Source organism: Kitasatospora sp. NPDC004723 (assembly GCF_040609255.1).
Taxonomy (GTDB): Bacteria; Actinomycetota; Actinomycetes; order Streptomycetales; family Streptomycetaceae; genus Kitasatospora.
Map to the genome: position 1 here is coordinate 230444 of NZ_JBEXJT010000003.1, position 56855 is coordinate 287298.

Annotated in this window: 52 protein-coding genes, 1 tRNA gene, 1 other RNA gene and 2 pseudogenes (2 of these 56 running past the window's edge); 26 read left to right on the forward strand and 30 right to left on the reverse strand. The window is 72.8% G+C overall.

What is annotated here, in order from left to right:
• The 8 genes from ABZW10_RS05745 to ffs form a co-directional block, all read right to left on the reverse strand.
• On the reverse strand, positions 1 to 391 hold the 5' portion of the coding sequence (locus ABZW10_RS05745) for a SigE family RNA polymerase sigma factor (protein ID WP_355360468.1). Its footprint begins 164 nt before the window's first position; the window shows 391 of its 555 coding nt (coding positions 1-391); it begins with the start codon at positions 389 to 391; its stop codon lies beyond the left edge, outside the window.
• Between the two features lie 308 nt (positions 392 to 699).
• The gene (locus ABZW10_RS05750; protein WP_355360471.1) at positions 700 to 1794 is read right to left on the reverse strand and encodes an aspartate-semialdehyde dehydrogenase; all 1095 of its coding nucleotides are present in this window, start codon (positions 1792 to 1794) and stop codon (positions 700 to 702) included.
• Positions 1791 to 3071, reverse strand: a complete 1281-nt coding sequence (locus ABZW10_RS05755; RefSeq protein WP_355360474.1) for an aspartate kinase — start codon at positions 3069 to 3071, stop codon at positions 1791 to 1793. Before ABZW10_RS05755 ends, ABZW10_RS05750 begins: the two co-directional genes overlap by 4 nt.
• Before the next feature lie 358 nt (positions 3072 to 3429).
• Positions 3430 to 4170: a DUF5063 domain-containing protein gene (locus ABZW10_RS05760; protein WP_355360477.1), complete on the reverse strand. Its 741-nt coding sequence runs from the start codon at positions 4168 to 4170 to the stop codon at positions 3430 to 3432.
• The gene (recR, locus tag ABZW10_RS05765; RefSeq protein ID WP_344345751.1) at positions 4163 to 4762 is read right to left on the reverse strand and encodes a recombination mediator RecR; all 600 of its coding nucleotides are present in this window, start codon (positions 4760 to 4762) and stop codon (positions 4163 to 4165) included. Before recR ends, ABZW10_RS05760 begins: the two co-directional genes overlap by 8 nt.
• Before the next feature lie 177 nt (positions 4763 to 4939).
• On the reverse strand, positions 4940 to 5278 hold the full coding sequence (locus ABZW10_RS05770) for a YbaB/EbfC family nucleoid-associated protein (RefSeq protein ID WP_350541541.1): 339 nt from the start codon (positions 5276 to 5278) through the stop codon (positions 4940 to 4942).
• 70 nt (positions 5279 to 5348) lie between these two features.
• Positions 5349 to 7499: a DNA polymerase III subunit gamma and tau gene (locus ABZW10_RS05775; protein WP_355360482.1), complete on the reverse strand. Its 2151-nt coding sequence runs from the start codon at positions 7497 to 7499 to the stop codon at positions 5349 to 5351.
• A 59-nt stretch (positions 7500 to 7558) separates the two neighbouring features.
• Positions 7559 to 7655: signal recognition particle sRNA small type (gene ffs, locus ABZW10_RS05780), an RNA gene on the reverse strand.
• A 131-nt stretch (positions 7656 to 7786) separates the two neighbouring features.
• Here ffs and ABZW10_RS05785 point away from each other — a divergent pair.
• Positions 7787 to 7871: transfer RNA gene (locus ABZW10_RS05785), tRNA-Ser, on the forward strand.
• 52 nt (positions 7872 to 7923) lie between these two features.
• Here ABZW10_RS05785 and ABZW10_RS05790 read toward each other — a convergent pair.
• Entirely contained in the window at positions 7924 to 8124 is a 201-nt protein-coding gene (locus ABZW10_RS05790; protein ID WP_355360485.1) for a hypothetical protein, read from the reverse strand.
• A gap of 222 nt (positions 8125 to 8346) precedes the next feature.
• Between ABZW10_RS05790 and ABZW10_RS05795 the strand changes: the two genes are divergently transcribed.
• The 13 genes and pseudogenes from ABZW10_RS05795 to ABZW10_RS05855 all read left to right on the forward strand — a co-directional run.
• Positions 8347 to 9651: a helix-turn-helix domain-containing protein gene (locus ABZW10_RS05795; RefSeq protein WP_355360488.1), complete on the forward strand. Its 1305-nt coding sequence runs from the start codon at positions 8347 to 8349 to the stop codon at positions 9649 to 9651.
• 102 nt (positions 9652 to 9753) lie between these two features.
• The gene (locus tag ABZW10_RS05800) at positions 9754 to 9960 is read left to right on the forward strand and encodes a hypothetical protein (protein WP_355360491.1); all 207 of its coding nucleotides are present in this window, start codon (positions 9754 to 9756) and stop codon (positions 9958 to 9960) included.
• Between the two features lie 67 nt (positions 9961 to 10027).
• On the forward strand, positions 10028 to 10768 hold the full coding sequence (locus ABZW10_RS05805; protein WP_355360494.1) for a hypothetical protein: 741 nt from the start codon (positions 10028 to 10030) through the stop codon (positions 10766 to 10768).
• 2 nt (positions 10769 to 10770) lie between these two features.
• On the forward strand, positions 10771 to 12075 hold the full coding sequence (locus ABZW10_RS05810) for a UDP-N-acetylglucosamine 1-carboxyvinyltransferase (RefSeq protein ID WP_355360497.1): 1305 nt from the start codon (positions 10771 to 10773) through the stop codon (positions 12073 to 12075).
• Between the two features lie 2 nt (positions 12076 to 12077).
• Positions 12078 to 13121 carry a serine hydrolase domain-containing protein gene (locus tag ABZW10_RS05815; protein WP_355360500.1) on the forward strand — a complete coding sequence of 348 codons (1044 nt, stop codon included), beginning with the start codon at positions 12078 to 12080 and terminating at the stop codon, positions 13119 to 13121.
• 11 nt (positions 13122 to 13132) lie between these two features.
• Positions 13133 to 14167: a UDP-N-acetylmuramate dehydrogenase gene (locus tag ABZW10_RS05820; RefSeq protein ID WP_355360503.1), complete on the forward strand. Its 1035-nt coding sequence runs from the start codon at positions 13133 to 13135 to the stop codon at positions 14165 to 14167.
• A 41-nt stretch (positions 14168 to 14208) separates the two neighbouring features.
• Positions 14209 to 14364 carry a hypothetical protein gene (locus ABZW10_RS05825; RefSeq protein ID WP_355360506.1) on the forward strand — a complete coding sequence of 52 codons (156 nt, stop codon included), beginning with the start codon at positions 14209 to 14211 and terminating at the stop codon, positions 14362 to 14364.
• 5 nt (positions 14365 to 14369) lie between these two features.
• On the forward strand, positions 14370 to 14924 hold the full coding sequence (locus ABZW10_RS05830) for a peptide deformylase (RefSeq protein ID WP_355360921.1): 555 nt from the start codon (positions 14370 to 14372) through the stop codon (positions 14922 to 14924).
• A 482-nt stretch (positions 14925 to 15406) separates the two neighbouring features.
• Complete coding sequence (locus ABZW10_RS05835; RefSeq protein WP_355360509.1) at positions 15407 to 15802, forward strand: hypothetical protein; 396 nt, start codon at positions 15407 to 15409, stop codon at positions 15800 to 15802.
• Positions 15803 to 15954: 152 nt separating this feature from the next.
• Entirely contained in the window at positions 15955 to 16266 is a 312-nt protein-coding gene (locus ABZW10_RS05840) for a hypothetical protein (protein WP_355360512.1), read from the forward strand.
• A 167-nt stretch (positions 16267 to 16433) separates the two neighbouring features.
• Positions 16434 to 17267: a glutamate ABC transporter substrate-binding protein gene (locus ABZW10_RS05845; RefSeq protein WP_355360514.1), complete on the forward strand. Its 834-nt coding sequence runs from the start codon at positions 16434 to 16436 to the stop codon at positions 17265 to 17267.
• Positions 17268 to 17324: 57 nt separating this feature from the next.
• A pseudogene (locus ABZW10_RS05850) lies at positions 17325 to 18256 on the forward strand (IS5 family transposase).
• Between the two features lie 100 nt (positions 18257 to 18356).
• Positions 18357 to 19163 (forward strand): annotated as a pseudogene (locus ABZW10_RS05855) (IS630 family transposase); the annotation flags it as partial.
• A 32-nt stretch (positions 19164 to 19195) separates the two neighbouring features.
• Here the strand turns inward: ABZW10_RS05855 and ABZW10_RS05860 are convergent.
• The 3 genes from ABZW10_RS05860 to ABZW10_RS05870 all read right to left on the reverse strand — a co-directional run bounded on the left by ABZW10_RS05860 (position 19196) and on the right by ABZW10_RS05870 (position 22518).
• Complete coding sequence (locus tag ABZW10_RS05860) at positions 19196 to 20374, reverse strand: serine hydrolase domain-containing protein (RefSeq protein ID WP_355360517.1); 1179 nt, start codon at positions 20372 to 20374, stop codon at positions 19196 to 19198.
• A gap of 349 nt (positions 20375 to 20723) precedes the next feature.
• Positions 20724 to 21830: a HAMP domain-containing sensor histidine kinase gene (locus ABZW10_RS05865; protein ID WP_355360520.1), complete on the reverse strand. Its 1107-nt coding sequence runs from the start codon at positions 21828 to 21830 to the stop codon at positions 20724 to 20726.
• Entirely contained in the window at positions 21823 to 22518 is a 696-nt protein-coding gene (locus tag ABZW10_RS05870; RefSeq protein ID WP_355360523.1) for a response regulator transcription factor, read from the reverse strand. The genes ABZW10_RS05865 and ABZW10_RS05870 overlap by 8 nt, the downstream gene beginning before the upstream one ends.
• Positions 22519 to 22892: 374 nt before the next feature.
• Here ABZW10_RS05870 and ABZW10_RS05875 point away from each other — a divergent pair, with 374 nt between their 5' ends.
• The 5 genes from ABZW10_RS05875 to ABZW10_RS05895 all read left to right on the forward strand — a co-directional run bounded on the left by ABZW10_RS05875 (position 22893) and on the right by ABZW10_RS05895 (position 29869).
• On the forward strand, positions 22893 to 24155 hold the full coding sequence (locus ABZW10_RS05875; protein WP_355360526.1) for a serine hydrolase domain-containing protein: 1263 nt from the start codon (positions 22893 to 22895) through the stop codon (positions 24153 to 24155).
• Positions 24156 to 24524: 369 nt separating this feature from the next.
• Positions 24525 to 26954: a helicase-associated domain-containing protein gene (locus ABZW10_RS05880; RefSeq protein WP_355360529.1), complete on the forward strand. Its 2430-nt coding sequence runs from the start codon at positions 24525 to 24527 to the stop codon at positions 26952 to 26954.
• Between the two features lie 259 nt (positions 26955 to 27213).
• Positions 27214 to 27999, forward strand: a complete 786-nt coding sequence (locus ABZW10_RS05885) for a hypothetical protein (protein ID WP_355360532.1) — start codon at positions 27214 to 27216, stop codon at positions 27997 to 27999.
• 17 nt (positions 28000 to 28016) lie between these two features.
• Complete coding sequence (locus tag ABZW10_RS05890) at positions 28017 to 29183, forward strand: sensor histidine kinase (protein WP_355360535.1); 1167 nt, start codon at positions 28017 to 28019, stop codon at positions 29181 to 29183.
• On the forward strand, positions 29180 to 29869 hold the full coding sequence (locus tag ABZW10_RS05895; RefSeq protein ID WP_355360538.1) for a response regulator transcription factor: 690 nt from the start codon (positions 29180 to 29182) through the stop codon (positions 29867 to 29869). Before ABZW10_RS05890 ends, ABZW10_RS05895 begins: the two co-directional genes overlap by 4 nt.
• Positions 29870 to 30328: 459 nt before the next feature.
• On the opposite strand, the gene ABZW10_RS05900 is transcribed toward ABZW10_RS05895, so the two are convergent.
• Positions 30329 to 32521: an MMPL family transporter gene (locus ABZW10_RS05900; protein ID WP_355360541.1), complete on the reverse strand. Its 2193-nt coding sequence runs from the start codon at positions 32519 to 32521 to the stop codon at positions 30329 to 30331.
• A gap of 262 nt (positions 32522 to 32783) precedes the next feature.
• On the opposite strand from ABZW10_RS05900, the gene ABZW10_RS05905 reads away from it, so the two are divergent.
• On the forward strand, positions 32784 to 34070 hold the full coding sequence (locus ABZW10_RS05905) for a sensor histidine kinase (RefSeq protein WP_355360544.1): 1287 nt from the start codon (positions 32784 to 32786) through the stop codon (positions 34068 to 34070).
• Positions 34067 to 34777, forward strand: a complete 711-nt coding sequence (locus ABZW10_RS05910) for a response regulator transcription factor (RefSeq protein ID WP_355360547.1) — start codon at positions 34067 to 34069, stop codon at positions 34775 to 34777. Before ABZW10_RS05905 ends, ABZW10_RS05910 begins: the two co-directional genes overlap by 4 nt.
• Here the strand turns inward: ABZW10_RS05910 and ABZW10_RS05915 are convergent.
• From ABZW10_RS05915 to ABZW10_RS05935, 5 genes are all read right to left on the reverse strand, one after another.
• Positions 34767 to 35183 carry an RNHCP domain-containing protein gene (locus ABZW10_RS05915; protein WP_355360550.1) on the reverse strand — a complete coding sequence of 139 codons (417 nt, stop codon included), beginning with the start codon at positions 35181 to 35183 and terminating at the stop codon, positions 34767 to 34769. The genes ABZW10_RS05910 and ABZW10_RS05915 overlap by 11 nt on opposite strands.
• A gap of 28 nt (positions 35184 to 35211) precedes the next feature.
• Positions 35212 to 35592, reverse strand: a complete 381-nt coding sequence (locus ABZW10_RS05920; protein WP_355360553.1) for an RNHCP domain-containing protein — start codon at positions 35590 to 35592, stop codon at positions 35212 to 35214.
• 243 nt (positions 35593 to 35835) lie between these two features.
• Positions 35836 to 36831, reverse strand: a complete 996-nt coding sequence (locus ABZW10_RS05925) for a hypothetical protein (RefSeq protein WP_355360556.1) — start codon at positions 36829 to 36831, stop codon at positions 35836 to 35838.
• The gene (locus ABZW10_RS05930; protein WP_355360559.1) at positions 36828 to 37739 is read right to left on the reverse strand and encodes an ABC transporter ATP-binding protein; all 912 of its coding nucleotides are present in this window, start codon (positions 37737 to 37739) and stop codon (positions 36828 to 36830) included. Before ABZW10_RS05930 ends, ABZW10_RS05925 begins: the two co-directional genes overlap by 4 nt.
• A gap of 13 nt (positions 37740 to 37752) precedes the next feature.
• On the reverse strand, positions 37753 to 37938 hold the full coding sequence (locus ABZW10_RS05935) for a hypothetical protein (RefSeq protein ID WP_355360562.1): 186 nt from the start codon (positions 37936 to 37938) through the stop codon (positions 37753 to 37755).
• A gap of 119 nt (positions 37939 to 38057) precedes the next feature.
• Here ABZW10_RS05935 and ABZW10_RS05940 point away from each other — a divergent pair, with 119 nt between their 5' ends.
• Both ABZW10_RS05940 and ABZW10_RS05945 read left to right on the forward strand, forming a co-directional pair.
• Positions 38058 to 39191 (forward strand): histidine kinase, encoded by a 1134-nt coding sequence (locus ABZW10_RS05940; RefSeq protein ID WP_355360565.1) that lies wholly within the window; start codon positions 38058 to 38060, stop codon positions 39189 to 39191.
• Positions 39188 to 39856 carry a response regulator transcription factor gene (locus ABZW10_RS05945; protein ID WP_355360568.1) on the forward strand — a complete coding sequence of 223 codons (669 nt, stop codon included), beginning with the start codon at positions 39188 to 39190 and terminating at the stop codon, positions 39854 to 39856. Before ABZW10_RS05940 ends, ABZW10_RS05945 begins: the two co-directional genes overlap by 4 nt.
• Before the next feature lie 45 nt (positions 39857 to 39901).
• Here the strand turns inward: ABZW10_RS05945 and ABZW10_RS05950 are convergent, their stop codons facing one another.
• Positions 39902 to 41452: a histidine decarboxylase gene (locus tag ABZW10_RS05950; RefSeq protein WP_355360571.1), complete on the reverse strand. Its 1551-nt coding sequence runs from the start codon at positions 41450 to 41452 to the stop codon at positions 39902 to 39904.
• A gap of 161 nt (positions 41453 to 41613) precedes the next feature.
• Here ABZW10_RS05950 and ABZW10_RS05955 point away from each other — a divergent pair, with 161 nt between their 5' ends.
• On the forward strand, positions 41614 to 42102 hold the full coding sequence (locus tag ABZW10_RS05955; RefSeq protein ID WP_355360574.1) for an Lrp/AsnC family transcriptional regulator: 489 nt from the start codon (positions 41614 to 41616) through the stop codon (positions 42100 to 42102).
• A 45-nt stretch (positions 42103 to 42147) separates the two neighbouring features.
• On the opposite strand, the gene ABZW10_RS05960 is transcribed toward ABZW10_RS05955, so the two are convergent.
• Complete coding sequence (locus ABZW10_RS05960; RefSeq protein WP_355360577.1) at positions 42148 to 42990, reverse strand: isocitrate lyase/phosphoenolpyruvate mutase family protein; 843 nt, start codon at positions 42988 to 42990, stop codon at positions 42148 to 42150.
• Entirely contained in the window at positions 42987 to 44432 is a 1446-nt protein-coding gene (locus ABZW10_RS05965) for a hypothetical protein (protein WP_355360580.1), read from the reverse strand. Before ABZW10_RS05965 ends, ABZW10_RS05960 begins: the two co-directional genes overlap by 4 nt.
• A gap of 65 nt (positions 44433 to 44497) precedes the next feature.
• Between ABZW10_RS05965 and ABZW10_RS05970 the strand changes: the two genes are divergently transcribed.
• Entirely contained in the window at positions 44498 to 45202 is a 705-nt protein-coding gene (locus tag ABZW10_RS05970; protein WP_355360583.1) for a winged helix-turn-helix domain-containing protein, read from the forward strand.
• Positions 45203 to 45246: 44 nt separating this feature from the next.
• Here ABZW10_RS05970 and ABZW10_RS05975 read toward each other — a convergent pair whose 3' ends face one another.
• The 9 genes from ABZW10_RS05975 to ABZW10_RS06015 form a co-directional block, all read right to left on the reverse strand.
• Positions 45247 to 45765 carry a DinB family protein gene (locus ABZW10_RS05975; RefSeq protein ID WP_355360586.1) on the reverse strand — a complete coding sequence of 173 codons (519 nt, stop codon included), beginning with the start codon at positions 45763 to 45765 and terminating at the stop codon, positions 45247 to 45249.
• Positions 45762 to 46565: a VOC family protein gene (locus ABZW10_RS05980; RefSeq protein WP_355360589.1), complete on the reverse strand. Its 804-nt coding sequence runs from the start codon at positions 46563 to 46565 to the stop codon at positions 45762 to 45764. The genes ABZW10_RS05975 and ABZW10_RS05980 overlap by 4 nt, the downstream gene beginning before the upstream one ends.
• Before the next feature lie 173 nt (positions 46566 to 46738).
• Positions 46739 to 49279 (reverse strand): terpene synthase family protein, encoded by a 2541-nt coding sequence (locus ABZW10_RS05985; RefSeq protein WP_355360592.1) that lies wholly within the window; start codon positions 49277 to 49279, stop codon positions 46739 to 46741.
• Positions 49280 to 49419: 140 nt separating this feature from the next.
• Positions 49420 to 50769, reverse strand: a complete 1350-nt coding sequence (locus ABZW10_RS05990) for a hypothetical protein (protein WP_355360595.1) — start codon at positions 50767 to 50769, stop codon at positions 49420 to 49422.
• Positions 50770 to 50774: 5 nt separating this feature from the next.
• Positions 50775 to 52736, reverse strand: coding sequence for a hypothetical protein (locus tag ABZW10_RS05995; RefSeq protein WP_355360598.1), 1962 nt, complete (start codon positions 52734 to 52736; stop codon positions 50775 to 50777).
• On the reverse strand, positions 52733 to 53533 hold the full coding sequence (locus ABZW10_RS06000) for a TIR domain-containing protein (RefSeq protein WP_355360601.1): 801 nt from the start codon (positions 53531 to 53533) through the stop codon (positions 52733 to 52735). Before ABZW10_RS06000 ends, ABZW10_RS05995 begins: the two co-directional genes overlap by 4 nt.
• Before the next feature lie 100 nt (positions 53534 to 53633).
• Positions 53634 to 55001, reverse strand: a complete 1368-nt coding sequence (locus ABZW10_RS06005) for a helix-turn-helix transcriptional regulator (RefSeq protein WP_355360604.1) — start codon at positions 54999 to 55001, stop codon at positions 53634 to 53636.
• 163 nt (positions 55002 to 55164) lie between these two features.
• The gene (locus ABZW10_RS06010) at positions 55165 to 55398 is read right to left on the reverse strand and encodes a hypothetical protein (protein WP_355360607.1); all 234 of its coding nucleotides are present in this window, start codon (positions 55396 to 55398) and stop codon (positions 55165 to 55167) included.
• Positions 55399 to 55540: 142 nt separating this feature from the next.
• A complete protein-coding gene (locus tag ABZW10_RS06015) occupies positions 55541 to 55876 on the reverse strand; it encodes a hypothetical protein (protein WP_355360610.1) in 336 nt (111 codons plus the stop codon).
• A gap of 169 nt (positions 55877 to 56045) precedes the next feature.
• On the opposite strand from ABZW10_RS06015, the gene ABZW10_RS06020 reads away from it, so the two are divergent.
• Positions 56046 to 56855: the 5' portion of a helix-turn-helix transcriptional regulator gene (locus tag ABZW10_RS06020; protein ID WP_355360613.1), read on the forward strand. Its footprint extends 138 nt past the window's final position; the window shows 810 of its 948 coding nt (coding positions 1-810); its start codon is at positions 56046 to 56048; the stop codon falls past the right edge of the window.

A 56855-nucleotide genomic window follows, 5' to 3' on the forward strand; every position in this document is an offset into this window, starting at 1 on the left:
CCCGCAGCGCGACCTTCAACTGGTCACGCTCCAGCGCATCGTAGGCGCCTTCCTCTGCACTGGCCATGTCAGGCATCGGCTTCTGCAGCAACCGCAGTCCGAGGATCCTGCGCCGCAGCGTCGAGCGGGACAGGTTGACCACGGTCTGCCGCAGGTAGGCCAGCGTCTTCTCGGGTTCGCGCACCCGCCGCCGGGCCGCGTGCACCCGGATGAACGCCTCCTGGACGACGTCCTCGCAGCTCGACAGGTCGTCGAGGAGCAGCGCGGCCAGTCTCAGCAGAGAGCGGTAGTGCGCCTGATAGGTCTCGGTGAGCAGATCCTCGCTGGTCCCGGCGGCGGTGCCGGTGCTACCGGCGCCGGAGTCCGCGGCGCCGGGTGCGACTGCCGTCATCTGGCTATCTTCCGGCCTGTCCGCAGGCCACTGGACACGCGACGGGAACGACACTGCGGCTCTCGCCGAGATGCCCGTCCCTGCCCCCACCATCACGTTCGCCACGCCCGTTGGACACTCGATCCCCTGTCATGGTTGCCCAGCCCGGCGGACATTCTTCCGCATGGACGGAAGAGGCCTCCAGGGGATTCGGCGAGGATTCCTGGCGCAGTCGGCGAACATCCCGCGCAGAGCCCCGGCACCGTCCGCACCGGGCCTGGTCGCACCGGGCCTGGTCGCACCGGGTCGGTGTCCCGGGCCGAGCCCGGTCAGACCGGGTCGGTGTCCCAGGCCGGGTCGGCGTCCGGAGCCGCGTCGCCGCTCTCGGCGGCCACCAGCTCCGCGATCTGGAGCGCGTTCAGCGCCGCGCCCCGGCGCAGGTTGTCCCCGCAGAGGAAGAGGTCCAGCGCGTTCGGGTCGTCCAGCGCCCGCCGCAGCCGACCCACCCACACCGGGTCCGTGCCGACGGCGTCGTTCGGCGTGGGGAACTCGCCCGCCGCCGGGTCGTCGTAGAGCACCACCCCGGGCGCCTCCGCCAGGAGTTCCCGGGCGTGCTCCTGGGTGACCTCGCGCTCGAACACCGCGTGCACGGCGAGCGCGTGGGTGCGCACCACCGGGATCCGCACGCAGGTGGCGGAGACCTTCAGCCGGGGCAGCGCGAGGATCTTGCGGGACTCGTCGCGGACCGTGCGCTCCTCGGACGACCAGCCGCCGTCCGTCAGCACCCCGGTCCAGGGCACCGCGTTGAGCGCCAGCGGGGCGGCGAACGGCCCGTGGTCGGCGATCACCGCGCGCAGGTCGCCGGTCTGCTCGCCGACGTCGGTGCCGGCCACTTGGGCGAGCTGGGTGCGCAGCGCGTCCGCGCCGGCCCGGCCGAGCCCGGAGGCGGCCTGGTAGGAGGCGACGACCAGCGACTCGAGGCCGTACTCGGCGTGCAGCGCGCCGATCGCCGCGATCATGGTCAGGGTGGTGGAGTCGGGGCTCGCCACGATGCCGCGCGAGCGCATCCGGGCAGCCGCCGCGTTGACCTCGGGCACCACCAGCGGAACGGCGTCGTCCAGCCGGAACGCGCCGGAGTTGTCGACCACCACGACGCCCTTGGCGGCCGCGATCGGCGCCCAGCGGGCGGCGATCTCCTCGGGGACGTCGAACAGCGCGACGTCGATCCCGTCGAAGGCCTCCTCGCGCAGCGGGAGCACCTCCACGGGCTCCCCGCGCACGACCGCCTTGCGGCCGGCCGAGCGCGGGGAGGCGACGAGACGGATCTCGCCCCAGATGTCCTGGCGGAGGGAGAGCAGGCCGAGGAGCACCTCGCCGACCGCGCCGGTGGCGCCGACGACGGCGAGGTTCGGCCGCCGGGTCATCGCCCGGTGCCCCCGTAGACGACGGCCTCGTCCGTCTCGCTGTCCAGCCCGAAGGCGCTGTGGACGGCTTGGACGGCCGCGTTGACGTCCTCGGCGCGGGTGACCACCGAGATGCGGATCTCCGAGGTGGAGATCAGCTCGATGTTGACGCCGGCCGCGGAGAGCGCCTCGAAGAAGGTCGCGGTGACCCCCGGGTTGGAGCGCATGCCCGCGCCGACCAGCGAGATCTTGCCGATCGCGTCGTCGTAACGGAGCGACTCGTAACCGATGCCCTCCCTGACCCGGTCGAGCGCGTCGATGGCCTTCTGGCCCTCGGTCTTCGGCAGGGTGAAGGAGATGTCGGTCAGGCCGGTCGACGCCGCCGAGACGTTCTGCACCACCATGTCGATGTTGATCTCGGCGTCGGCGATGGCGCGGAAGATGCGGGCCGCCTCGCCCGGCTTGTCGGGAACGCCGACGACCGTGACCTTCGCCTCGGACGTGTCATGGGCGACTCCGGAGATGATGGCCTGCTCCATCTCGCCCCCTTCGGGCTGGTTCGGGTTGTCGTTGCTGACGATCGTCCCGGGGAGGCCCGAGAAGGACGAGCGTACGTGAATCGGGATGTTGTAGCGGCGCGCGTACTCCACGCAGCGGTCGAGCAGCACCTTGGATCCGGACGAGGCCAGCTCCAGCATGTCCTCGTACGCGATCCAGTCGATCTTGCGGGCCTTCTTCACCACGCGCGGGTCGGCGGTGAACACGCCGTCCACGTCGGTGTAGATCTCGCAGACCTCCGCCTTGAGGGCGGCGGCGAGGGCGACGGCGGTGGTGTCCGAGCCGCCGCGACCGAGCGTGGTGATGTCCTTGCTGGTCTGCGACACGCCCTGGAAACCGGCCACGATCGCGATGTTGCCCTGGTCGAGGGCGGTGCGGATGCGGCCCGGCGTCACGTCGATGATGCGCGCCTTGTTGTGGACGGAGTCGGTGATGACGCCGGCCTGGCTTCCTGTGAACGACTGCGCCTCGTGGCCCAGGGATTTGATCGCCATGGCCAGCAGCGCCATGGAGATGCGCTCTCCAGCGGTCAGCAGCATGTCGAACTCGCGGCCGGCGGGGAGAGGTGACACCTGCTCCGCGAGTTCGATGAGCTCGTCCGTCGTGTCGCCCATCGCGGACACCACGACGACGACCTCATGGCCGGCCTTCTTGGCGTCAACGATTCGACGGGCCACGCGCTTGATGCCCTCGGCATCCGCAACGGATGAGCCGCCGTACTTCTGCACGACAAGGCCCACGTGCGCTCCTCGACTTGTGTCGTCTTTCGGGGGCGATCGGCCCCCGCACCCCCGGGTGGCGGGGGCGGTGCGGTCGGCGCCAGTCTACCGAGCGAGGGTGCTCCGCCCCCCGCTTTCCATATGATGAGACACATGTTTCAGCAGGTGAGCGGGGGTGCGGCTACCCGGACCGGCAGGTCTGCGGGCGGGCCGCCGCCGTTCCGGAGAATCGGCGGACGAACGGACGGACACCCCGGGGTTTTCCGCCCCGGGGGGCGGAGTGAGGCTTCCGTCACAGTCCGCGGCCCGGCCCGGCGCCGAGGCACCGCCCGGGCCCCGGTGCCGGGGGTACCGGCACCGCCCGGGCCGCCGGCGCGCCCTACCGCCCCAGACCCAGCTCCGCCGCCATGAGATCGCCGGCCTGCTGCTCCAGCTGCTCGTCGGTGAGCCCGTCGTTGTCGGTGTCCGCGCCGTCCGGCGCCGCCCCGATCGGGCTGTCCAGCCGGACGTGCGCGATCAGCGACTGCAGCGCCCGCAGCACGGCCGTGCAGGTGGTGCCCCAGTTGGACAGGTACGAGAACTGCCACCACCAGAGCGCCTCGCTGACCCGGCCCTCGCGGTAGTGGGTGAGCCCGTGCTGCAGCTCCCCCACCACCCCGGCCAGGTCGTCCGAGATCCGGAAGGCGTTCGGCTTCTCCGGCGGCCCGTACGGGTCGAACACCTCGTGGTAGACGTCGATCGGCGCGAGCAGCTCGGCCAGCCGCTCGCGCAGCTGCTCGCCGTCCGGCTCCGGCCCGGCGTCGGGCTCGAAGCGGTCCTCGGGGACGACGTCCTCGATGGCACCCAGCCGACCGCCGGCCAGCAGCAACTGCGAGACCTCCAGGAGGAGCAGCGAGACGGCGCTGCCGGGCTCGTCACCCTTGGCGACCTCGGTCACCGAGAGCACGAAGCTCTCCACCGAGTCCGCGATCTGCACCGCGAAGTCGTCCGGCTCCGAACCGTGCCCGTGCGTGTGCGGGGCGTGCGGCTCGTGCTGCGCGTCCTGCGGGCTGCGCCGGTCCTCTTCCGGTCCGGCCTGGTGGGGCGTGTGGGGCTGCTGGTTGATCGTCCGGTCAGACATCGAGCAGTCGTCTCCCTTCGAAGGCGCGACCGAGCGTGACCTCGTCCGCGTACTCCAGATCCCCGCCGACGGGCAGGCCGCTCGCCAGACGGGTCACCTTCAGGCCCATCGGCTTGCAGAGCCGGGCCAGGTAGGTGGCGGTCGCCTCCCCCTCCAGATTGGGGTCGGTGGCCAGGATCAGCTCGGTGACCGTGCCGTCGGCGAGCCGCGCCAGCAGCTCCCGGATCCGCAGGTCGTCCGGACCGACGCCCTCGATCGGGCTGATCGCGCCGCCCAGCACGTGGTAGCGGCCGCGGAACTCCCGGGTGCGCTCGATGGCGACGACGTCCTTGGGCTCCTCGACCACGCAGATGACACCGAGGTCACGGCGCGGGTCGAGGCAGACCCGGCACTGCTCGGCCTCCGCGACGTTGCCGCAGACGGCGCAGAACCGCACCTTGTCCTTGACCTCCAGCAGCGCGTGCGCCAGCCGGCGGACGTCGACCGGGTCGGCCTGCAGGACGTGGAAGGCGATCCGCTGCGCGCTCTTGGGCCCGACGCCGGGCAGCCTGCCCAGTTCGTCGATCAGGTCCTGAACCACGCCCTCGTACAACGTCGCGCCTTCCCTCGGGTTCGACCGGTGGTACCCGCACGGGGTGCTCCGGTGCCATCATCCAACGAATCGGACGCCGGGCACACCGCCCGACGCCCGACTCCCGCATAAATCACACAGGTCCATCGGCTGAACTCCGGACCGTCACGGCCCGCCTCGGGCCGCCCCTGACCACGCTCAGAACGGCAGACCGGGGATCCCGCCGCCGAGGCCCTGGGTCAGCGGGCCCATCCGCTCGGCCTGCATCTTCTGCGCGGCCTGGTTGGCGTCCCGGACGGCCGCCAGCACCAGGTCCGCCAGGGTCTCGGTGTCCTCCGGGTCCACGGCCGCCGGGGCGATGGTGAGCGCCACCAGCTCCCCGGAACCGGTCACCGTCGCCTCGACCAGGCCGCCGCCGGCCGAACCGGTCACCTTGGCCTCGGCCAGCTCCTGCTGCGCCTGGGCGAGGTCCTGCTGCATCTTCTGCGCCTGCTTGAGCAGCGCCTGCATGTTGGGCTGGCCACCACCGGGAAACACGGCTCACTCCTTGTGTTCGGTCTGCGCTTGCTGCGTCCTCTGGTACGTCCTCGACGAGCCTACGTGCTGGTCAGTTCCCACCGTGCCGGATCTCCTCCAGCACCGTGGCGCCCAGCTCGCGGATGATCAGTTCCTGGCCGGAGAACGCCTCCTCGTTGAGATCGGGGTCGTCCGCCTCCGGGATGTCGTCCTCCGGGGCCACCGCCTGCACCGGCCGCGCCGGGGCCGCCGGAGCCACCGGCGGCGGCGCCTGGACGGGCGGGGGCACCGGTGCGACCGGCGCCGCCTGCGGCTGCGGAACGGGCGCGGGCGCGGGTGCGGGCACCGGAGCGGCGGGCTGCACCGGGGGCGCGGACGCCACCGGACGCGCCGGCGCGGCACCCCAGCCGCCCCCACCGCCGCCCCCACCAACGCTGCCTGTGCCACCCGCGCCGCCCGCGCCGCCCGACGGGTCGACGATGCACTCGATCCGCCAGTCCACGCCCAGCGCGTCGGACAGCGCGGACCGCAGCACGTCGTCGCTGTTGCTGCTGACGAAGCTGTCGCGGGCGCCCGCGTTGATGAACGAGACCTGGAGCACGCTGCCGTCGAACCCGGCCACCTGACCGTTCTGGCTCAGCAGGATCCAGGTGAACCGGCGCCGGTTCTTCACCGCCTCCAGGATCTGCGGCCACAGCTGCCGCACCTGCGCGGCGCCCTGCTGCGCCGCCGCCGACGGCTGCCCACCGGCCGCCGCGACCGGCACGGGGGCCGGGGCGGGCGCGGGGGCGGGGGTGGGGGCCGGGGCCACCGGAGCGGGTGCCGGAGCCGTCGGCGCGGCCGCGGGGGCGGGCGCCTCCCCGGCTGCCGGCGGGAAGCTCCGCTTGATCGGCCATGCCCCGGGCGCCGGCCCGGCCGGCTGCGCGGGCGGCGCGGGTGCCGGAGCAGGAGCGGGAGCGGGCGCGGCCTGCACCGGAGCCACCGGCTGCTGCACGGGCTGCGGCACCGACTGCTGCACCTCCGGCATCACCACCGGAGCGACCGCCGCCATCCCCGCGACCGCGCCACCGACCATCCCCCCGGCCGCGGCCCTGCGCTCCAGCTTGTCCAACCGCGCCTGCAACGACAGCTCGTCGCTGTACGCGCCCGGAAGCATCACCCGGGCGCAGATCAGCTCCAGCTGCAACCGGGGCGCCGCGTTGCCGCGCATCTCCGTCAGCCCGGTGTTGACGATGTCCGCCGCCCGGCTCAGCTCGGCCGCCCCGAACGCGTCCGCCTGCGCCTGCATCACCGCGACCCGGTCCGCCGGGGCGTCGATCAGCCCCTTCTCCCCCGCGTCCGGCACTGTGGCGAGGATCACCAGGTCGCGCAGCCGCTCCAGCAGGTCCGTGACGAACCGCCGCGGGTCGTGCCCGCCCTCGACCACCCGGTCGACCACCTGGAACACGGTCGCCCCATCGTGCGCGGCGAACGCGTCCACCACCTCGTCCAGCAGCGCCGAGTCCGTGTACCCGAGCAGCGCGGTGGCCATCTGGTACGTGACGCCGCCCTCGCTCGCGCCGGCCAGCAGCTGGTCCATCACCGACATCGAGTCACGCACCGACCCGGCCCCCGCCCGCACCACCAGCGGGAACACCGAGTCCTCGACCTGGATCCCCTCCCGGCCGCACACCTCCGCCAGGTAGTCGCGCAGCGTGCCGGGCGGCACCAGCCGGAACGGGTAGTGGTGCGTCCGGGACCGGATCGTCCCGATCACCTTCTCCGGCTCGGTGGTCGCGAAGATGAACTTGAGGTGCTCCGGAGGCTCCTCCACCACCTTCAGCAGCGCGTTGAAGCCGGCCGAGGTCACCATGTGCGCCTCGTCCAGGATGAAGATCTTGTACCGGCTGTGCACCGGCGCGAAGAACGCCCGCTCACGCAGCTCGCGCGCGTCGTCCACACCACCGTGCGAGGCCGCGTCGATCTCGATCACATCGATCGACCCGGGCCCGCCCGTGGCGAGGTCCCGGCAGGACTGGCACTCGCCGCACGGCGTCGGCGTCGGCCCCTGCTCGCAGTTCAGACAGCGGGCCAGGATGCGCGCACTCGTCGTCTTGCCGCAGCCGCGCGGGCCGCTGAACAGGTAGGCGTGGTTGACCCTGTTGTTGCGCAGGGCCTGCTGGAGCGGAGCAGTCACGTGCTCCTGCCCGATGACCTCCGCGAAGGTCTCGGGGCGGTAGCGGCGGTACAGGGCTAGGGACACACCACCGACGATATCGGGACGGACCGACAAACGCGGCCTCCCCCGACCCCGCCCGGGAACGCAAAGACCCCTCGCGCACCCGCCAGAGCTCTCCTACCCTTGCTGCCTTCCGGCCCTGGGGGGGTTCAAAAAGATGGCGCCACACGAGGGGCTGCCCCCAACACTACCGGATCCCGACCCCACCCCTCCACCACCACCCCCACCCCCGCATCCGCAGGCCACCCCCACCCCTCACCCACGACATACGTGGTCGCGACCACCCCAAAACATGTACTAAGCTCTCCCTCGGAGGATTCGCCTAGAGGCCTAGGGCGCACGCTTGGAAAGCGTGTTGGGGGCAACCCCTCACGAGTTCGAATCTCGTATCCTCCGCCGGCAGAAGGCCCGGACCGCTCAGCGGTCCGGGCCTTCGTCGTTCACAGTCTCAACGCCCCGGCTCGGGCGCCTTCAGGCTGCCGTCCTCCGCTCCCTTGGCCACCTGCCAGACGAGTCCGCCCACGCGCTTGGCGACGTCCTTGAGGATGCCGCCCGTCCCGTGCTGGTAGCGCGCGGCCATCGCCGAGACGTCCAAGGCCTTGGCATCGGCGCGCAACCGCTTCCGCGTGTCGTAGTCGGTGCTCAGCACAACGGCCACCCGAACGGAGTGGAGCTGCCCTTGCCCAGGGGTTGCGAGGGCACTGCGGACGATCCTCAGGCCAAGATCCTCAGCGACCGGCAACGCGGCCCGGCCCAAGCCCGCCGGACAGTGCGGTGAACGCCGGCACGGTACTGAAAGCCCCACACCGTGGCCCCCGACCACCGGTACGGTAGCAATCCGTAGCGGCTTCAACACAGCATGGGGGCCAGCGTGAGGGGCAGTGGCATCACGTTCGGCAAATTCATCGCGCTCCGTCGCGCCGAGATGGAGTGGACCCAGCTTCGTCTCGCTGCTGAGCTCGACCGCAGCGAGGTCTGGATGTCGCTGGTCGAACGGGACTTGCAGCGGGTGAAAGACCTGACCCTGCTCCAGCGCCTCGCGGAGGTTCTGCGCTGCGAGCTCAACGAGCTGATGGCCTTACCGCAACCGGCCTCCGACCGGCCAAGGTCCCGTCCCCGCAAGTCCGCCTCCATTACGCTGACGAGCAGTTCCGCTGCCGAGGAGGACGATGTGCGACGCCGCCCGTTCCTGACCCTGGCGGCCGCCGCCCTGTTCGCCCCGGTCGCGGGCCAGCAGGCCGCGCACGCCGAGACGGCCGCACCGCTGGCCGGCCTGGAGGACTTGCTGGTCTACGGAGCGGGGCGGATCCCGGCGCCCCGCAGCAAGCCGACCCACGAGTCCGTCGCTGCTTGGCTCCTGACGTCTCGTCGAGAGTTCAAGGCAGCGCAGTACGACGCGCTCGCTGAGGCCCTGCCAAGCCGGATCGCCGCCGCCCAGATGGTCGGTAGCACCGAGGAGCGGGCTCGGAACGTCGCCCAGCTCTACAACCTCGCGGTCCGGCTGTGCATCAAGATCGGTGACAACAACATGGTGGCCATCACCGCCGACCGCGCGCTCACCGCCGCCAGAGACGGTGGCGACCCGCTGGTGGTCGCCGAGGCACAGCGGATGGTGTCCAGCGCCTGGCGCCGGCAGGGCAGCCTGGCCCGAGCAACCGACATCGTGGTCGTCGCCGCCGAAGACCTCCTCGTCGACACCACGGTGCCCGAGTCGGCCCGACTGGCCGCCCGTGGTGATCTGTACGCCACCGCGGCCTACACCGCCGCAAAGACCGGAGACCGGGCCTACGCGCACTCGCTAATCCGGGAGGCCGCCGACAGCGCCGCAGCCTCCGGCCTGATGGACGGCGTCCAGGGCGTCGCCCTGCACGAGTTGTCGGTGCACTACGAGCTCGGCGACGCCGGCCGGGCGATCGAGCTGGCCTCCACGGTCGACCCCACCGCGCTGCCGACCGCCGAACGTCAAGCACGCTTCTTCACCGATGTGGCCCGCGCGTTCGACCAGTGGGGCAAGCCCGAACAGTGCTACCGGGCTCTGTTGGCCGCCGAGGAGGCGGCCCCGCAGGAAGTCCGCCGGGGTGCCGTCCGTGACCTCGCCACCGCCCTGCTGCGGCACGACCGCAAGCTGCCCGGAGTCCGGGACTTCGCCGCCCGAGCGGGCGTTCAGATCATCTGACCTGTAGCCGGACTACGGCCCGTAGTCCGGCTACGTATCCGGCCTTTCGCCCGGCAGTTCACTGGGGAACGCCCCCCTCCCTCCGCTGCCGAAGGCTTTCCCATGCCAACGCCCAACGCCTCCCTGTCGTCCTCCAGCCGGCGGCACGCCGCCCCGGCGGACCGCGACCGGCTCGGCACCTTCCTCACCGCCTCCTGGGCCGCTCTGCACCTGCCCGTGCTCGCCCTGCTCGGTCTTGCTGTCCACAACCACCTGACCGAGGCCAGCCCCCGGATGGCGGCGACCGTGCCGGACCAGCCTGCCGTCTGAGGCTCCGGGGCCGCCGTGACGGCCCTCCCCCCTTCTTCCACTCGCTCGCCCGAGAGGAGACCCAGCCATGCACCGGCTGACCGACGCGCCCGCGCTGCACACCGAGTTGGAGCGCATCGACTACCGCACCACCCCCGCGTACTACTTCGACATCGAGCACGTCACCGACCCGGTCGTGCTGGAGCTGCTGAACTGCTGCCCGACCGTGTTCGGCCTCAAGAAGGTCATCACCGACCTGCTGGCCGGCCACCTGGACATCCCGCTGCCGGAGGCGACCGGGATCATCGAGCCCGGCGCCACCGTCCGGGGCCACGTGATCGTGGCGCCCGGGGCCGTCATCGCCGAAGGTGCGTACGTCACCGGCCCGGTGCTGGTCTGCCCCGGCGCGGTGATCGAGGCCGGCGCCCGGGTGCGCGACAACACCGTCGTCGGCCCTGGCTGCCGCATCGGCTTCGGAGCCGAGGTCACCCGCTCCTTGCTGACCGGTGGCGTCTTCATGAAGCACACCAGCTTCGTCGGGGACTCCGTGCTCGGCCTCGGCGTCAACATCGGCGCGTTCGTATCCACCACCGGCCTGCGGGTCACCTCCGGGCCGGTCACCGAGCCGGCCACCGAAGAGGTCTGCGCTCACCTCGACGGCCGGCGAATCGCCACCGGCCAGACGAAGTTCGGCGCGGTGATCGGCGACGGCGTGATCGTTCCCGCCGGCACCGTGCTCCAGCCCGCCACCCTGATCGGCGCGCACACCCTGCTCTACCCGAAGACCCAGGTCGGGGGCTTCTTCCCGGCCGGAAGCCAGGGAAGGTGACCATGCCCACCGCCGACACCACCACGACGACCGACCAGCGGGCCGTACGGATCACCGGAGGCCGCCGCCTGGCCGGCACCGCCACTGTCCAGGGCAGCAAGAACATCGCCCTGCACCTGTACGCCGCCGCGATCCTCGCCGACGACCCGCTCACCCTGGCCGGTGCGCCCGAGATCCTGGACACCCTGGTCGTCGCCGACATCCTGCACAGCACCGGCACCCGCGCCACCGTGACCGGAGACGAGTTCGCCACCCGACCGGCCGACTCCTACTTCCCCGTCATCCCGGACGACCTCGGACGGCGCATCCGCACCACCGCAGTGATGGGCGGAGCTCTGCTGGCCCGCGCCGGCAAGGTCACCTTCCCCACACCCGGCGGGGACGCCTTCTGCGCCCGCTACATCGACCGGCACCTGGCCGCGATGGAAGCCGCCGGGGCCGAGGTCGAGGTGAACCGGGGCCGGGTGCGGGCCCGCTTCACCGGCAAGCGGCTGCCGTTCATCACCGACGCCGAGACCCGCTCGTGGGGGCCGAGCCTGGGTGCGACGGTCACCGCGATGCTGCTGGCCGCCCGCACCCCGGGCACCTCCTCGATCCTCAATCCCAGCGTGGAGCCCGAGGTCACCCACACCGCCGCCCTGCTCTCGCAGGCCGGCGTCGGCATCGAGTGGCGGGGCAGGACGGCCCTGAACGTCACTGGCGCCGACCGCATCCGGGGCGGGGTGTTCACCGTGCCGCCGGACCGACTGGAGGCCGCCACCCTCGCGCTGGCCGCCGCCATCACCGGCGGCACCGTCCACCTGGACGGCTTCCCGCCGGCCGCGTTCCCGGACGGCCTGGTGTCGGTGTTCGCCGACGCCGGAATCCAGCTCGACCCGCTGGACGGCGGAACGGCCGTCAGCACCCCGGCCGGGCCTCGGCCGGTGCAGATGGCCACCGGCCCGCACCCCGGCTTCCCGACCGACGTACAGCCGCAGCTGACCGCCTTCCTCACCCAGGCCGAGGGCACCTCTCGCATCGACGAGCGGATCTACACCCAGCGCGACACCCACCTGCCGGCCTTGGCCTCGTTCGGCGCGGCCGTCAACGCGACCGGCTCGGTCATCACCGGCCGGGGCCGGTCCGCCCTCACCGGCGCCGGCGTGGCCGGGGAGGACATCCGGGCAGTGACCGCTCTCGTGATCGCCGCCCTCGCCGCCGAGGGCACCTCTACGATCCGAGGGATGTATCACCTGCGGCGCGGATACGGCAGCCTGCTGCCGAAGTTGGCCGCGCTCGGTGCCGACCTGACGATCGACCAGGAGTAGCCGTGACTAACACCGTGCCGTGGAAGCCGAACGCGCTCGCCGACCTGCGCGAGTGCCTGGACCTGATGACCGTCGACGGCACCGTGCCCGGTGGAGTCATCGCCCACGGCACCTTCGACACCGAGCCCGACTACCTGGCCTCCGGCGTCGTCGCCCCCGAGTGCGGCGACGTCCGGCCGGGGCCGGACACGGTGTACGACGTGGCCTCGCTGACCAAGGTCCTGGCCACCTGGCCGCTGGTCGGCGCTTCCCTCCTGGACGGCTTCACCCTGGACACCCCGATCCGCGAACTGCTGCCCGACATCCCGGCCGACGCCCCCGGCGGCCAGGTGACAGTGCGCCAGATCCTTGCCCACACCTCCGGACTCCGCGCCGACACCCGCCTCGACCAGTACCGCAACCGCACCGAACCACTGGCCCAACTGATCTGCGGAGAGGCTCTGATCGCCGACCCCGGAGCCGGACACCGCTACATCAACCGCGGATTCATCCTCCTCGGTCTGGCCCTGGCCCACTACCGCTGCCAGCGCCTGGACGAGCTGGCGGCCGAACTCTGGCAGCACCTCGGCATGCCGAACACGACCTACGGACCGGTACCCCGCTCCGCCCGGGTCGCCCCGACCGAGCAGCGGCTGACCGGCGGACCCCGCCTGTGGGGCATGCCGCACGACGACAACGCCGCCCTGCTCGGCGGAGTCGCCGGCCACGCCGGGGTGTTCACCACCCCGGCCGACCTCGCCACCTTCGCCACCCACCTGCTGACCCCGCACGCCGCTGGCGCTCCCCTGGGCCGCTGGCTCACCCACAGCATGCAGCCGCAGGCCGCGATCGAGCCGGGCCTCGACCGGGGCCTGGCCTGGATCCTCGCCGACGAGGGCCAGGTCGCCTACCACCACGGCTTCACCGGAACCAGCCTCTACCTCGCCCCCGCTACCGGCCGCTACCTGGCCATCTGCACCAACGCCGTCTACCACCACCAGGACAACCGCACCCGCCTCGCCCCACTGCGGACCCTCGCCCTGAAGGCGATCACCGACGAACCCTAGGAGGGCCACCCGTGCCCAGCACCACGCTCGCGTCCCTCACCACCCTGCGGCTCGGCGGCCCGGCCAGCGACGTCCTGCAGGTCGCCGACCCCGACGACTGGTTCGAACTGGTCCGCACGATCGGCGACCGGCAGGAGGACGCGCCCCTCACCCTCGGCCACGGCAGCAACGTCATCGTCTCCGACACCGGCCACGAGGGCACCGTCGCCGTGATGAACACCCGGGGCATCACCGTGAAGCGGGTGGACGACGACACGGTGGCCGCGACCGTCCAGGCCGGCCACCCGCTCGCCGACCTCGTCCAGTGGGCCGCAGCCGAACACCTCGCCGGAATCGAGTGCCTGGCCGGAATACCCGGCACTGTCGGGGCCGCCCCCGTCCAGAACGCCGGAGCCTACGGCCAGCAGGTCTCCGACACCCTCGACCACCTCACAGCCTGGGACTGGGACATGGGCCGCCTACGGACCCTGCCCGCCCAGGCATGCCGCCTCCGCCACCGCGACAGCCGCTTCAAGAACGACCCCGGCCGCTGGACCATCCTCACCACGACATTCCACCTCACCCGCTCACCGGCTGCCCCGATCACCTACCAGCCACTCGCCGACGAACTCGGCGTCCGCGTCGGCGCCCGACCGCCCGTGGCCGAGGTGACCACAGCCGTCCTCGCCAACCGTCACCGCCGCGGACTCCTCCTCGACCCCCACGGACCCGACGCCCGCCAGGCCGGATCGGTCTTCCTCAACCCGCTCGTCACCGCCGCCCAGGCCACCCGCTGGTCGGCTGCCAGCTGCCCGGTCCACACCAACAGCGACGGGCAGCTGCGGGCCAGCGCCGGCTGGCTGCTGGAGCACACCGGCTACCGCCCCGGCTACAAGATCGCAGACGGAATCCGCTGCTCGGAACGCCGCACCCTCACCCTCACCGCCCACGACGGAGCGACCGCAACGGGCTTCGCCCAGGCCCTCACCGAACTCTCGGCGCAGGTCGAAATCGCAACGGGGATCAAGCTCCGACCCGAGCCGACGTTGGTCGGTGCCTGGGTATAAGGAGTCCTGCAGGAACCAAGACCTCCCTGACCGCCGAGACCGTGCCCCTCCGCACCGTCATCAGCAGCCACGGCGACGGCAGGCGTCGGCCCTTCGCCGAGGCACCGGTGACCCGACTGCTGCACGCCCGTTTCCGCTCCGAATGGCGCTTCCGCGCCACCGCCAACAACCCGCAGCAGACCAAGGAGACCAGGTGATCGAGATGCGGCCCAGCCAGCAGATGCAGTCCCTCGGCGTGATCCAACAGGGCACCCCCATCCTCAACCGCCCCACCGAACCCTTCGACCTCCCGGCCGAACGCGCCGCTGCCCAGGCCGTCATCGACGAACTCTTCGCCGCCGTCGACCGCATCGGTCACGTCCACACCTTCGCCAAGGGCATGGGCGTCGCCGCCCCACAGATCGGCATCCCCCGCGCCACCGCCCTCGTCCTGCCCCCGACCGCCGACGCCGAGCCGATCATCCTGCTCAACCCGGAGATCACCGCCGTCTCCGACGAAACCGACGAACAGTACGAAGGCTGCCTCAGCTTCTTCGATGTCCGCGGCATGGTCCCTCGCCCCCTCCGTATGGACGTCACCGCCACCACCCTCGACGGCGCCACCACCACGGTCACCTACGAGTTCGGCCTCGCCCGCCTCATCGCCCACGAGATCGACCACCTCAACGGCCTCCTCTACACCGACCGCATGCGCCCCGCCGTCCACCCGATCCCCGTCGAGGAATACCGCGGAACGGGCTCGACCTGGTCCTACTGATCAGCGCAGCTGGCCTCCGGAGTACGTCGATCGACATCCGGCCAAGCCCACCCTTGGACCACCAACTGCATGCCAACATCTAGGATCTGTCCGGCGGATCTTGTGACCGTCCGACGATGGGCGTGGGCCTCGGGCCCAGGCGCGCGGGGCAGGCAGGTGGAGCAGGGCGCCCAAGCACCGCCAGGGGTATGCGCCGTGACCGGCGGTGGGTTCGCTCGTTGGGCCGTTCATGGGTGGGGACATGTCGGGGGCGATCGCGTCGCCCGCGCTGAGGACCTGCGTCGATGCCCGGGATCGCGCCGGGCGCGCGTACCGGGCGTGGGCGAACAGTACTGTGCTCGCCCCGGAGCTCTCGGTGGAGGCCGCGACGCATCCTTGATCGCCGGGCCCCGGTCAGTCGCTGTCGGCACTTGCCGGGCGGCCGATGGTGGTAAAAAGTGGCTTGAACGTCCAAAGGTGACGACCAGTCATGGGGGGATTCGATGGATCCACAGCTGCTGAACGAACTGGTCCCGCTGCTCGCCTCCGTCGCGGGGGGTGCGGCAACCGAGGTGGGCCGGGGGGCCGCCGAGAGCTCTGTCGCCCGGGTGCGACAGCTGGTGCGCCGCTGGCGCGAGCGCGGAAGCGACGAGGCGGTGCAGTCGGCGCCGGTGGAGCGGCAGGACCAGGTTCGGGTGCTGATCCTGGCGGCCCTGGCGGAGGAGCCGGGCCTGGGCGCGGAGCTCGCGGGCCTGCTCGCTCCGGGGCCCAAGAACCGGACGAGCGTCGACACTTCCAGCGGCGTCGTCATCGGAGGCGACCACCACGGGCCCATCACGATCAACGGGCCGGGTGCGCAAAATTTCCACCAGCACCTCCACGCGAGGAGCGACGAGTAGCCAAGCGGGTCGCACTGCACGCCTCGGCGTGGGGGGCGCTCGGCCTGGCCGTCGCGGTCGGCGTCTGGGCATTTCCGGCGCAGCACAGGCAGGAGGGGCGTCCCGATGTCCAGCTGGGCGCGGGCACGTGGGGCGGCGGCGCGATCACGGGCGTGGAGAACAAGGATGTCCGGACCCTGCACTTCGACACCGCCGAGTCGCGCAGATACCTGGTGCTCACGCTGGGCATGGAGAGTCAGCGCAACTACGAGTCGATCTGCCAGCTCCGTGCGCGGATGGCGGTCGCAACGTCCGGGGCGACGAGCCCGGTGGTCGTCAGCCACAAGGAGCCAGCGGTCATTGCGCTCCCCGGAAATCTGCCCGAGGAGTTCCGGCTGACCCTGGAGGACGAGAACAACTGCTTGGTCAACCTCTCCGTCATCAACGCGGTCCTTACCGACAACAATCCCAGCGGTACCCACTGAGTGAAGGAGTCCCCGTGCGGGGCGCATACCGAACCTGTTTCGCCGGAGTCCTGACGGGGGCGCTGCTGTTGCTCTCCGGCTGCACCGGCGGCGGCCCGGCCCGGCCGGACCCCAGCGGTCCGACGGCCACGGCGAGCAAGCTCCCGTCGATTTTCGAAAAGCCTGCGGTGCAGATCAGGACGAAGAACAACCAGCCCGGCACCAGTATGCAGAACAAGGACCATGTATGGTCCGGGTTCGACGTGCTGGTCGGCCGGCGGGTGGTCCAGAACCTGGGCAGGTCCAGCGCCATCGCCGACTTCAGCGACGTGATCTCCGGGGAGCGCGAGACGAAGCTGATCGACTTCACGGCCGACCTGGTGGTGGCGACCTACTCCATCACCCCCGAGCGGACCGACAAGGTGTACTTCGCCGGCCCGTACGCGAAGACCTCGCAGGGCTTCATGGTGCGCGCCGGGGAGTCCTGGCTGCGCAGTCTGGACGACCTCAAGGGCCGGACCGTGTGCAGCTGGGGCGGCACCACCTCGGACAAGGAGCTGAGGTTCCAGGCCGGGGTGAAGGGCTACACCGTGAGTTCCGCGACCGACGCGCAGGGCTGCCTCACGGAACTCAAGGCGGGCCGCGCCGACGCGGTCTCGACCGACCAGCTGATCCTCTTCGGCCTGGCGAAGGACGACGCCGAGCTGGCGGTCGTGCCCGAGGTGACGATCGGGGTGCCCAACCTCTACGGCATCGGGATCAACAAGGAGCGGTACGAGGACTGCATCCGGATCCGTGACTACTTGAAGGACTACGTCCTCGGCAGCGGCTGGATCCAGGACTTCAAGGCCGAGCTGGGGAACGCGGGCAACCCCGACAATTACCTCCCGAGGCCCAGCGACTTCGACGAGCAGTCGTGCAAGGCGCTTCCCCACCAGAACCAGGTGATGCCATCCCTCTCGGCGACCGCCTCCGCCTCCGCGAGCCCGGACCCGAGCCCGACCGTGGGCCCCACACCCTAGCTAGGACTTGTCCGCCCGATCATGTGACTATCACCTGCCCTGCTCGTTGTTCCGGGCATGGGGCGGGGAGATCTGACAGATGCCGAGTGGGAACGGCTGCGGCCGTTCCTGCCGGTCAGCAACAGTCGCTGTGGCCGGTGGCGTGACCATCGGCAGGTGATCGACGGGATCCTGCACCGGGTGCGGACCGGTGTGCACTGGCGTGACCTGCCCGAGCGGTTCGGGCCCTGGAAGACCGTCTACGAGCGGCACCGGCTGTGGTCGGCCGACGGGACCTGGGAACGGCTGCTCCAGCAGGTCCAGGCCGAAGCCGACGCGGCCGGCGACATCGACTGGGACGTCTCCGTCGACTCCACGATCGTGCGGGCCCACCAGCACGCGGCCGGTGCCCGCACGGATCCGCCGCCGGCCCTGGCCTCAAAGGGGGCTGGGCCAGGGGAACACCAGGACGAGACGCCGTGGCAGAGCCTCGTCGCCCGCCTGGTGGAGGTGGTGCTGGAGGCGAGGGCCTGGGCCGCTCGCGCGGCGGGTTCACCACCAAGGTCCACCTGAGCGCGGACGGCCGCTGCCGCCCGCTGTCCCTGATCGTCACGCCGGGACAGCGGGCGGACTGCACGCAGTTCGAACCCGTCCTGGAGAAGATCCGCGTCCCACGGACCGGCACGGGCAGGCCCCGCAAGACCCCAGACAGCCTGGCCGCCGACAAGGCCTACAGCAACGGCCCGTGCCGCACCTACCTGGGCAGGCGCGGCATCCGGCACACTGTCCCGGAGAAGACCGACAGCCGGGCGGCCCGCCTGCGCAAGGGCTCACGCGGCGGACGGCCACCGGGCTTCGACGAGGAGCGGTACAAGAAACGCAACACCGTCGAACGGGCCATCAACAAGCTCAAGCACGCCCGAGCAGTGGCCACGAGATATGACAAGCGCGGCTATGTCTACCTCGGCACCGTAACCGCAGCAGCTCTCGTCATCTGGCTCCGCACATGATCGACCGGACGGAACCTAGTGCCGCATCAGGCAACGTTCGCCCCGTTGATGTGTCGTCCGGTTGCTGCGCCGCGGGGCACCGGGTGGTCAGAATGATCACGTGGCTGAACGCGTGCAGGTCCGTGAGATTGATGACGACGAGGGCAGACGGTTGCTGCGGATCGTCCGCCGGGGCCCCGGGTCGGTGGTGACCTGGCGCCGGGCCCAAATGGTGCTGCTGTCCGCCCAGCGCATGCCCGTGGCGAGGATCGCCGAGGTGACGTTCACCAGCGCTGACCGGGTCCGGGACGTGATCCACAACTTCAATGCCGACGGCTTCGAGTCGCTCTACCCGAAATACCGGGGCGGACGACCGAGGACGTTCACCCTGCCCGAGCGCCGGGAGATCAAGAAGATCGCCAAGTCCAAGCCGGCCGAGCACGGCCTGCCGTTCTCGACCTGGAGCCTGGCCAAGCTGGCCGATTTCCTGGTCGCCGAGGGGGTGGTCGACGACATCAGCCACGAGGGCCTTCGGGTCCTGCTCCGCGAGGAGGGCGTCTCGTTTCAACGCGTGAAGACGTGGAAGGCCTCCCGTGATCCCGACTACGCCACGAAGGAGGCCAGGGTCGAGCACCTCTATGCGATCGCCGACGGCGACGTCATACCAGAAGAGGGCGAGCCCGAAGTCGTCTTCTGCCTTGACGAGTTCGGGCCGCTCAACCTCCAGCCTCACCCTGGCCGGCAGTGGGCCGAGCGCGGCGGCCGCCACAAGGACCCCGACCGCGAGCCGCGGCCGAGGCGGCGGGCGACCTACACCCGACCGCACGGCGTCCGGCACCTGTTCGCCGCCTACGACCTCGCCAAGGACCAGCTCTACGGGCACATCAAGAAGAGGAAGAACAGGTCGAAGTTCCTGGAGTTCTGCCGCTAACTTCTCTCCGTATCTGCCGCCGGCGCGTTTCAGCCGCCACCCTCGTCGCTGGGCGAAGCCCCGGTGATGGCCTGTGTCTCCCGGCTGGTGATCTCCTGTAGCGGCAGGTCGTCGCAGTTGCCGAGTACGACGCCGACCCAGCCGGTGTACGGGTAGATGTTCCAGCTGGCGCTGACACCGGGGTTGCCGCCGCCGCGCCCGAACACCCACTGGCCGTTGGCGATGCGGACCGGCATGTCGTAGGCCCCGAACGACGAACCGCTGTGGGGGATCTTGGCCCCGGTGAGCAGCTCGGCCCAGGGCCGGTGCAGCACCGTGCCGTCGCCCAGCGCACACGCGAACCGGACCAGGTCCGGCGCGGTGGCGAAGCCGCCGTCCCCAGGGGTGTCGATGAAGCTGCGGCCCGGGTTCTTGCCGAGTACGTCCGGGCGCGGGCTGCCCTTGTCCAGGTTGCGGACCGCGTCCACCTGGCCGCCGTCGGCCAGCGTCATGTACGGGTGCGCGATGTGCTCGTCGGTGAGCCACCGCGGCCTGGTGTGGAACGCCGAGCTGGTCATGCCGCAGCGCCCGAAGACGTTCTCCTGCACGTAGTCCCAGTAGGTCTTTCCGCTCACGGCCTCCACGATCAACGCGGGGATGCCGACATCGGCGCCGGAGTGGCTGGTGCGAGAGCCGGGGGCGGCCACCAGCACGGACTGCCGGACCCACTGCTCGTGGTACTCGTGCACCTCCTCCCGACTCTGGAAGACGCGTTGCACGTCCTCGTCCGGGGTGCTCAGTCCGGAGGTGCCGGAGAGCAGGTGGTGGATGGTCACCTGCTCGGCGATGTCCTTGGCGTAGCCCTTCAGGTGGGTACCCACCGTGTCCGACAGGCTCAGCCTCCCCTGCTGTGCCAGGTGCAGGACGGCCACCGCACCGAACGGCTTGCCCGCCGAGCCGAGGCTGAACGCGGTGCCTTCGTGGTTGGGAATCCCCCTTTCCCTGTCGGCCATGCCGTAGCTGCGGGACAGCACGGTCCGGCCCCGGTGCGACAACAGCACCACGCCGGAGAACCTCCCCTCGGCGGCCAGCCTCGCCACGTACTGGTCGTAGGCTCCGGCAGGACGGGTGGCCGGTGGGATCTCGGAGTCGATCGGGGCCGGGGCGGCGCGGCCGGGTCGGGCGCCCGCCAGCGGCGCGCCAGCCGCCATCACGCCGGCGGCCGCCAACCCTCCCCACCCGAGCAACTGCCGCCGATTGACACCACCTACGGAATCCAATTCCATGATCACAGCCTTCCTGATCGACAAATCGACCGGTGGAGGCCACCCGGCGGCCGCTGTCGGCCACCGACCACCCACCCACGCGGTCCTCGCACCTCCACTGAAGACGGAAGGCTGTTGCGGCGGCGTATGCGACTTTCGATACGCCCGCGATACGCCAGATCCCCGGTATCAAGGAACTGACGCATGCCGGCAGTGCGACGGTCCTGGACGAGTCCGCCGTCACGGCCGCCCATCTGGACCCCGCCGTGAACGCCCGGGAGCCGCAGCGGCGGCACGCGCAGCCGCAGAAGGTCTAGGAGCTGCTCGGGGGCGACGCCTGCGGCGTGCAGGGAAGTCGGATCGTGACGAGGAGACCGCCGGTGGGACGGGGTGCGAGCTCGATGCCCCCGTCGTGTGCTCGGACGACGCTGTGCACGATGGCCAGCCCGAGGCCGACCCCGACGTGTTCGTCCGTGCGCGTGCGTTCTGTTCCGCGTTGGAAGGGTTCGGTGAGGGTCGGCAGGAGTTCCGCCGGGACGACCCGATGACCGGTGTTCTCGACCCGCAGCACGCTCGCGTCGTGCCGCGATTCGACGTGGACCGTTACGGTGCCGCCGGAGGGCAGGTTGTGGACGATGGCATTCTGGACGAGGTTGGTCACCATCCGCAGAATGAGCGCCGCGGAGCCGAGGGTCTGCGCCTTCCCGCCGGTGACGTCGAGCGTGATCCGGCGCTTCTCGGCGAGGGGAAGCAACGTCTCGGTGGCCTCCTCGGCGATGAGGGACAGGTCGACGGGCTCACGGGTGAAGCTCTTGCGGTCGGCGCGGCTGAGCAGCAGGAGTGCCTCGGTGAGGTCGATCGCCCGCGTGTTGACGGTGTGGAGGCGTTCGATGAGTTCGCCGTGGTCCCGCGTGGGGTCGGTTCGGGCGAGGTCGAGGAGTGTCTTCGAGATCGCCAGTGGGGTGCGCAGTTCGTGGGAGGCGTTCGCGGCGAATCGTTGCTGTTCGGCGGCATTGGATTCGAGTTGTTCGAGCATGAGGTCGAACATGTCGGCGAGTTCGCGGAATTCGTCCTGGGGGCCTCGCATGCGGACCCGGTGGGACAGTGATCCGTTCGCGACGGTCCGTGCCGCGTCCGCGATCCGTGTCAGTGGTGCGAGCATCCGACCCGCGAGAATCCATCCTCCCAGGAGGCCGAACGCCAGCAGGAGGGCCAGTGCCGTGGCCGCGGCGGGTGCGAACGTACGCACGAGGAGGTAGCGGTTGGGCGCGACCCCGAGAAGGCCCTGGGGACTGTCGGGCACGTGACGCAGCAGAAACACCCATACCACCGCCAGCAGGAGAGTGCCGGTGATGAGGAGGAATCCGGCGTAGCTGATGGTGAACTTCCAGCGGACGCTGAGCCCTCGGCGCCTATTCACGAGTACTGCCGGGGTGAGTGGTGTCCATGCCGGTGTCGATTCGGTAGCCGACGCCGGCCACCGTGGCGATGAGCCATGGTTCGCCGAGTCGTTTGCGCAGGCCGGAGACGGTGATGCGGACGGCGTTGGTGAAAGGGTCGGCGTTGGCGTCCCAGGCCCGCTCCAAGAGTTCTTCGGCGCTGACGACACCACCGTCGGCGGCGACGAGGACTTCGAGCACGGCGAACTGCTTCCGCGTGAGCGCGACGTAGCGTCCGTCGCGGAAGACCTGCCGGCGGAAAGGGTCAAGCCGCAGGCCCGCGATCTCCCTGACCGGGGGCCGGGCGTGCCCGCGTCTGCGGTCCAGCGCCCGCAGCCGCATGACGAGCTCCCGGAGCTCGAACGGTTTGGTGAGGTAGTCATCGGCGCCGAGCTCGAACCCGGACACCTTGTCGTCGATCCGGTCGGCAGCGGTGAGCATGAGGATCGGGATGCCGCTGCCGGAGGCGACGATTCGTCGGGCAATCTCGTCGCCGGAGGGGCCAGGGACGTCGCGGTCGAGGACCGCGAGGTCGTAGGAATTGACGCCGAGCAGTTCCAGAGCGGAGTTGCCGTCGCCGGCGATGTCGGCGGCGATCGCTTCCAGCCGGAGACCGTCCCGGACGGCTTCGGCCAGGTAGGGCTCGTCCTCCACGATCAAAACGCGCATACCTGGAGCCTAAGCAGCACGGCATATCGCCGGCATATGCTTCCGGCTCGGACTCATGTCCTCCGCCTGATCGAAGGCCCGGACCGTTCAGCGGTCCGGGCCTTCGTCGTCCACAGTCTCACGCCCCGGTTCGGGCGCCTTCGGGCTGCCGCCCTCGGTTCCCTTGGCCACCTGCCAGATGAGTCCGCCCGTCCGCCGCCACCCGGCAGGGCCGTCCCCGACCTGAGGCCTACCCGTCCAGGGGGAGACGTCACGCCAGGGATCGGTTGCGGACGGCACCTGCGGCGGAGGACTGGTCCCGGAGCGGACTGACAGGGTGTCACGCAAGGGGCGGAGGCCGACAGGGCGCCGCCCGTTCGGAAGGGGCGGGGCACATGACGGGGAACAACGGCACTCTGTCGGACTACGGCACACCAGGAACGCGACCGCGCCGCCAGCGGCTCCGGTTGGCCGTGACGGCGCTGGTCGGCGCCGGCCTGCTGGCCACCGCGGCCCCGGCCGCGTCGGCCACGTCGGCCACGTCGGCCACGTCGGCGCAGGGTGCCCCGGCCGACGGCGGCCCGAGCCCGACGGCCGGGAGCAGCGCCGCCCGGGTGGACCGGGGCACCCTGGACGCCGCCGTGGCCGCCATGGTGAAGCAGGGCGGCGCCTCGGCCGCTCTGGGCGCCGTCCGGGAGGGCTCCCGTCCGGTGTGGAGGGGCGCGGCCGGCACCTCCGAGGTCGCCACCGGCGCACCGGTCGACGAGAACGGCCGGTTCCGCATCGGCAGCGTCACCAAGGCCTTCGTCTCCACGGTGGTCCTCCAACTCGCCGGTGAGCACCGGCTGGGCCTGGACGATCCGATCGAGCGCCTCCTGCCCGGCGAGGTGCCGAACGGCGCCGCCATCACCATCCGCCAGCTGCTCAACCACACCAGCGGCCTGCCCAACCACACCGGCGCCCCGGCGTTCGACGTCAGCAAGCCCGACTGGGCCGAGAGCGGCCGGTGGAAGAACTACCGGGCTCAGGACCTGGTCGACATCGCCAACACCTTCCCGCCGTCCTCGGCTCCCGGCGCAGCGTGGAGCTACTCCAACACCAACTACGTCCTGGCCGGGATGATCATCGAGAAGGTGACCGGGCACCCCTGGAACGAGGAGGTGGAGCGCCGGATCATCCGCCCGCTCCGCCTGACCCACACCTCCATGCCCGTCAGCTCGCCGTTCGTACCGGGCCCGCACGCCCACGGATACCTCCAGTTGCCCACCGGGCCGGTCGACGTCACCCTGGAGAACCCCTCCTGGGCCGGCCCGGCCGGAAGCGGCATCTCCACCACCGCCGACCTCAACCGCTTCATCGCCGGCCTGCTCGGAGGCAAGCTGCTCCGCCCCGCCGAACTCGCCGAGATGCAGCGCACCACCGGCCTGGGCGACGGCAAGGACTACGGCCTGGGCCTCATGCGGTACGACACGCCGTGCGGGCTGTACTGGGGCCTCACCGGCGGCATCCCCGGCTACAGCACCGGCATGTTCGGCTCGGCGGACGGACGGCGCCAGTTCGCCGTGTCCGTGAACTTCTACGACATCTCCGACCGGGAGGCCGTCGGGAAGGCGTGGCAGGGCCTCGTCGACGCCGGAACCTGCGCCGGCCTGGGCTGAGCGACCGGCGGCGTCCCCCGTTCAGGGCTTGACGGCGCCGGGTGTGCTGTCCGGCAAGGGCTGCCGACCGATCCCCGCTCCCGGGAAGTCGCGTGCGGAACGCCGAGACAAGTGGTCGCTGCCGCGAGCGTGCTCGTGCGACCGGCCGACGCAGGGAGCACGACACGGCACACGGCCGGACGAACATGTGGAAAGCGTGTTGGGGGTAACCCTCACGAGTTCGAATCCCGTATCCTCCACCGCTGCCCGCCAGGGCAACCGAGTGCCCGGACCGCTCAGTGGTCCGGGCACTCGTCGCTACCGCTCCGTTGACACGTCATCCTTGTGCTTCCGGCTGGTTCCGGCAGGCCATGGATGTCCTTCGGTGTAGTGAGGTGCCCCATCAGTACGAAGAGCGGATCGACGCTGGCCGCATGGCTGCGTGGCCTGGACGCGGCCGGGCTGGAACGCGTCCTGGCGGCGCGCCCGGACGCCGTGTCGGCTCCGGAGCCTCGGTCGGTCGGTGAACTGGCGGACAGGCTCCAGCGTCCGGCGTCGGTGGCGTTGGCCCTGCCCCGGCTCGCGCTGCCGTGCCTTCAGGTGGCGGAGGCCGTCGCCGCGCTGACCACCGGGTCACGGGAGGATCTGGAACGTCTCCTGGACGCGACCCACGGTGACCGCGCCCACGGACTGGACGCCGCCCTGGAGGCGCTGGCCGATCGTGCTCTGGTGTGGCCGGCCGACAATGGGCTGCTGCTCATGGCGGCGCCGCTGCGAAACGCGTGGAGCTCGCCCCTGGGGCTCGACGCACCGCTCGTACGACTGCTCGCAGGCTCGAACTCCGACGAGTTGGGCCGCATGTTGGCGAAACTCGATGTCAAACCCGCCGCCAGCAGAAAGGAGAGCCGGCTGGCGGCGCTGGTCGACCATCACAGCGATCCGGCTCGGGTCGCCGCGCTGGTGGCCAAGGCCCCCGTAGTCACCCGGAAACTCCTTGAGCGGCGGGCACGTGCGGCTCCGGAGCGACCGGGCTTCATCATGTTCGGGACTCCGGCCGACTCCGCGCCCGGCGAACAGTGGGCGCTGGAGCGGGGGCTGCTGATCCGGGACCGCCACCGGTACGGGCCGGCCCGTATGCCCGCGGAGGTGGCACTCGCGCTGCGCGGCTCCGGCTGGCACGCCCCTTTCACGCCCGCCCCGCCAGGTGTGCGGTCGGTGCCCACCACCGTCTCGGACATCGACCGGGAGGCCACTTCCGCCTTGATGGCGTTCGCCGCCCATGCGGTGTCCGTCCTCGGGGTGTGCGCCGTCGCTCCCCCGGCTCGGCTGAAGGCCGGCGGGGTCGGCGCCCGTGAGCTGTCCCGGATCGGCAAGGCAGCACGGTGCGACGAGATCGTGGTGCGTCTGGTGCTGGAGGCGGCGAGCGCGGCCGGGCTACTGACCCGGAACGGCGACCGGGTCGCGGCCACCGCCACCTACGACACCTGGGCCGTGGAAGAACCGGCCGATCAGCTCGCCGTGCTCCTCCGGGCCTGGTGGACACTGCCGCTGACCCCTGGCGGGAACCGCGACGAGGACGGGAAGGCTCTGCCGGCACTCACCGGGGCGCCGGCCTGTGGAGGCTGTCTTCAGGCTCGGCACGGGCTGCTGACGGCTGCGGCGCGACTCCCGGCCGGCGAGGGCTCGGCGAACCCGGCGGAACTGGGGGCGCTACTCGTCTGGCTCCGCCCGCTCGCCGACGAACTCCCCCAGGACGCCACGCCGTTCGCCACCCTGATCCGCGAAGCGGAACTGCTCGGCGCACTCGCCCGCGGGGCCCTGTCCCCTATCGGGACCGCCCTGCTGGCCGACGACGACGTAGCCCTGACCGATGCCTGTCGACGGCTACTGCCCGCCGCCAGCAGGACCGCCCGCTTCGGCAGCGATCTCACCGCCGTGGTCGCCGGTACACCGGCTGCGCATCTCCTCGCGCTGCTGGACGCCGTCGCGGACCGGGAGAGCGTCGGGACGGCGTCCGTCTGGCGGTTCAGCCCGGCCAGTGTCCGCCGCGCCCTCGATGCCGGACTGACCCCCGACACCTTGACGGCCGATCTGGCTGACGTCGCCGTCGAACCGCTCCCCCAGCCGCTCTCGTACCTGATCCACGACACGGCGCGCGGCCACGGCCGGATGCGCGTCGTCGCCACCGCCTGTGTGATCCACGGCGAGGAGCCCGCCCTCCTGGCCGAGTTGGCCGCGCACCGCAAGCTCACCCAGCTCGGACTGCGGCTGCTGGCGCCGACCGTGCTGATCAGCCGGACCCCACCTGACAAGACGCTCGCGGCACTGCGGTCCGCGGGCTACGCCCCCGTCGCCGAGCAGCCGGACGGGTCCGTCCGCATCGAGCGGGCCCAACGCCCCCGCGCGGCGAGCCCGGCCCCCCTTCCCCGCGGCAGGTCCCGCCCGCAGCGGGCGGGCGACCGCTCCGCAGACGTTCGGACCGCCGTCGACCTGGGCGCCCTCGCCGCCCGTCTGCGGGACGCCCCACAGGACGTCCCGGAGCCCGATCCGTACGACGGCCGCCCCTACGCCAGCGACACCGAGGAGATCATCGCCGGGTGGGCGCGCAACCTCTCCTTCACCGATGTCCGCCAGTTGGCCCATGCCGTCAACGACGGGCAGGCCGTCACGATCGAGTACGTGGCCACCTCGGGCAACACGACGGTCCGCACGCTCAGCCGACTCGAACTGGACGCCCCCTACCTCCATGCCTGGTGCCACCTGCGCGATGACGACCGCGTGTTCACCCTCTCCCGCATCCACGGGGTGATGCCCTCATAGCTCCGGCCGGGATCACCATCACCTCGATGCGGCGCCCGGTGGCAGTTCCGGTTGCGTTCACCGTCCTCCGGCACCGTTCAACACCGCGCCGGGGAGCCGCTCCGCCGCAGGCCGGTGGTGCGGCTCCGGCGCGGCTCCGGCATCGGACCGCGGTCTGATGCCGGGAGCCGTGCAGGAGCCGGGTCGGACCTGGGGCCGATGGCGGGAAGCGGACCGTGCTCCGACGCGGTGGAACCCTCCCGGGCGGGATCGTTCACGCATGACGGCAACGCGGAGCACTCCCCTCTCACAGGACATCACCACCCCGGCGAAGGCCCGGCTGCTGCCGGTGGAGTGGTCCGGCGACACGCCCTTCCCCGGCCGGTGGGCCGGCGGGGTCGCCATGGTGGCCGCCCCGCTGCTCCTGGGTGCCGGAGTCCTGCTGCGGCTCCCCTTCCACTTCTTCTTCCCGGAGCAGCTCGCCGCCCGGGTCGAGCACCCCGGCCTGATCGCGGCCTCCTACGGTTCCTTCGCCGCCGGGACTGTTCTGCTGTGGCCGGCCCTGGCCGTACTCGCGACCCGAACCGGCCGTCACAGCCCCGGGCTGGCTCTGTGGGGCGGGATCTTCGCCGTCCTCGGGCTCTTCGCCCGGACCTTCCACGCCGGCGTGGACCACCTCGCCTTCCAACTCGCCCATCGGCAGGGGGCGGAGGCCGCCACCCGGTTCATCGGCGAGACGTACGGCGCCTTCCACGTCTTCAGCGCCCTCAGCCTCGCGATCATGGGTGGCTGGCTGCTCCTCGCCGTCGGGGCCTGGCGGGCGCACGTGCTCGGCCCGGTCCGTGCCGTCGCGCTCGCAGCGACCGCCGCACTGCCGCTCGGCGTGCTCAAAGGCACCACCCCGCTGTCGGTCGTGGCCGTCGGCGGTCTCTGCCTCGCCCTTGTTCCGCTGGGGGTCACCGTTCTGCGCGAAGGCCCGGCACCGCGCCGCGCCTCCGTCCTGCGCTGGAGCGCCGCAGTCACGGCCACAGTGATCCTCATGACCCTGATCGGACAGGCCGGTTGACGGGATACGGTCGGACCATGCGTCCCCTACGGCGGCCCCACGACGGCCATCTGCTCGTGGCAGACCTGGCCGCCGCGCTCCTGATCACCGCCGCGTACATCGGCTTCGCCCGGATGTCCGACGGCGACGCCCAGCCCGTCTACACCGGGCCGGTGTGGGCGGGCATGCTCGTGGCCGCAGCCGTCGGCCTCCCGGTGGCGGCCCGTCGGCGGTGGCCCGTACCGGCCGCGGTCACGGCCCTCGCCGGAGCCGTCGCCGCCACCCTCCTGGACATCACGCGCGAGCCCCACCTCGCGGTCGGCCTCACCCTGTACACGGTCTCCCTCACCGAACTCCCGCGTCGCTCGGTGCCCTTGCTGGCCACCACACTCGCCGCTTCGGCGGTCGCCGTCCTCACCGGGGAGGCCCTGGTGACCCCGGCCGAGACCTGGAGCGGAGCGACCGGCGTCGCCGCCACCGTCTGGCTGGTCGTGGGCGGAGGCTGGGCTGCGGGCTTCGCCGTACGCACCCGCCGGGCCAGGGAAGCGGACCGCACGAACCGCCGCACCGAACGCGCCGTGATCGACGAGCGGTTGCGGATCGCCCGCGAGTTGCACGACATCGTGTCGCACAGCCTCAGCCTGATCGCCGTGAAGGCGGGCGTCGCCGGGCACGTCGCCCAGCGCCGCCCCGAGGAGGCGGTGGACGCGCTGCTCGTCATCGAGCAGACCAGCCGGGCCGCCATGACCGAGATGCGTCGCGCTCTCGGTGTACTACGCGCGGACCCCGCCGACACCCCGCTGGGCCCGGCGCCCGGCATCGACGCCCTCCCACTGCTGGCCGATCAGGCTCAACTTGCTGGCGTGGAGGTCGATATGACTGTCCGAGTCCCCGATGGAGGCCTGGCCGCCGGCATCGCCGTCGCCGTCCACCGGATCGTTCAGGAGTCTCTCACCAACGTGGTGAAGCACGCGGCCCCCGCCCACTGCCGGGTCTCGGTCGAGGCGGACCTGCGCGAGGTACGGATCGATGTTACGGACGACGGCCGCGGTGAGGGCCACGGACCACCCGGAGGGCACGGCCTGATCGGCATGAGGGAGCGGGTGATGATGTACGGCGGGACGTTCAGCGCGGGACCGCGCTCCGAGGGGGGCTTCGCGGTCTCCGCCCGCCTGCCGCAGGACGGCACAGGGAGGACCTCATGACCGACGCGACGCGTGTGCTCGTCGTCGACGACCAGGTGTTGCTGCGAGGCTCCTTCCGGATCCTCGTCGAGAACGAGCCCGGTCTCACCGCCGTCGGAGAGGCGGGCGACGGAGCCGAAGCCGTCGAACTGGCCCGCCTGCACCGACCGGACGTGGTCCTGATGGATGTCCGGATGCCCGTCATGGACGGCATCGAGGCGACCCGGCGGATCTGCGGTTCCCCCGAGACGGCCGGGGTCCGAGTGCTGATCCTCACCACGTTCGACCTCGACGAGTACGTCTACTCGGCCCTGCGGGCCGGCGCGGCGGGCTTTCTCCTCAAGGACGCGCCGCCTGCCGAAGTGCTGGCGGCAATCCGGGTCGTCGCCTCCGGCGAGTCCCTGCTGGCTCCGTCGGTGACCCGCCGGCTGATCGAGGAGTTCACCCGCCGCCCGGGCCGTGACCCGGGCCACGGCCCGGGCACGCTGGCGGGGGTGACGGAGCGGGAGCACGAGGTCCTCGAACTGATCGCGAGGGGCCTGTCGAACCACGAGATCACCGCCCGCCTGCACTTGAGCATGGGCACGGTGAAGACCCACATCGGCCGTCTCCTCACCAAGCTGGCCGCCCGCGACCGCGCCCAGTTGGTGATCGCCGCCTACGAGTCGGGAGTCGTGTCGGCCTCCGACGGCGGCCTGGCGCCCTGAGCCCCTGACGGTCGCGGAGTACCGCGCCCCCGGTCGACCTGGGCCCGCTGAGGGTGCTGAACCGATTGTGCACGGCACCGGTCCGGCAACCCCGCCTCGGCCATGGCCGGCCCCTCCGCGACCGGGAAACCACACCCCGGCCGCGGAACTCCTGCTCGGCTGAACGGCCCCGGGCGCACGTCGGGCCGCGCCGCCCGGGCAGGCGGCCACATCGAAGTCGGCCGATGACGGGTCCGAGGGGCGGGGCGCGGCCCGAGGTCGTTCAGCCCCCAAGGACCGACGGTCCTGGCGATGCTGGGCGCGGTCATGCCCGAAGCCGGCCTCTGGGAACGGCTCACGGGCATGACCGACGAGAAGCGGCTCCGCACCGGCCCCGCGTGACGGTGAAGGCCGGAGGCCCGGCGCCCTCGGGGTGGGGGGCCGGGCCTCCGTGGGCGCTCGGGGCAGGCGGGCGCCCGGTCAGGGGGTGAGGACGTGGGTCGGGGGGTGGGTCGGGGTGGAGGTGGGGGTGGGGGCCGGGGTGGGGCGCAGGGGCCACCAGAGGGCGCGGCCGAGGAGGGTGGCCAGGGCGGGGACCAGGGCGAGGGAGAGGACGACGGCGGAGAGGAGGATGCCGAGCGTCAGCGCGAAGGCGATCTGGGCGCTGCCGGGGGTGGTGGCGAGGGTGGCGAAGGAGCCGGCCAGGACCAGGCCGGCGGTGGCGACGGCGGGCGTGGTGTGGCGCACGGCGCGGGCCACGGCGGCGCGGGCCGGGCCGGGCCGGTGCATCTCCTCGCGGATCCGGTCGGTGATGAGGATGTTGTAGTCGGTGCCCAGGGCGACGACGAACAGGAACAGCACCAGCGGGAGGGTGAAGTTGACGCCGGGCTCGTCCAGCACGTGCTGGAACAGCAGGGTGGCGGCGCCCAGGGTGGCGGCGAAGCCGAGCCCGACGGCGAGCATCAGCACCACCGGGGCGAGCACGCTGCGCAGCAGGAGCAGCAGGATCAGGGCGATCAGGGCGGCGGCGACCGGGAAGACGACCCTCAGGTCGTGGTCGACGGCGACGGAGACGTCGGCGAAGATCGCCGCCGTGCCGCCGACGTGGGCGCTCGTTCCGGCGGGGGTGTGGGCGGCGACGGCGGCGCGGACCGGGCCGGACACCAGTTCACGGGCCCGCGCGCTCTGCGGGTCGGCGGTGAGGAAGAGGTCGATCCGGGCGGCGCGGCGGTCCTCGTTCAGGACGGTGCCGCCCACCTGGCCGACACCGTCGGCCTTCGCCAGGCCGCGGGAGAGGCCGTCGAGCCGGGCGGGGTCGAGGGTGCCGCCGTCATGCGCGGTGACGTAGACGGTGGTCGGATCGGACACGCCCGCCGGCAGGGCGCGGGAGATCTCCGCGGCGGTGGCCGCGGCCGCCGTCTTCGAGCCACCGCCCTGGCCGTAGTCCATCCGGATCCCGGTCATCCCCGCGGTCAGGGCACCGAGCAGCGCGACGGAGCCGAGCAGCAGGACCACCGGGCGCCGGGCGACGAAGGCGCCGTAGCGGGCGGCCACGCCCTCGCGCGGTTCCCGGTCCAGGCTGCGGGAGGGCCAGAACATCCCGCGGCCGCAGGCGGCGAGCAGGGCCGGCATCAGGGTGAGGCTGCCCAGCAGCATGACGAGGACGGCGACGGCGATCGCCGGGCCGAGCGAGCGGAACTGCCCGAAGCTCGCCACGCCCAGGGTGGCGAAGGCGGCCACGATGGTCAGTGCGGCGGAGGTGATCGCGGTGCCCACCCGGGCGGACACCTCGGCGGCGGCCTCGCGGGCGGGCTGGTCGGGCCGGGCGCGCAGGTGCTCGCGGAACCGGAAGAGCAGGAACAGCAGGTAGTCGACGCCGATGCCGAGCAGGACGACGGAGATCAGGCTCGGGGTGGAGGCGTCCAGCCGCAGGCCGGTGAGCGCCGCGGCGCCGGCCACCGCGCCGCCGGCCACGCCGCCGACCAGCGCGACCACGAGCAGCGGCAGCACGGCCGCGAGCACGCTGCGGAACACCAGCACGTTGAGCAGGACGATCAGCGCCATGATCAGGCTGCTGCCGATGAGCGCGGCGGTCCGGTTGTCGTCCGCGCTGTCGGCGGCCTCGGCGAGGCCGCCGGTGAACCCGGTGCGCATCCCGGCGTCGGCGAACTGCGCGCGGGCGGAATCCCGGAAGACCCGGTAGACCTTCTGGACGCCCTCGTCCACGGTGCTGCCGGTCAGTTCGACGGAGAGCAGTTCGAAGCTCCGGTCGGGCGCCGTCATCGCGGGGGCGACCCGGGGGGTCTGGGAGCGGTCGGGCAGCAGGAACGACGGCTCGTCCTCCGCCCTGGGCATGACGACCCGGCGCCGGCCGAGCTCCGCCGCCTCGGTCTCGATCCGCTGCCGGTCGCCGTCGGTGAGCGCCTTGCCGTCGCTCCGGGCGACCAGCACCGTGACCGTGGTGGCGTCCGGCTTCACGCCGAACTGCTCCTCGGCGATCCGCAGGGCGGCGGCCGAGTCGTAGCTCTTCGGCAGGAAGCCGGCGGTCTGGGCGTCGGTGACCCGGCCCAGCAGCATCGGGCCGAGCGCGGTCAGCCCGAGCCCCAGGACCGCCCAGAGGACGATGACCTTCCACGCGTTTCTGGTGGAGAATCCGGTCAGTGCGCGGATCACGGTGCCCTCCGGCTGATGGACGCGAGCGTCGGCCAAGCCGGCCGGGGGTTCCCGGCCGGCTTCCAGACCATCAGGTGGAGGGGGTGCCGGGCGTCCGGGCAGCGGACGATCCGCGCCGGGGCCTCCGGTCCCCCCGGCGGCCCGGAACCAGGACCGTGCTCCTGGTTCCGGCCCGCCCGGGTTCGGCCGGAGGGACCATCCGGGGCGGGGTGGGCGGGTGCCAGAATGGGGGCATCAGCGCTGGTCTGCCGGGAGGACGAGGATGGACGGGCGTCAGCGCCCCGGGGCGGAAGTCGTGGACGAGGTGCCGCAGCACCCGGAGAAGCCGCGGAGCCGCACGAGCCGCACGTACCGCACGGGCGGCCTCCCGTGGACCCAGGCCGACGCCCTGGTGGCCGTCGTCACCGGCACCCTGGACATGCTCGCCCACCTGCTCCTCAGCGAGGTGGCGGGCACCCGGAGCGTCGGCGTGCCGGACTTCGTCCTCCTCGCGCTGGCGGGCCTGCCCCTGCTCGCCCGGCGCCGCCACCCCGTCCAGGCGCTCGCCGTCGTCCTGCCGCTCCAGGCCGCCGTCGACCTGACGACCCCGATGGGCACCCACTTCGGCACCGTCGTGACGGTCGCGCTGTACTCGGTCGCCCGGCACCGCGCCTGGCCGGTCGTCACCGGCGCCGCCGCGGCGACGGCGCTGATGACGATGCTGGGCCAGAGCGCGTTCCGCGTGCCCTCCTTGGAGGCGGGCACCGCCGCCGCCGCGTCCTCCGCCATCGTGGCCGGCGCCGGCCTCGCGGTCGCCCGCTGGCAGCGCGAGGTGGAGGCCAACCGCCGACTGCTGGCCGACCGCGCGGTGGCCGAGGAACGCCGCCGCATCGCACGGGAGTTGCACGACATCGTGGCCCACCACATCACGACCATGCAGCTGATGGCCGGCGGCGCCCGCGCCAACCTCGCGAACCCGGAGGTGGTCCGGGAGGCCCTGGTCACCCTGGAGTCCTCCGGACGGCTGGCGCTGCGCGAGATGCGCCAGCTGCTGAACGTCCTGCGGGCCGACGATGTCCCGGACGCCGTTCCCGTCTCGCCCCAGCCCGGGGCGGACGACCTCGGCCGGCTGGTGGAGGAGTCCCGCCGGGCCGGACTGCCGACCGACCTCCGGGTGCACGGCTCACCGCGTCCGCTGCCGCCGACGCTCGGGCTGACGGTGTTCCGGATCGTCCAGGAGGGCCTCACCAACGCCCGCAAGTACGCGGGACCGGCCCGCGCCTCCGTCCTGCTGGCGTACCGCGCGGACGGGATCACCGTCGAGGTGAGCGACGACGGCGGGGGCGCACCGCCCCGGGACACCGAACCCGAGCCGGGCCGGGGCGGCTACGGCCTGATCGGCATGCGCGAGCGGGTCGCCCTGCACGGCGGCACCCTGGTGGCCGGGCCCCGGCCGGAGGGCGGCTTCACGGTGCTGGCCGAGCTGCCGCTGGCGGCGGAGGAGACCGCCGAGGCGGCCGTCCAGCGGGGAGAGGCGGCCGTCCAGCACGGAGAGGCGGTCCACCGGTGACGGCCGCGACGCCCGGGATCCGGGTCCTCATCGTGGACGACCAGCCGCTGGTCCGGCGCGGTCTGTCGCTGATCCTCTCCCCGGACCCCGCCTTCGAGGTGGTCGGCGAGGCCGAGGACGGGCAGCAGGCCGTCGCGCTCGCCCACCGGCTGCGCCCCGACGTCGTGGTGATGGACATCCGGATGCCCGTCCTGGACGGGGTCGCCGCGACCGAGGAGCTGGCCCGCACCCTGCCGTTGTGCCGGGTCCTCGCGCTCAGCACCTTCGACATGGACGAGTACGTGGTGGCCGCGCTGCGCGCCGGCGCGCACGGGTTCCTGCCCAAGGACGTCTCGCCGGAGGACCTCGCCGCGGCGATCCGCACCGTCCACACCGGGGAGGCGGTGGTCGCCCCGCGCCTGCTCACCCGGCTGATCTCCGCCTACGTCCGCGCGCCGCTCGGTGCCCCGCCGCCGCCCGCCGTCACGACGGGGGAGCTCACGCCCCGCGAGGTGGAGGTGTGGCGGCTGATGGCCACCGGACTCGACAACGCGGGGATCGCCCGCTCCATGGACATCAGCCACTCCACCGTGAAGAACCACATCACCAGTCTGTTCGGCAAGCTCGACGTGCGCGACCGCGCGCAGGCGGTCATCGCGGCCTACGAGTCCGGCCTGGTCACCGCCCGTGCGGGGGGCGGTGACCAGGCCGGCGGGGTCACAGGCTGAGCAGCGTACGACGGGCGAAGCCCGCGTCCCGCAGCGGTTGCAGCGCGAGCCGCAGCAGCGGCAGCGGGTTGTCGTCACCGGCGGTCCGGTTGGTGCTCAACTCCCCGCAGGACAGGCACTGGTGGACGATCATCCACTCGCCGTCCGCGCGGACGGCGAGACCCAGTGCCTCCATCCGCCTGCGGCAGTCGGCGGCTCGGTCGCCGGGGATCCGGCGGTCGACGTGCAGGCTGGCCAGGCAGTTCGGGCAGTGGTTGCGGTGCGCGGTGCCGGGGGCGTCCAGCGGGACGTCCAGCCGGCAGCCGACGCACCGGAAGTCGTGCGCCCGGTGCCCGCCCCGGGCGTGCAGGACGTCCTTGGGGCGCTGCCGGCGGCGGTGGCCGTTGGTGTTCCTCTGTCGTGGCACGGTCGGTCCTCCTTCTCGCGCAAGCGGTTCAGAGGGAGCCGAAGGCTTCGAGCGGGAACGGCGGCTGGGCCAGCGGCCGGACGGCGATGCGCATCAGGATGAGCTGGTTGTCGTCCCGGCAGACCGGGTTGGACGTCAACTCGTCGCAGCGCACGCAGCGGTGGACGAGCATCCAGTCGCCGGTGCGCAGCACGGCGATGGCGATCGGCGACATCCGCCCGTGGCAGGCGCTCGGGCCGCCCTCGACGTGGTCGAGGACGTGCTGCGAGTGCAGGCAGGACGGGCAGTGGTTGCGCCGCGCGCCGTCGGCGGCGAACGTGGACACGGTGAGACCGCACCAGGCGCAGCCGAAGGTGGCGGTCTTCAGGGCGCTACCGGTGTTACTGGTGGTGTTGGTGGTGCTGGACACCCGGGGTGCTCCTTGCTGGAGGTCAACGATGACAGCAAGAGCAGGCCGAGCGGCCTCGACGACGATCCGTCAGGCTGTGTGGCGAGGCGCACTCGGCGCGGTCCGGGACATCAAGACACCCTCTCGAAGGGCACGGCGGCCCGTGGCAGACGGAACGGAGCGGCGAGCGTAACAATGCCGCCAACGCCCGTGCCACCGAATTCCGCCGCCCACAGGCCGCCCCCACCGCCCCCACCGCCCCCGTCAGACGGGATGCCGCCGGACGCGGTGGAACGCGAGGCCGGCCGTCAGCGCCGTCAGCGCGGCGAAGAGCGCGGTCTCCCGGAGCTGGAAGTCCCAGTAGCGGCCGGCCGGCTGCTCGGCGATCTCGACGTGGACGCCGCCCCCGGCCAGGCAGCCGGGCAGCTCGGCGAGCGAGCTGCGGTCCATGCAGTCCTGGAACCAGGCCGAGTGGCCGACCTCCTGCCCGGCGGCGTCGAGCATCGGGCTGGTCTCGACGACCCACGGCCCGCCGGGCACACGCAGACCCCCGATGTCCCCGTAGGTGCCGATCTTCGTCAGCCGGCCGATCAGCTCGGCGGTGAGCGGCACCGAGGTGCGCACCGGCGGCTGGTAGTGCGGGCGGACCAGCGCGGGCACGGCGATCTGCAGCGCGGCGAACACCACCAGCGTGGCCGCCATGGCGGGGACCGCGCGGCGCAGGAACAGGCCCAGGGTCGCGCCGAGGACGACGGCGAAGGCCGCGTAGCCCAGCGGGGCGAGGCCGCGCGAGGCGAAGAGCACCGGTTCGAAGCGGTTGCCGAGGACGGCGGTCACCGGGCCGGTCGCCCAGGTGAGCAGCAGGCTGTACAGGCCGGCGGCGGCGACGCCCGCCAGGCCGACCAGGCCGAGCTTGACCGCCAGCCACCGGCCGCGGGTGACGCTCTGGTTCCACACCAGCCGGTGCGTGCCGGCCTCCAGCTCCCGGGCGACCAGCGGGGCGCCCCAGAACACGCCGATCGCGCCGGGGACGGCGAGCAGCAGGTAGCCGAGCAGATCGGCCCGCAGGCGGTAGCGGTCGGCGAAGGCACCGAGCGGTCCGGCGCAGTCGGCGCGACCGCCCGCGCAGTGCGCGAGGGTGTCGGCGTGGGCGTCGTGGATCTGCGTGCCGAGCACGACGAGGTAGCCGGCCAGGAGCAGCAGGGCGGCCAGCCCCACGAGCGCCTGGGCGCGGAACTGGCGCCAGGTCAGCCAGATCATCGGTGGTCCTCCACGGAGGTCGGGGTGGTGGCGCCGGCGGCCCGGCCGAGGTGGGCGAGGACGAGCTCTTCGAGTCCGACGTCCGTCACCGTCCAGGGACCGCCGGCCAGCAGCGAGCGGTCGGCCCGCACCACCGCGGTGACGGGCCCGGCGGTGACGTCGTCCGGGGCGGGTTCGACGGGCGCGATCACCTCCGCCCCGGCGGGCAGCGCCGCGAGGTCCCGGCGCCGGCCGACGACCAGGACGTGACCCGCCAGCAGGTCGGCCACGTCACCGGCCAGTTGGACCCGCCCGTCGGCCAGCACGATCAGGTGGTCGCACACCCGCGCCACGTCCGGCAGCGCGTGCGAGGAGAGCACGGCGGCCGCGCCCAGTTCGCCCACCGACTCCAGCAGGTGGTCCAGGAAGGCGTGCCGGGCCAGCGGGTCCAGGGCCGCCGCGGGCTCGTCGAAGATCAGCAGCTCGGGCCGCTTGGCGGCGGCGACGGTCAGCGCGAGCTGCGCCCGCTGGCCGCCGGAGAGCCGGCCGGCCCTGCGCCGGGGGTCGAGGCCGGACCGGGCGAGCCGGCGGCGGGCGAGCGCCTCGTCCCAGCCGGGGTTGAGCCGGGCGCCCAGGCGCAGGTGGTCGGCGACGGAGAGGTCGGCGTAGACCGGGGTGTCCTGCGCGACGAAGCCGACCCTGGCCAAGTGGGCGGGCCCGGCGGCGGGCGGAGCGCCCAGCACCCGGATCGTGCCCGAGCTGGGGGCGGTCAGTCCGCAGGCCAGCTGCAGCAGGGTCGACTTGCCGGCGCCGTTCGGGCCGACGAGTCCGGTCACCCGGCCCGGCGGGACGTTCAGGTCGACGTCGACGAGCGCGTGGTGGCGGCCGTACCGCTTGCCCAGCCGCACGGTTTCCAGTACCGGTGTCATGGTGCTCCCCCGGTCAGCCGCGCCGCGCGCGCTTGCCGCGCCAGGACCGGACGAGGCGGAACAGGCCGTAGCCGGCCGCGACCAGGACGGCCAGATTGAGCGCCCACCATGCGTAGAGCAGCGGACTGCGCTCGGTCTTCTCGGGTCGGACCGCCAGCAGGTCGGCGAGCAGGGTGGGTGCGGAACTGAGATCAACCATGCGCCCCAGCCTGGGCAACCGCCGCCGCCCGCCGCAGCGGCCGAAGGGACGGTCCGCGCCCGCCGAGTCGTACTTTCGGCCGGTTCGGCGCCGGCCCCGGATCCCCTAGCGTGAGCCGGGTGAGTTCAGCGAAGCGTTCGACGGCATGGGTCGACGCGGCACTGGCGGTGCTGTTCACCCTGGCCCTGGTCGTCATGGCCGTCCAGTACGCCGCCCAGGGCCGGGTCTGGGCCTTCGACACGGCGACGGGCACCGCCGTCTGCCTGGTCGCGCTCGGCCGCCGGCGCCACCCGGGCTGGGCCGCCGCCCTCGGGCTGGCGCTCGCGGGCGCCGCGGCGGTGACCGCCCGGCTCGCCCACCTGCCCGGCGAACCGGGGGCCGCCGCCGTCCTGGGACTGCTCGTCCTCGGCGGCGCGGCCGTGCGGACGCTCGCCCGGTGGCAGGCGGCCGCGGTCGCGGTGGCCGGGCTGGCCCTGATGGCGGCCGGACTGCTGACCGTCGAGGGGCCGGGCACGCCGTTCCGGGTCGGGATCGAGGTCTGGATCCTCGCGCTCGCGGCCGGGCTCGGCCTGCGTCTGCTCGACCACCGTCGCCGGGCCGCCGTCGAGGCCGTTCGCCGGGAGGAACGCCTAGCCCTGGCACGGGAGTTGCACGACGTGGTCGCCCATCACATCACCGGCGTCGTCGTCCAGGCCCAGGCCGCCAGGATCATGGCCCGGCGGCAGCCCGGAGGTCTGGACGCCACCCTCGCCGGGATCGAGGACGCCGGCGGCGAGGCGCTCGCCTCGATGCGCCGGGTGGTCGGCCTGCTGCGCGACACCGAGGACGTCGCCAGCACCGCCCCCGCCGTCCCCGGGCCCGAGCAACTGGCCGGTCTCGTCGAGCGGTTCGACGGCCACGGCCCCGCGGTGGAGCTGCGGCTGCCCGCCGAGCCGGCCCCCTGGCCGCCCGAGGTGGCCACCACCGTCCACCGGATCGTCCAGGAGTCCCTCACCAACATCGCCCGCCACGCCGCACACGCGCGCGCCGCCACCGTCGACATCGCGCACGGAGCGGACACCCTCACCGTCACGGTCACCGACGACGCCGCGCCCGGCCGCGCCCGGCCGCACAAGCAGCCCGGCGGCTACGGCCTCATCGGCATGCGCGAACGCGTCGAGGCACTCGGCGGCCGGCTCTCCGCAGGACCGCGCCCGGACACCGGCTGGTCGGTCCGCGCCGCTCTGCCGCTCCCCGGGAAGGGGGCCCGTTGAGCATCCGCGTCCTGCTCGCCGACGACCAGGCGATGATCCGCGGCGGCCTGCGGCTCATCCTGGAGGACCAGGACGACATCACCGTGGTCGGCGAGGCCGCCGACGGCGCCACCGCCGTCGAACTCGCCCGCCGGCTACGGCCCGACGTCTGCCTGGTCGACATCCGCATGCCCGGCCTCGACGGCATCGACGTCACCCGCGCCCTCTCCGGGCCCGGCGTCGCCGACCCGCTGCGGGTGGTCGTCGTCACCACCTTCGACCTGGACGAGTACGTCCACGGCGCGCTGCGCGCCGGCGCGGTCGGCTTCGTCCTCAAGGGCGCCGCCCCCGCGCTGCTCGTCGAGGCCGTCCGCGCCGCCCACGCCGGCGAGGCCCTGCTCTCCCCCGCCATCACCCTGCGCCTGCTGCGCGACCTCGCCCCGACCCGCCCGGCGCCGGTCGCCCGCCCCGCCCAGCCGCTCTCCCCGCGCGAGACCGAGGTCATCCGCGCCATCGCCCGCGGCCGCACCAACCAGGAGATCGCCGCCGCCCTCTTCATCACCCTCAGCACCGTCAAGAGCCACCTGGCGACCGTCCAGAGCAAGCTCGGCCTCCGCAACCGCGTCGAGATCGCCGCCTGGGCCTGGGAGTCCCGCCTCATGGACTCCCCCGGTCCAGGCGGCTGACGGACCGGGCGGCAGGGGCCGACGTGCTGGCCCAGCGGGTGCCGGTCAGGCCGGGGTGGCGAGGATGACCGGGTCGCGGGCGAGGTCGGACAGCAGGGCGTCCAGCTTGGCGCGGTCCACCGAGGGCATCAGGAAGACGTGCACGTAGCCGCGCAGGGTCGTCGGGTCGCCGGGGGTGGTCAGGACGTTCTCGCAGGACAGCGACCACTTGGCGACCAGGTCGGCACTGGGCTTGCGGAACCGCACGGTGATCGCGCCGGGGGTGCGGGCCGGCCAGAGTTCGACGCCGGTCTCCGCCTCCAGCTCGTGGAGCCGGCGCTCCAGGTAGCCGGCCAGCTCCTGGGAGCGGCGGATCCGCTCGACCTGGTCGCGGTAGGAGTGCCGGGAGAGGTGGTCCCAGAGCACCAGCGGGGAGAAGCCGTTGCGGGAGCCGGCGAAGGTGCTGTCCGGCGCGCCGATGTACTCGGGCCGGGTCGGCGGTTCGAGCTGGTACTTGGCCTTCGTCATGAAGACGCCGCAGGGCCACGGCACGCCGGCCCACTTGTGGCCGCTCATCGCGATCGACGCGACGAGGTCGACGTCCTCGCCGGTCCGGTTCGGAAGGGTGAGGCCGAAGTCGAACTCGGGTGTCCCGGTGGCGGGTTCGGGCGCCCAGCCGTACGCCGCCGGGTCGTCGGCCGCCATCCGCAGGAAGGGGGCGTACCCGGCGCCGAGCGCGCCGTCGACGTGGATCCAGAAGCCCCGGCGCTCGTCACCGCCGCCGGCGGGCAGCAGACCGTGGCGCTCGAAGACCGGCAGCAGCCGCTCGCACGCGCCCCGGACGTCGTCGTGGGCGCCCTTGAACGTGCTTCCCAGGTTGAAGTTGACGAAGATCGGGTGGCCCTTGGCCGCGAAGAACTCCACCAGGACCGCCAGCGCGTCCACGTCGACGGCGCCGGGCCCGTCCCAGGAGTGGCCGGACGGCCCGGGCAGCGAGGGCACCTCGGCGGGCCAGTCGCCGCCGAGCGGGCACTCGCCCGGGTAGTCCGCCGTGCCCACCGCGTGGAAGGTGTCCACGCCCAGCACCCGGACGGCCTTGGCGAAGGAGTAGTGGGTGTCCTCCGAGTAGAACGCGACCGGGCGGGGCGCGCCGGGGCGGGTCAGGTAGTCGCGGGCGTTCCAGAGGGCGTACATGTTGCCCTCGGTGGAGCCCATGGAGAGCATGTAGCCCCAGTACGACTCGGGGTCGGCCGGGTCGTAGGAGCGCCCGGCGTGCCAGAGTCGCGCGTAGTAGTCGAGCACCGCGCGCTCGACGATCTTGGTGTTGGGCTTGTAGCCGCCGCTCTGGAACGGGTCGCCGAGGTTGTTGATGTTGCTCAGCATGAAGCGGGCGAGGTCGAGGGCGCTGCCCGCGAGCTCCTGGGTGGCCTGGTAGCCGACCAGGTGCCGGCGCTTGCGCGTCAGGTACCCGTCCATCCGGTCGAGGGCGCGCAGCCGCTCGCCGTCGGTGAGGCCTTCGGCGGGTATCGCGAAGTCCCCGCTCTCGGGCTCCGCGTCGATGTGCACCGGGGCGGCGGCGGTACGGACCGGCACGACGGGGGCGGTGGTCGGGCTCATGGGTGCGGCGCTCCGGGTTCACTGGGGACGGGGTCGGCCCAGGGCCGCTCACTCGAAAGGATGGAACTTTCCACCATTCGAGCGAAAGCGTTCCGCAGAAGATTCGGAAACAGGCACCCTTGCCTTGCGGATCTGCGACCCGGTCGGGGACTCTGACCCGCGTGCCGAATTTTCCGCAGGCCCACCGGGCGCCCATCGACGACATCGACCGCGCGATCCTGCGCGTCCTCGCCAAGAACGCCCGCACGCCCAACAACGCGCTCGCCGAGTCCGTCGGCATCGCGCCCTCGACCTGTCTGGCGCGGGTGCGCGCGCTGCGCGAGCGCGGCGTCATCCGCGCCTTCCGTACCGAGATCGACCCCGCGGCGATCGGGCTGCCGCTGCAGGCGATGATCTCGGTACGGCTCCGGGCGCACACCCGCGAACAGAACGAGAGCTTCCGGAGCACCGCCCCCGACCTGCCGGGTGTGCTCGCGGTGTTCCACATGGCCGGGTCCGACGACTACCTGCTGCACGTCGGCGTGGCCGGCCCGGAGGAGCTGCGCGACTTCGTCGTGGACCACCTCACCACCCACCCCGCGGTGGCGCAGACCCGGACCAACCTGATCTTCGAGCAGATACCGGGCCGCCGGTACCTGACCAACGGCTGACCCCGGCCGATCGCCCCCGCTACCGCCCGCCCCTGCCGCCCGCCGCTACCGCCCGTCGGCGTACAGGGCCTGGACGGCGGCGTAGCCGGGGGTGCCGCCGGAGGCGTGCACCGCCGAGGTCCCGGAGCGGATGGCGAGGGCCGTCGAGACGGCGGCGGCGAGGCCGGTGCGGTAGAGGTACGAGCCCAGGCTGACCCGGGCGACGCCGAGCGCCGCGAGTTCGGGGAGGGTGGGGCCGGTCGGGGTCCAGAGGATGTTCAGCGGCCGGGCGAGGCCGGCGCAGAGCCGCTCGATGGCCGCCGGATCGGTCAGGCCGGGGACGAACAGGCCGTCGGCGCCCGCCAGTTGGTAGGCGTCGAGACGGCGGTCGGTCTCCTCGGCGGGGCCGGACAGGGCCAGCCAGTGGGAGTCGGTGCGGGCGTTGACGAACAGGGCCGGGACGGCGGCCTTGATCGCGGCGATCTTGGCGGCGTGCACCGCGGTCGGGGTGAGCGTGCCGTCCGGGCGACCGTCCTCCAGGTTGATGCCGACGACCCCGGCCTCCACCAACTCGACGGCGTACGCGGCGACTTCGGCCGGATCGTCGCTGAAGCCGTTCTCCACGTCGACGGAGAGCAGGTAGCGCCCGGAACGGCCGAGCCTGCGGGCCAGTCGGAGCGTCTCGTCCCGGGTGGCCGCGGCGCCGTCGGGCAGCCCGGCCGCCGCCGCGACGCCGAGGCTGGTGGTGCCGACGGCCTCGAAGCCCTGCTCGGCGAGAACGGCGGCGGAGGCGTGGTCCCAGGCGTTGGGGAGCAGCAGCGGCTCGCCGGGGCGGCGGTGCAGGGCGGCGAACGGGGTGTCCAGCAGGACGTGGTTCATCGGGGCGGGGCTCAGCAGGGCGCGGCTCATCGGGGCGTGGTCCTCTCGTGCGGGCGGAGGTCGCCGACGGCGTTCGCGTAGTACGCGGACTCGGCGACGTGGAAGGCGATCCGGCGGAACGACCAGCCGGTTCCGGGCGAGCGGTCGAGCTGGTCGGGGTCGAGCGCGGCGAGGCGGGCGGACCAGATCCGGGCGAGCCGGGTGAGCCGGCTGCGGGCCTCGTCCAGGTCGGCCGGGGTGAACGGCGCGAGGTCGGCGGGGGTGGTGACGGCGGAGGCGTGCCAGTGGTCGGGCCGGGTCGGTTCACCGGCCAGCCGGGCCTCCAACTCCGCCAGGTGGTCGAGGAGATGGTCGGTGACCCGGCGGATCGCCTTGTGCGGGGTGTACGTCCGGCCGTCGGCGGTGACCGGGCGGCCGTCCCACCCGGTCCACGTCTCGGCGAGGGCGAGCACGTGCTCGACCATGGCGGGCACGAGCCCCACGGGGTCGCGGTCGTCGGTGGCCGGAACGGGCTCGGCCGCGAACGCCCCGGCCGCCGAAGCCTCGCCCTCGGACGCCCCACCGTCGGACGCCCCACCGTCGGCCGGCGGGACGGCCGAGGCGCCGTGCAGGATGCCGGCCGCCACGGCGAGCGCGTGCGTCCGGCCGGGGCAGAGTCTCGGCGGGGCGCCGAAGGTCAGCGGCGGCAGGTCGGGGCGGTCGGCCTGGGCGGCGGCGACGTCGAGCAGCACGTCCGCCCCGGCCGGCACGGGCACCCCGCCCACCTCGGTCGGCCGGGCGGCGCGGCGGCGCATCGTCCGCACGGGCGGGTCGTGCCGCAGCGCGGCGCCGAGCGGATCCGCCCTCCCGGCCCCGGCCGCCCGCGCGTGCTCCACCAGGGTGGCGGTGGCGTCGCAGGCCTGGACGAGCAGTCCGATCCGGTTGGCCGCGCGTTCCACGCCCTCGGCGTCCTCGGCGTCCTCGGCGTCCTCGGCGTCCTCGGCGTCCTCGGCGTCCTCGGCGTCCTCGGCGTCCTCGGCGTCCCCCGCGTGTTCGCTCCCCGGGAGCATCCGGGGCAGCAGCCAGGCGACCGCCGCGTCGGCCTCCGGGTCCTCGGGCCGCTCCACGAAGTACGACCGCGCGACCACCCCGACGGCCCGCGCCACCGCCTCCGGCTCCGCCAGCCCGAGCGCGTGCGCGAGGACCCGGACCGCCCGCCCCCGGACGTCCGCCTCGAACCCGGCCGCCGCGGCCAGGCGCAGCGCGTCCGGGTCGAGCCCGGCGAGGTCCGCCTCGACGAAGGCCCGCCGGACGGCGTGCCGCTCGCCCGTGCTGAACCGGGCCACCGTGGCGCGCAGCCAGGCCATGCCGCCGACCGGCCCGGACTCGGCGGGCGGCGGCACCAGCGCCGGATCGGCGAGCGCGGCGGTCACGTCCTCGTACCGGGTGAAGGAGAGCACGGCAACGGCGGCGGAAGCGGTGGGATCGGCCATGTCCGCCACGCTAGGACCGAAACGTTTCGGCCTCCGCCGAACCGTGTCCGCGGCACCATGGACCCATGTCCCTCGCCCACCTCGCCGCTCTGCTCGCCGATCCGACCCGCGCCGCGTTCTGCACGGCCCTGCTCGACGGCCGCGCCTGGACCGCCGGTGAGCTGGCCCGGCACGCCGGGGTGGCGCCGTCCACGGCGAGCGAGCACCTGTCCCGGCTGATCGCCGGCGGTCTGCTGGCCGAGGACCGCCAGGGCCGGCACCGGTACGTCCGGCTGGCCGGCCCGCAGGCCGCCACCCTGATCGAGGACCTGGCGTCCTTCCCGCTCCCGGCCGGACCGGGAGAGCGGCCCTCCTCCCCCGTCCCCGGCTCCCTGCGCGAGGCCACCCGGACCAGCGCCGAGGCCCGCGCCCGCACCTGCTACGACCACCTGGCCGGCCGCCTGGGCGTGGCCGTCCGCGACGCCGCCCTCGCCCGCGGCCTGGTGGCGGACGAGGACGGCCCTACTCTCACCGACCGCGGCCGGTCCTGGCTGGCCGACCTGGGCGTGGAACTGCCGCCCCGGGCCGGACGCTCCGGCGGCCGTCCGGTGGTCCGCACCTGCCTGGACTGGACGGAGCGGCGCAGCCATCTGGGCGGCGCGTTCGGCGCGGTGCTCTGCCGGACGGCGCTGGACCGGGCCTGGGTCGAGCGGATCGGCTCCGGCCGCGCCCTGCGGGTGACCCCGGACGGCGACCGCGCCCTGCGCGACCTCCTCGGCGTCACGCTCTGAGCGGCCGAGCCGCGCCGGGCCCTCGAACCCTCCACGTCCCCTGCTCAGCCCATCGTCTTCGCCCCGTCCAGCGCCTCCCGGATGATGTCGGCGTGCCCGGCGTGCTGCGCCGTCTCGGCGATGACGTGCAGCAGCACCCGCCGCACCGACCAGACGGCCCCGGGCTCGAACCACGGCGCCTGCGGCAGCGCATGGACCCGGTCGAGGTCCGGCAGGCTCGCCACCAGCGCGTCCGTCTCGGCGGCCACCCGCTCGTAGCCGGCGAGCAGCCCGGCCAGGGTCTCGCCCTCGGCCATCCGGAACTGCGCCTGCCAGTCCGCCCGTCCGCCCGGTTCGGCCCTCATCGCCTCCGCGCCGCCCACCACGAACCGCATCCAGCGCGCCTCCGTCCCGCTGACGTGCTTGATCAGCCCGCCCAGGCACAGCTCGCTGACCGTGGTGCGCAGCGCGGCCTGCTCGTCGGTGAGGTCGCGGACGGTGTGCCGCAGGAAGCCCCGGTGCTTGTCCAGCGTCTGCAGCAGGTCGGCCCGCTCGCCGTGCGGCACGGCACCGCCGGAGGTCACTCCGCCACCAGGCCCGGCACGTCCCCGGACGTCTTCCCGAGGTCGATCACGCCGAACGCCGCCCCCTGCTGGTCGCCGACGGCCGCGAACCGGCCGAACGGGCTGTCCATCGGGCCGAAGTACAGCTTCCCGCCCCGCTCGGTGATCTTGGCGATCGTCGCGTCGCAGTCGTCCACCGCGAAGTACACGCTGACGTAGTTCGGCGCCTCGGGCGGCAGGTCCTTCGGGCCCGCCTGCATCCGGCCGAGCACCGGTTGCTCCCGGACGTGGAAGATCTTGTAGTCGACCTGCCCGGAGTCCATCCGCTTCACGGCGTACGGGAAGACGGCGGGGAAGAAGCCGTCCGCGGCGGCCCCGTCGCGGGTGATCACCTCGGCCCAGGTGTAGGCACCCGGCGCGCCCTGCTTCTCGAAGCCCTCGTGGGTGCCGGCCTGCCAGACGCCGAAGACGACGCCCGCCGGGTCCTTGGCGATCACCATCGAGCCGAACTCGCCGACCGCCATCGGGCCCATCAGCACCTCGCCGCCGTTGCCGCGGATCTTCTCGGCGGTGCCGGCGGCGTCGGGCGAGGCGAGGTAGAGGCACCAGGCGGAGACCGCCTCGCCCTCCTGGTTCGGCATCGGCGGGACGATCGCGGCGACCGCCTTGCCGTCGGAGTAGGCCTGGGTGTAGTTGCCGTACTCGGAGGAGGACTCGCCGAAGGTCCAGCCGAGCACGTCGCCGTAGAACGCCTTGGCGCCCTCCAGGTCGGCGAACATCGCGTCGGCCCAGCAGGGCGTTCCCTCGGGTGGCACAGCCATGACGAAGCCCTCTCGTATGTGACGATCCGCCCCGTTTCGCCACCCTAGCCAGTCCGCCGCCCGTCCGCGCGCGCAGCGCGGCACAACGGCGGCCCGTCGGGGCCGGAACCCCCGACGGACCGCCGCGCACCCTCCGGCCGACCGGCTGCCCGGCCGACCGCCGGGCCGGTTCGCTACCCGACCGCCACCCGGCCGATCGCGCCCGCCGGCGTGGCCGCCGACGTCCCCAGTCCGGTCGGCCGCACCAGCAGCGCGCCCGGCACCCCGCCGCCCGGCTCGACGGCCTCCTCCGCGACGGTGCCCGGCGCCTCGGCCGCCTCCCGCCCGAAGTGCCGCAGCAGGTCCTCCTCGCGGTACCGCCGGCAGCCCTCGTGCCAGCCCAGGATCCCGGCGAGCCAGTTCTCCAGTTCCTTGACGTACCCCGCGATCACCGCCCGCGCCGGCCCGTCCAGCGCGAAGTCCTCGAACAGCACCGGGAACTCCTCGGCCGCCACGTGCCGGAACTGGTCGAGCCGCGCGTGCATGAGGTCGTCGACGATCCGCACCGCCGCCGGGTAGTCGCAGTTGAAGAAGTTCTGCACCACCAGGACGGCGTTGTGCACCTCGCCCTCGAACTCGATCTCCTTCTGGTACGAGAACAGGTCGTTCATCATGCAGGCGTAGTCGGCGGCCGCGTTCTCCAGCGAACGCATCGGGCCGCTGACGTAGACCCCGGCCGGTACGACGGCCCCGTGCGCCAGCCGGGCGAGGCTCATCGTGAGCTCGGAGCCGAAGGTGGCCCGGCGCATCTCCAGGTAGTCGACCGGGTCCGGGATCCGGTTCTGCACCTGGTTGTTGAGCTCCCAGATCCAGCTCAGCGTCATCGTGACGACGGCCTCGCGCAGCTTGCCGCGCGCCTCGGTGGTCATCGGCCCGGCGGTCCGCTCCCAGAGGTCGGCCAGCCCGCGCTCCAGCGCGGTGAGCGGCTCCGCCCCCGGCTCACCGTCGACCGGCATGAGCAGCTGGAACCGCTCGTGCGCGGCCTTGGCGCCGGCCAGGTCGCCGGTCCGGCCGAACGCCACCGGGAAGTAGTCGTCCGCGTACGTGCCCCAGGCCAACCAGTCGGTGGTGAGGTCGAGTTGGTCGGAGCTGGCGTCCGGGTGGATGCCGGCCGCGCAGAGCGCCAGGTCGTAGTCGGCCATGCTCTCGGCGGTCCACACACCCGCGGTCGGGTCGTCCGGCCGGATCTCCAGCAGGCCCGTCCGGCCCGCCCAGTCGAGGGTGTGCAGTCGCGAGGACTCCAGGTAGGGGCTCAGCTGGACCTTGAACGGCAGCCGGAACTCGGGCAGTTGCGACGGCCCGACGGCCTGGAACGGCACGTGCGCGTGCGACCGCGCCCGCCGCACCCCGGGGTCGACGTCCCCGCGCGAACCCCCGACCGGACCGGTCCCGGGCGACTCCAGCGACGCGCCCGAACCCGTCGCCCCCAGCCCGAGGGCCCCGGGAGCCCCGATCCCGAGCGCCCCCAGCAGCGCGGCCACCGGCGACTCCCCGACGGTCGGCGCCCAGGCCTTCGTCACCGGCCCGGACCGGCTCAACGAGCCCAGCTCGTCGGCCAGGTCGTCCAGGGCGCCGTTCGACTTCAGCACGTCCAGCGCCGAGGTGCCGACCCCGCCGATCGCGAACGGGTCCCACCAGGTGGCCCCGCCCGCCCCCGCCGTGCCCGACGCGTCCGCCGCCGCCCCGCCGTCGTTCATGTACCGGCTGGACCGCAGGTGCCACTCGTGCCCGCCGGCCTGCCAGTCCTGCAGCCCCTTCACGTAGGCCAGCACCCCGGCGCAGCCCTCCGGGTCCAGCCCGGTGTCCGTGAACAGCTGCGGCAGCTCGGTGACGACGGTGTTCTCGAACTGCTGGAGGCGCGAGGTGAGCAGGTCGTTGACGGCCTCGGCCGCCTCCTGCGTCGTGCACTCCAGGAACTTCTCCAGCACCAGGACGCCGTTGCTGAGCTCGCCCTCGTCCTCCACCTCGCGCTGGTACGAGAACAGGTCGTTGCGCAGGTGGACGCCGTCCGAGAAGGCGTCCATCAGCACCCGCAGCGGCCGCGAGCCGGACACCGCCGCCGGCACCTCCGCCCCGGCCGCGTACTCGATCAACCCGGCCGACCAGGGCGCACCGCCCACCTTGCGGCGCATCTCGATGTACTCGACGGGGTTGGCGACCCGGCCCGCGTTGATGTTGGCGAGCTCCCAGAGCGACTCGTTGAGCAGGTTCCGGGTGCTCTCCGCGAACCGCACCCGCCAGTCCTCGCCCATCGCCGGCACGGTCCGCCGCCACAGGTCGGCGAGCCCGGCCTCGACCGGGTTGGTGGGCTCGGGCACGGCCGCGTCCGGGTCGGCCGGCATGAACAGCGGCAGCCGGTCCAGGTACGCCTTGCCGCCCACCCGGTCGTTGGTCCGCTTGAAGACCTCCAGGAAGTGGTCGTCGAAGAAGAACACCCAGACGTACCAGTCGGTGACCAGCGCCAGCGCCTCGGCGGACGCGTCGGGGTGGGTGTAGGCGCAGAGCAGTCCGTAGTCGTGGGCGTCCAGATCCGCTTGCGTCCAGACCCCCGACCCTTCCAGCATGCCCATCTCCCGGGCCCATCCGGAGGAATGGGCCCGGGCCTGGTCGAGATGCGGGTTGAGCCGCGCCGGGTGCGGCACGTAGAAGGACGGCAGTTCGAACGGCTGGGACACCGGGCGAGCCTTTCTGGACGCGTCGACAAGGCCGACTCAGCTTTACCCGAGTTGAACGATCTCAGCCGGAGAACCGGAACAGTCATATGAGATTTACCGACCCACTCGAACATCTGCCCAACTCGCCACCCCCGACTAGATCATTCGTGCGACTGGTCGGCCCCACCCCACCCTTCCTCGGTCCCGCCCCCCGCCCCCCGCGGATCCCCGTTGACGGAACCGCGCAGCACCTCCCACGCCGAGGTCACCGGCCCGGACTCGGCCTCGCCCCCACCCTGCGGCTGCACCGGCCCCACCACGAACACCCGCTGCCCCGGCACCCCACCGGGCGCGTCCGGCGGCGCCGCGTCCGGCGAAGGCTCTGCCGCGCCCCCGTCATCGTCCCCGAGAGTCGCCCGGATCCGCGCCGCCTCCTCGGGCCGGCCCGCCGCCTCGGTGATCCGGGCCACCCGGTGGGCGTAGACCTTCTGCTCATCGGCCTGCGCGAGCTTGATGTCGCGCATCAGGTTGTTCAACGGGCCGATCACCGAAGGCTCCTGGTTCTGCGGCCGCACCGGGCCGAACACCGGCTCCCCGCCGAACACCGGCCCCGGAGCTCCGGCCGAACCGCCGCCCGCGGCCGCCATCGGCGCGACACCGTTCAAGAACGGCACCTCATCCGCCCGCCCTGCGGCCGGCGCCACCAAGTGCTCGTACAGCAGGTCCACCGCCTGGTCGTTGGCCGCCGCCGCGAGCTGCGCCAGCGGTCCGATCATGTCGACCGCCCCCCGCACCTCCTCGTCGTTCCGCGACAGCCACCACACCACCGCGCTGCCGGGCGTCTTGAGCACGTCCTCACCGAGGTACGTGCGCTTGCTCCGCTCGTACCTCCGCTCCTGCTCCCAGATCTCCTCCGCCTTGCGGACCTCCGCGAGCTTCTCCAGTCGTCGGCGGTCCGCCTCCGGCAGTTCCAGACCGACCTGCCCGGCCATCGCGACCACGATCCCGTAGCCGTCCGGGCTCGGCGTACCGAGCACACCGTCCAACTGGTGCCGGACCAGCTCCGGCCGCCCGGGGTGCTCGCGCTCGGTGACGGCCCTGGCGCGGGCCAGCACCGCGTCGATCGCCAGACTGCCCGGCGCGGCGTGGGCGACACCGCCCGGGTTTCCCAACTCCCGGAACCACACCGTCGCGGAGAACAGGAAGTCGTAGTCCGGCACCGCGCTCGGCAGGGCCACACCCGTCACCGAGGTCGACCGGAAAGGCTGCTCGACCGGCGGCTCCGGAACCGGCGGCGGAATGTAGGGCGGCACCGGTGCGGCGGCCTGCGGAGGCGGAACCACCGGCGGGACCTCGGGCCGCACCCGCGCCACCGAGGTCAGCAGCACCACCGCCACCACCGCCGCGGACGCCGACGACCAGAGCCAGGCCGGCCATCCCATCCCCAGCCCCAGCGCCGCGGGCACCACCCCGGCAGCGACGGCCAGCGCCGCCGTGCGCGTCTTCTCCATGGAGCTCACCTGGTCCTCTCCTCGGACCGCAGCGCCTGAACCGGGTCGTCCGGCTCGATGCCCTGCGCGATGTCGATCTTCTGCCAGAAGCGCGACGCCACCTCGGCCCGCGCGGACCGCTCGTCCCGTGGGCCGTCGACGGCCCACGCGTGTGCGGTCAGGTACAGCGCGGTCAGCCGCTCCGGCCGCGCCTCGGCGGCCTCCACCAGCACGTCCAGCAGCCGCTCACCGGCCTGCGGCTCCACCCGGGCGGCCGTCAGCCACCGCTGCACCGCTTCCTCCCACTGCTCCCGCCGGGCCACCGCCAGGACCTTGGCCCAGGTGGCGGCCAGCGCGTCGTCCGGCACCGTACGCCGGGGCGGCGGCTCACCCACCAGCTCCAGGAAGAGCCGGACGTCGGCCAGGCAAGTTTCTTCGGCGGTCAGCCCGGCCCAGAACCGGGCGAGCAACTTCAGGTACAGCCGTCGGTCCTGCCGCACGAGCTCGTACAGCGTCTCGCACACCTCTGCCGGTCCCCTCACACCGGTTCGACGCGCGAGGTGATGCAGTCGGACGAGTGCCTGGTCCGGGTGTCTACGGGCCATAACCTGGCCGCAGGCCCGGGCCAGTACGCTGGCCAGGCCCGACGATGCCGATCCGGTCGCCCACTCATAGATCTTGGACCGGAAACCGGCGCCGTACCGCTCGTGTTCGAGACCGAGCCTGAGTACCGTCATCGCTTCGTCCGCCCGCCGGGGGTCGGAGGCCCACTTCTCCGCAAACCCATGGAGCACTCGCCAGTCGGCTACCCGCAGGCTCTGTTCGGTGAAGCGTTCGACCAGCAGCTGCCGGTCCGCCGTCCCGAGCGCGGGGTGCGGCGCTCGCACGGCGTCCTCCACCCACCGGCCGAGCCCCTCCCGCAGCCCGGGGAAGTACGTCCAGAAGTGCGTGCGGACGGCGGCGTCGTACGCCAGAGCCGCGAAGCGGATCCGGCCGCGCGCGTCGACCTCCAGCGACGGCAGTGCCTTGAGCCGCTCGGCCAGGTCGGCCCGCTCCAGCAGCGGCTTCTCGTCCGGGGTGTGCGGGACGAGGCCGAGCAGCTGGTCGGCGTGATGGAAGACCGCGTCCGCGGAGGCACCGGCCAACATCGCGGCCGACAGCAGCAGCGCGCGCTGCGGGCCCGACTCCAGGGCGGCGACCCGCTGTGCCACCTCCCCTGCACGGTCGCTCAGCGCGCTCAGCGCCTGGCTGATCCAGTCGGAAGCCGGTCCGGTCGGCGCGGTCGTCCTCGCCTGGGCCACGAAGCCGGCGAATCGCTGCACGTCGCGCATGGCGAATTCGCGCAGGTTTTCCGTGAGTTCGGCCCCACGAAGGTCGTCCGGAGCCAACCAGACCTGGGAGCCAGCCAAGTGCCTTCGGAGCACCGCAAGTTCCCGCGGCCGATCGATTCGGACCACCAACTGCTGGAGCGCGGAGAGCAGTTCCTGCCCGCCCGACGGAAGGACGACAACCATGCGGGCGCCGGCCTGTTCCACCCTGGCCCAGTAGCCGTACAGATGCTGCTGGATCGCTTCGTAGTCCTCCTCGGCGATGCCGGAGAGGTCCAGCAGCAGCCGATGACCCGCCTCCGGAGCCGTCTTGTCCTCGTCCTTGGAGGAGAAGGAGAGTTCGACGAACGACGTCGTCGTACCTTCCACCCTGTGCAGCAGCATCACCGCGGCCGTTCGCCGACCGCTGCCGGGAGGTCCGGTCAACAGGACGGTGGTGCCGGGCTTCTCCAGCCGCTTCTGGGCCTCGCCGAAACCGGGCGGCGGAACGAACCGCCCCTGCAACCAGCGGCGGTGTTCAAGGGCCACCTGGGCCGGGTCCACCTTGGGCCGGGGTACCTGGAATTCGGCGGCGCTGTAGAGGACGAACTGCGGCCCCGACCCGGTGTGGGTCGGCCCCCGCGCCTCTTCGATCCGGGTACCGCCCTCGCCGTCCGTCACCGGTCCCGGTCCTCGCGCTCCGCCCGGCGGCCGTCGGACCACTGCTGCGCCGTCCCCCGCTCGACGTAGTTGCCGCCGAAGCTGCCGCCGTCGCCGTTGAAGTGCACGCCGCCGCTGCGCAGGTCGTTGTGCTGCGGCCCGTCCCCGGTGTGCACCGGACCACTGGCGTTGTTGATGAACGTCCCCACGTCCCCTCCGACGTTGCCGATGCCGCCGCTCTGGCGGTGCGTGTAGTCCCGGGCCTGGACGACGCTGCCGTCCACCCGGCCGACCCGGTTGCGCACGTCGCCGCCGGCGTCCGCGCTGCGCGCGATCTCCCGCTGCGCCTCGGCGAGCCGGGGCACCGCCTCGGCGAGGTCGTCGCCGATCCGGGCGAGGTCGCCGTCCGCGTTGCGGGTGTCCAGCCGGCGGTACTGGCAGTCGGCCAGCTCGGCCAGCTCCGGCGGCAGCTCGTGCCGGTTGAGCCGGGTGGCCCGGCCGATCAGCACGGGGACGACGAGGGCGCCGCTCTCGAAGGCCTCGACGATCTCCCGCCGGGTCCAGTCCTCGGGGTCGTCGAGCGCCCGGGAGCCGTCGGCGGTGCGGGCGTCGGCCCAGCGGTCGCCGATGACGGCGATCAGTACGCTGCTGCGGCGCACGGCGGTGAGGAGTTCCTGCGGGAAGCGGCGACCGATCTTGATCGACTTACTGGCGCGGAACACCCGCTCGCTGCCGAACCGCCGGGAGAGCTCGCGTTCGATCATGGCGGCGCCGGTGTCCTCGTCGCTGCTGCGGTAGTTCACGAAGATGTCGGGCATGGCGGAAACACCTCTCCGGTGAAGGGGATGCCGGTGAACGGCCGGGTCGGCCGGGGTGGCCGGGTCGGGTCGGCGCCGGGGAAGCGCGACGGCGGGGTCCTCAGGACCTGGGGTGGAGTGCGGCGGCGAGCGCCGGCTGGAGGTCCCGGACGGCCGGGTCGGCCCGGAAGCGGGAGAGCTCGCGGTCCAGCCGGGCGACGTCGGTAGCGATCGTCGCCGATCGCAACCCGGTCACCAGCGGCAGCAGTTCGGCGGCGATCGCGCACGCGTGCGCGGCCTCGCCGGCCGCCGCGTGGGCGAGGGCGCGCCGCAGGCCGTACCGGGCGCGGGTGCGCACGGCGTGCGCGGGGATCCCGGCGCACTCGCGGTCGAGCACCTCGGCGGCCTGGGCGGGGCGGCCGAGGTCGTACAGGCACCAGCCGGTGACCATGGCGGCCGGGTCGGCGAGGTTGCTGGTGCCGAGCACCGGTCCGCCGCCACCCCCGTCGGCGGCGGACCGGTCGAACAGCTCGCGCGCCCGGTCGAGGCTGCGCAGGCTGGCGGTGTGGTCGCCGGCCAGGGCGTGGCCCTGGGCCTCCCGCTGGGCGGCGAGGCCGCGGATGCGCGGCGGCAGGCGGCCGTCCCGGGCGACGGGGTCGACCAGGCCCACGGTGGCGGCGGCGTCGCCCGCGTAGAAGGTGACGAGGGCGCGCCGGACGAGGGTGTACGAGCCGAGGTCCCGGTCGTCGCCGCCCTCGGCCAGCTCGACGGCGCGGGCGGTCCACCAGAGCGCGGACGGGTTGTCGCCGGCCTCCTGGGCCATCCACCCGGCGAACTCGGCGTACCGCGCGGCGAGGCCGAGCAGCCGGACGCGGGCCACCGTGTCGGCCTGGAGGGCGAGTTCGCGCAGGGTGTGGGTCTGCACGGTGAGCATGGGCAGCAGCAGGGCGGGGTCGGTGCTCTGGCCGAGCAGGCGCATCTGCTCGAACTGGGCGCGGAAGATCTCCGTCGGCGAGACGTCCGGCCGGGACACCTCCCAGGCCCCTTGCACCCCTTGCGCCCCCTGCACCTCCTGCGCCACCGCCCGGCCCGCTCCGGCCGCCCCCGCGACGCCCAGCCCCAGCACGGACGTCGCACCCGCGGCGAGCAGTTGGCGCCGCCCGAGGCCGCCGGGCCAGCGGACGCCGTCGCGGTCGACCCGCAGGAGTACGGACTCCTCGTCGGCCGCGATGTCGCCCGCCCCCGTTCCGCGCCCGGCGGGGCCTTCGGGCGGCGCCAGTCTCTCCAGCTCGCCGCCGGCGCCCAGTTGGGCGTCGCAGCGGCGGGCCAGGTCGGGCGGCGGGACCTTCTGCCCGCGTTCGATCTTGCTGAGGTGACCCTTGCTGTAGTTGAGCAGCTCCGCGAGCCGGGTGAGCGTCAGCCCGGCCGCGAGCCGCCGCCTGCGCAGCTCGGGGCCGAACTCACTCGCGGGCGAACTGGACATGCGCATGCCAACCCCCTCCTCGGGAACCACCCGGTCACCTGTCGTCGTCCCGGGACCGGAAGCGGACTCTCCCCTGCTTCCGCCAAGAATGGTGGCACGCGCATCGGCGGGCCGAACGGGGAATGCGGGCGTTTCCCGTTTCCTCTTTTCCGCCGTGCCGACAAATTGGCTACTCGCCTTGCGGACAAACCGAGTTCGCCGGGTCGGCCTCCCCTCCTCGTCGCCTCCTTTCCCAGGCCGGAATACCGATCATCAGTGCGACGGAGTTCACCGCCCACCACGCCAGCCGACGCATGCCGGGCCGCCCGGGATCCACCAGCAGCGCGGCGAGGGCCGAGAGCCCGACGGAGGCGGCGACGATCAGCAGGACAGCGCACACCTCCGTCCGGACGTGTGGCTTCACGCCCGAAGCCCCTTACGGGCCGGGCCGACCGGGGGAAGCTTGATGCCAACGGCCGCGAGCGCGGCCCGGATCCCCTCGAACACGGCTGCGGCACACCGCCGTTCGGGCTCGACCGGCCGTCCGAGGATGCTCACGCGACCGTTCACTCCCCCTGCACGCCGTCGGCCCGGACGAGCCACCGGGGGTCGGCCTCCCACTCGATGCCACCCTTCCGGGGGCGCAGGTGGACCTTGCCGCGCTGCTCGCCCATGAACACGCCCCACCGAGCGGTACGGGCGTCGAACACGACCTCGCCCTGCTGGGCGGGGCGGTAGGGGCGAGCCGGGGCGACGGGGCGGGGGACGGCGGCGGGAGCGGCGGGCAGCAGGTCGGCGCTGCGGAAGCGGGCCTCGGGGACGGCGTCGCCACAGCGGGGGCAGCGGCACGGGGGGAAGTTGCGTTCGATGACGATCGAGGGGGCTTCCTGATTGCTGGTCATATTAGTTCTCCTGTCATTCGCTGACGATCCACATCCGCTATCGAAAATGAGAGCGGGTGGGTTTCCCGGAATCGGTTGCGAAATGAGTCTCGACCTGTGAGCGTTGGGTAACCAAGCGATTCCACAAGAGACTTCAGGCGTTCTTGACGCCGGGGAGAGGTGGGGGACGATGGCCCGCCGCAAGGTCGAGCCCGGAGACCGCCCCAGGCAGTGGGGTGATGAGCTGGCGTTCTGGAGGAAGGCGGCCGGCCTGAGCCAGGAGGAGCTGGCCCAGATCGTGAACATGCATCAGACACGGGTCTCCCAGTTCGAGCTGGGCAAGGCCTTCCCGGTTCGACGAGACGTCGAGCTGTTCGACGCGGCGGTGGGAGCGGGCGGCCAACTCGTCCGCAGCTTCGAGCTCGTGGCGCCCTACATTCGGGACTACTATCCCGACTGGTTCGAGGAGTTCACCCGCTCAGAGCTGAAGGCCAGGATTGTCCGCGAGCTGCAAGCCGGACGTATCTCCGGCCTGTTCCAGACCGAGGACTACATGCGCACCCTGTTCACCGCACAGGTGCCGAATCGCACTCCGGATGAGATCGACACCATGGTTCAGCGCCGAGTGGAACGGCAGAAGCGCGTGATCTGGTCCACAGCCCCGCCCCGCGTCCTGGTCATCCAGGAGCAAGCAACCCTGGAGAGGACCGTCGGCGGCCCCGCGGTCATGTTCGGCCAACTCCAGCATCTGCTCACCGTCATGCAGCTCCCGCACGTCACCGTGCAGGTTCTGCCCTTCTCCGCGACGGAGGTGATCCGCATGCAGGAAATGATGATGCTTGACACAATCGACGGCCGCCGACGCGTCTACTCGGAGAGCATCAACCGTGGCCACTTCATCGACGAAGAGGTCGAGGTGGACCTCTGGGACGCTGTCTATGATCGGGCCAGAGCCGCGGCCTTGTCGGTGTCGGAGTCGGTCGACCTGATCAGCCGCATC

Coding starts and splice junctions, on each gene's coding strand:
- ABZW10_RS05760 (WP_355360477.1), bottom strand. CDS start 4,170: ATGTCTGACCGGACGATCAACCAGCAGCCCCACACGCCCCACCAGGCC.
- ABZW10_RS05800 (WP_355360491.1), top strand. CDS start 9,754: ATGCCAACGCCCAACGCCTCCCTGTCGTCCTCCAGCCGGCGGCACGCC.
- ABZW10_RS05890 (WP_355360535.1), top strand. CDS start 28,017: ATGCGTCCCCTACGGCGGCCCCACGACGGCCATCTGCTCGTGGCAGAC.
- ABZW10_RS05935 (WP_355360562.1), bottom strand. CDS start 37,938: ATGGTTGATCTCAGTTCCGCACCCACCCTGCTCGCCGACCTGCTGGCG.
- ABZW10_RS05925 (WP_355360556.1), bottom strand. CDS start 36,831: ATGATCTGGCTGACCTGGCGCCAGTTCCGCGCCCAGGCGCTCGTGGGG.
- ABZW10_RS05965 (WP_355360580.1), bottom strand. CDS start 44,432: ATGGCCGATCCCACCGCTTCCGCCGCCGTTGCCGTGCTCTCCTTCACC.
- ABZW10_RS06015 (WP_355360610.1), bottom strand. CDS start 55,876: ATGACCAGCAATCAGGAAGCCCCCTCGATCGTCATCGAACGCAACTTC.
- ABZW10_RS05905 (WP_355360544.1), top strand. CDS start 32,784: ATGGACGGGCGTCAGCGCCCCGGGGCGGAAGTCGTGGACGAGGTGCCG.
- ABZW10_RS05870 (WP_355360523.1), bottom strand. CDS start 22,518: ATGCGCGTTTTGATCGTGGAGGACGAGCCCTACCTGGCCGAAGCCGTC.
- ABZW10_RS06000 (WP_355360601.1), bottom strand. CDS start 53,533: ATGCCCGACATCTTCGTGAACTACCGCAGCAGCGACGAGGACACCGGC.
- ABZW10_RS05830 (WP_355360921.1), top strand. CDS start 14,370: ATGCGGCCCAGCCAGCAGATGCAGTCCCTCGGCGTGATCCAACAGGGC.
- ABZW10_RS05895 (WP_355360538.1), top strand. CDS start 29,180: ATGACCGACGCGACGCGTGTGCTCGTCGTCGACGACCAGGTGTTGCTG.
- ABZW10_RS05875 (WP_355360526.1), top strand. CDS start 22,893: ATGACGGGGAACAACGGCACTCTGTCGGACTACGGCACACCAGGAACG.
- ABZW10_RS05970 (WP_355360583.1), top strand. CDS start 44,498: ATGTCCCTCGCCCACCTCGCCGCTCTGCTCGCCGATCCGACCCGCGCC.
- ABZW10_RS05750 (WP_355360471.1), bottom strand. CDS start 1,794: ATGACCCGGCGGCCGAACCTCGCCGTCGTCGGCGCCACCGGCGCGGTC.
- ABZW10_RS05805 (WP_355360494.1), top strand. CDS start 10,028: ATGCACCGGCTGACCGACGCGCCCGCGCTGCACACCGAGTTGGAGCGC.
- ABZW10_RS05990 (WP_355360595.1), bottom strand. CDS start 50,769: ATGGAGAAGACGCGCACGGCGGCGCTGGCCGTCGCTGCCGGGGTGGTG.
- ABZW10_RS05960 (WP_355360577.1), bottom strand. CDS start 42,990: ATGAGCCGCGCCCTGCTGAGCCCCGCCCCGATGAACCACGTCCTGCTG.
- ABZW10_RS05980 (WP_355360589.1), bottom strand. CDS start 46,565: ATGGCTGTGCCACCCGAGGGAACGCCCTGCTGGGCCGACGCGATGTTC.
- ABZW10_RS05810 (WP_355360497.1), top strand. CDS start 10,771: ATGCCCACCGCCGACACCACCACGACGACCGACCAGCGGGCCGTACGG.
- ABZW10_RS05950 (WP_355360571.1), bottom strand. CDS start 41,452: ATGAGCCCGACCACCGCCCCCGTCGTGCCGGTCCGTACCGCCGCCGCC.
- ABZW10_RS05835 (WP_355360509.1), top strand. CDS start 15,407: ATGGATCCACAGCTGCTGAACGAACTGGTCCCGCTGCTCGCCTCCGTC.
- ABZW10_RS05930 (WP_355360559.1), bottom strand. CDS start 37,739: ATGACACCGGTACTGGAAACCGTGCGGCTGGGCAAGCGGTACGGCCGC.
- ABZW10_RS05885 (WP_355360532.1), top strand. CDS start 27,214: ATGACGGCAACGCGGAGCACTCCCCTCTCACAGGACATCACCACCCCG.
- ABZW10_RS06005 (WP_355360604.1), bottom strand. CDS start 55,001: ATGCGCATGTCCAGTTCGCCCGCGAGTGAGTTCGGCCCCGAGCTGCGC.